Origin of the sequence: Xanthomonas sp. NCPPB 1638 (assembly GCF_041475635.2) — a bacterium.
Lineage (GTDB): Bacteria > Pseudomonadota > Gammaproteobacteria > Xanthomonadales > Xanthomonadaceae > Xanthomonas > Xanthomonas cucurbitae.
Genome location: NZ_CM192984.1, coordinates 1543436 through 1599650 on the forward strand (window position 1 = coordinate 1543436; position 56215 = coordinate 1599650).

Sequence of the window (56215 nt, forward strand, 5' to 3'; positions counted from 1 at the left end):
TGTTCTCTACCGGATTCCAGTCGGCGGAATAGAAGAAGCTCAGGCCCTGCATCTGCAGCGCATGTCGCCCACCCCACAGCATCGACAGTGCTGCGCTGCCCAGTGCGAGCAGCACGAACACCACGGTGGCGGCCAATACCAGCTTGAACAGCCGATCGGCGCGCGCATCGCGCAGGTCACGGCCGCGGGGAGCGGTCATCGCTTCGGGAATGGCAGTGGCATTCATTCGATTGAACCCGTCACCCGCGCAATGGCGGGAGCGTGAGACATCAGGAACGGCGAGGCGCCCTCAAGCACCTCGCCGCCGCGCAGCCCGCCTGGCCGGCGGGCTGCAGGCATTACTTGAACTCGCTGCCCCAATAGGCCTGGATCTGCTTCACCAGTTCCGGCGGCAGCGGCACGTAATGCAGCTCGCTGGCCTGGGCCTGGCCGTTTTCCAGTGCCCACTTGAAGAAGTCCAGGGTCGCCTTGCTGCGCGCAGCGTCCTTGGCCTGCTTGTGCATCAGCATGAAGTTGGTGGCGGTGATCGGCCAGGCCTTCTCGCCCGGTGCATTGGTAATCACCAGGTTGAAGTCACGGGCGTTGGCCCAGTCGGCGCTGGCGGCTGCGGCGGCGAAGCTGTCGGCGTTCGGCTCGACCCACTGGCCAGCCGCGTTCTGCAGCGAGGTGTAGGGCATCTTGTTCTGCAGTGCGTAGGCCAGTTCGACATAGCCGATCGAGCCCTTGATCTGTTGCACGTACGACGCCACGCCTTCGTTGCCCTTGCCGCCCACGCCGCCTGGCCACTGTACGGAGGTGCCTTCGCCAACCTTGCTCTTCCACTCCGGGCTGACCTTGGACAGGTAGTTGGAGAAGTTGAAGGTGGTGCCCGAACCATCCGAGCGGTGCACCAGATTGATCTTGGTCGCCGGCAGGGTCATGCCCGGGTTGGCCGCCACGATCGCCGCGTCGTTCCACATCGTGACCTTGCCCAGGAAGATGTCGCCCAGCAGCGCGCCGGTCAGGCGCAGCTTGCCCGGTGCCATGCCTTCGATGTTCACCACCGGCACCACGCCGCCAATCGCCGACGGGAACTGACCCAGGCCGGCCTGCGCCAATTCGGCGCTATCCAGCGGCTTGTCGGTCGAGCCGAAATCCACCGTGCCGGCCTTGATCTGCGCAATGCCGCCACCGGAACCGATCGACTGGTAGTTCACCTTGTTGCCGGTGGCGGCGTTGTAGTCGGCCGACCACTTGGACACCAATGGATAGATGAAGGAGGCCCCCGCGCCGGAGATCTCGGCACTCTTGCTGTCGCTGGCCGCAACGCCTGCACCGGGCGCACCCTTGGCGGCATCGCCGGACTGCGCGTCCTTGCCGGGCGAGCATGCCGCCAGGGCGAGTGCGATGGTGAGGGACAGGGCGGTCAGGCTGGCCGACTGCAATTTCATGGAAGCTCCGAGGCTGGATGGGCCGGGTATCCGGCAGACCACGCTATGAAATGATGTTTTTGTTACATGTGCATGACAGCGACTGGCGCGATAGGCATCACAAAAAAGACGCGGCCCCGTGAGGCCGCGTCCCGGTCCCGACGCCGGGGAGAGAGACGGCGTCGATCCTGCACGTTGTGCGGTGCCTTACTTGGGAAGGTTCTTGGCCCAGTAGGCTTCGATCTGCGTCACCAGACTGTCTGGCAGTGGCACGTAGTCCAGCTGCTTGGCCTGCGCATCGCCCTTGGTATAGACCCAGCGGAAGAAGTCCAGCGTGTTCTTGAGGCCGGCCGGGTTCTTGGGCTTCTTCTGCACGAGGATGAAATTGGTGGCAGTGATCGGCCAGGCATTGTCGCCGGCGGCATTGGTCATCACCAGGTAAAAGTCCTTGGTGGTGCCCCAGTCGGCGCTGTTGGCGGCCGCGGCGAAGGTCTCGTCGGACGGCTGCACGAACTTGCCGGCCGCGTTCTTCATCGCGGTGTAGGCCATCTTGTTCTGCAGCGCGTAGGACAGCTCCACGTAGCCGATGCCGCCCTTGATCTGCTTCACATAGGCGGCGACGCCTTCGTTGCCCTTGCCGCCGATGCCGGTCGGCCACTGCACGGCAGTGCCTTCGCCGACCTTGCTCTTCCAGTCCGGATTGACCTTGGACAGGTAGTTGGTGAAGTTGAAGCTGGTGCCCGAACCATCGGAGCGATGCACCACGGTGATCTTGCCGTCGGGGAGCTTCACGCCCGGGTTGAGCGCGGCAATGGCCGCATCGTTCCAGGTGCTGACCTTGCCCAGGAAGATGTCGCCCAGGGTCTTGCCATCGAGCTTGAGCGTGCCGGCGGCGATGCCGGGCACGTTGACCACCGGCACCACGCCGCCGATCACCGACGGGAACTGCGCCAGCCCGGCGGCAGCCAGTTCTTCCGGCTTGAGCGGGGCATCGGAGGAGCCGAAGTCCACGCTGGCGGCCTTGATCTGGGCAATGCCGCCACCCGAACCGATGGACTGGTAATTCACCTGCTTCTTGGTGGCGGTGTTGTAGTCGGCCGACCACTTGGACATCACCGGATAGATGAACGACGCACCGGCGCCGGTGACATCGGCGGCCTGGGCGCACAGTGCCAGCGAGGCGGCGAGTACGCCGATGGCCAGGCGGGTCTTGAGGGAATGGATCACGGAACAGCTCCTTGTAGCGAAGGGATGCGACGCTTCCGCAGTGGCGCCATTGCAGGGCAGTGGCATGACCGTGCGGTGTCGCAGAAATGACGGCAGGGTGACAGCGTGGTGCCGAGGCGTTCTCCAGCACTGCCGGGCGCCGCTGCGGTCGCCATACCGCGCCCGGGCAGATGCGCCACGGCGGCCGCAGCAGCGACGCGCGCTTACCAGTAGAACTGCGCGCGTGCCTCGACGATCGACGGGTTGTCGTCCACCAGGCCACGCGTGGCGCTGTTGTAGCGGGTGCTCTCGACCTTGGCGTAGTTCAGCGCGAACTTGAAGTTGGAGCGCCAGTACCAGTTGGCGCCAACCGTCCACACGTCCATCTTGCCGCCCAGCACGCCGTCGACGAACGGCGTGTTGCCGTTGGACACCAGGTGACCGTCGTTGAGGTCCAGGGAGTCGTAGCGCAGTGCCAGCTGCCACATGCCCGAGGCCGGCGCATTGGGGAGCGGGTTGGTCGGCACGCCGGCCTTGTAGCCCCAGGTTTCGCCGGTCAGGTTCCACACGCCGCTGACGTACCAGCCATTGCTCTTGTAGTCCTGCGCGTTGTTGCCGATGCGCTTGGCGTTCTCAAGGAAGTACTCGCTCTGCAGCTTGAACGGGCCGCCGATCCACATCGCCTCGGCACCGGCCACGCCCACGCGGTCCACATTGGTGAGTGCGCCGCTGTCGATCAGGCGGATGGTGGTGAGGTCTGCGTCCGGCCGCGCGCGCAGGCGCAGGGTGTCGTCGTCGGTGTCGAAGTTCAGGTAGCTCAGGCCGATATGCAGGACGTTGCCGGTCTCGTTGATCGGCGCCCAGGTGCCGCGTGCGCCGTAGCCGTTGCCGTGGGCCTGGTTGCGGGTCAGCTCGCGGCTGAAGGCACTGGCGGTGACGCTCCAGTTGTTGTCGCCCATGCCCGATTCCACGCCCAGCCGGCGCGAAATGCCGTAGGTGTTGGTCACCGCCGCCTTGGAGATGAAATCGTTGTACCTGGTACTGGACAGCTCTTCCAGGCTGTTGGGCTGCTTGAACTGGCCGATCTGCACGAAGTTGTTCGCATTGCCGCCGAACTTGTACTTGATGTTGTTGTCCAGGAAGCGCCCGGTGCTGCGGATGGTGGTGCCGCGGATGGTGACTTCCTTCAGGACGCTGGGGTCGTAGCCGGCCACCCATTCAACGTTGCCCGGGCCCTTGCCCTTGAGCACCAGCTCCGCACGGCGGATGCTGAATTCGGAGTTGTCGCCATTGGCGCCGATCGGGCCGTTGAGGTCCTGCACGTCGTTGTGAAACCAGTTGCCGTCGGCCTGGACCAGGCCTTCCAGCGAGATCTCCGAGCCGGCGATGGCATCGATGGCGATCTCGGCGTGCGCCGTGGGCGCAGCAAGCGCGAAGAACAATGCGGAGTAGAGCAGGGTGGAAGCGGGTTTCATGACATGCGACCTGGCGGGAAATTGGGCGCAGGCTATGGTGTGAAAGTTGCGTTAATGTGACAAATCAGTGGAGCCGTCACATTTATTTTTTTCCAATAAAGACAAGGTTTTACACGCGTTTCAACTGTGTCATCGTATGTCATGTAACTGAATGTGACTGTGCCACGACAGCCCGCTGCACGCCTGCCAAAGTCACTGTGGCCAGGCTCGTCCGGCGAGCAGGCTCAACCTGAGACATCGCACCCTGAACGCCGATGCCAGCTTGTGCAACGCACCACTTGCGTATACCTGTTCTAAATTGTTAATTTCGGACACATGTATCCCCGATTCCTCCATTTGCTACTGGTTTGTCTGCTCGCGCTCGGTGCGTGGTCGGCGGCCAGTGCGCACGGCCGCGCTGAAGGCGCGTTGCTGGGCGACGGCGTGGCGGTGACGGCCGATGCAGGCGAGCAGCGCGACAGCGCCGACCTTCTGCAGGACGACGGGGAAACACAGAGCCAGGTCGATACCCACCCCGCAGACGATATTCCATTGCCCTCCCAGGCATGGCTGATGCTGGCGCGGTACTCACCCTCCTGGCACGCGCACCACGCGCCTGCACATCAAAAACGCGACCTGATCCCACAGCTGCGTCCTCCAAACGCGTTGCTTGGCTGATCCCGGCTGTCGCTGTACCCGGTGCGCCACGCGCCGGCTCTTTCGTTTGACTTGATTGTCTTTTTCAATCCGCGGCTTGCGCCGGGGATTGCTATCCGTTGCCTAGAGGAATCTCCCATGGAAAGTCTGCTTGAAGGGTTTCGTCATTTCCGCAAGGAAGTGTATCCGCGCCAGAGCGCGCGTTTTCAGGAGCTGGCCGGCGGCCAGAGCCCGCATACGCTGTTCATCACCTGCGCCGACTCGCGCGTCATGCCGGAGCTGATTTTTTCCGCGCAGCCCGGTGAACTGTTCGTCTACCGCAACATCGGCAATGTGGTGCCGCCGTATTCACAGCACGTCAGCGGCGTGGTTGCCGCCATCGAGTACGCCATCGCGGTATTGGGCGTGCGTCACATCGTGATCTGCGGCCACACCGACTGCGGCGCCATGAAGGCCGTGCTCAAGCCGGAATCGCTGGAGGACGTGCCGTCCGTGGCGGCGTGGCTCAAGCACACCGATGCGGCGCGGCACGTCACCGCCCACCACGGGCACGATCCGCACAGCCAGGATGCGCTGAGCTGCATGACCGAGGAAAACGTGGTCTCGCAGCTGGACCATTTGCGTACGCAGCCGGTGGTTGCCGCACGCCTGGCTGCCGGCACCTTGCGCATCCACGGCTGGATCTACGACATCGCGCACGGCGACATCCGCGCGTTCGATGCCGAGAAGGGCGGCTTCCGTCCGTTGCTGGCCGACAGCACGCCTGAAGCCACCCCGCGTCCGCGACTGCAGCAAGTCGTTCGCGCCGAACTCGCCTGACGGAGCCGATCATGAGCACATCAGGTATCGGCGGATATTTCCGCCAGGGACTGTTCGGGCGCGATTTGCTGGCGTCGGTCGTGGTCTTCCTGGTCGCGTTGCCCTTGTGCATGGGCATCGCGATCGCCTCCGGCATGCCGCCGGCCGCCGGCTTGATTACCGGCATCATCGGTGGTCTGGTCGTCGGCTTTCTGGCGGGCTCTCCTCTGCAGGTGAGCGGGCCGGCCGCCGGCCTGGCTGTGTTGGTGTTCGAACTGGTCCGTGAGCATGGCGCCGCGGCGCTGGGGCCGGTGATCCTGGTCGCCGGTGCGATCCAGCTGATTGCCGGTCTGTGCCGTGCAGGGGTGTGGTTCCGGATGACCTCGCCGGCCGTGGTGGCCGGCATGTTGTCGGGTATCGGCATCCTGATCGTGGCCTCGCAGGCGCATGTGCTGATGGATGCGGCACCCAAGGCGCGTGGTCTGGAAAACTTCGCGGCGCTGCCTGCGGTGCTGTGGCAGGCCATCAGCGAAGGTACCGGGCGCACCGCGCTGTTCGTGGGGTTGGCGACGATCGGCATCATCCTGGCGTGGGAGAAGCTGCGTCCGCAGCGTCTGCGCTTCCTGCCCGGTGCGTTGATCGCGGTGGTTGCGGTGACCGCCACGGCGCAGCTGCAGGGTCTGAACGTCAATCGTGTCGACGTGCCGAGCAACCTGTTCTCCGCGATCAGCATCCCGAGCGTCTCCGACATCTTCGGGGTGTTCAATCACACCCTGCTGGTGTCGGCGGTGACCTTTGCCTTCATCGCCAGCGCCGAGACCCTGCTCTCGGCGGCAGCGGTGGACCGCATGCACCAGGGCGCTCGCACGCAGTACGACCGCGAGCTGGCGGCGCAGGGCGTGGGCAATATGCTGTGCGGTTTCCTGGGTGCGTTGCCGATGACCGGCGTGATCGTGCGTAGTGCCGCCAACGTGCAGGCCGGTGCCGCCACACGCACCTCGACCATCCTGCACGGCAGCTGGCTGCTGGTGTTCGCGATGCTGCTGCCGTGGCTGTTGCGGATGACCCCGGTGGCGTGTCTGGCCGGCATCTTGGTCTACACGGGCGTGAAGATGATCAAGATCGGGCAGGTCAAGGAGCTGGCGACCTACGGCCGCGGAACGGCGGCGATCTACCTGGCCACCACCTTCGCGATCGTGGCGACCGACCTGCTGACCGGCGTGTTGATCGGCTTTGGTCTGTCGCTGTTCCGCCTGGCGCTGCATTCTTCGCGTCTGAAGGTTGAAGTGCGCGAGCACGCCGACAAGAAGGACGAAATGCATCTGACCCTGCAGGGTTCGGCCACCTTCCTGAAGGTGCCGGCGATGGCGCGGACGCTGGAAAGCGTGCCGCCGAACACCGCACTGCATCTGGATGTGGCCAAGTTGCACCACGTGGACCACGCCTGCATCGAGTTGTTGCGCGACTGGAGCCGGAATGCAGCCTCGCGTGGATGCGAGCTGGTGGTGGACTGGAACGAGCTGGATCGCCGCGTCGAAGGCACGGCCAAGACCGCAGGCGCGGTGGTGGACGCGCCGCGCAAGGCGGCCTGACGCTGTTGTTGTAGCCCCGGCGTACGCGCCGGGGTCCAGTGTGTCGCGACCGGATGATGCATGGCGCCGTAAGACGCATCATCCGGTCGCGATTTTTTTTGGGCCGGGAATCGGGAATCGGGAATCGGGAATCGGGAATCGGGAATCGCAAAAGCATGCGGCCGTGCGTTTGCTGGATGTGGATCGGGGGTCTCTATTGCTCCGTCTTCTTGCTGCGGGCTTGTTCTGACGCCGTAGCTGCATCACGCCTCGGTTTTTATGTCTGCCGCTCTGGGGCCGGCGGGGTCTTGTCGCGATAGCAGCACAGGTCGTGGATCACACAGCCCGGGCAATCGGGCTTGCGCGCCTTGCAGACATAGCGGCCGTGCAGGATCAGCCAATGGTGGGCGTCGTGCAGGAATTCTGCGGGGATGACCTTGACCAGCTGGTCTTCCACCACGCGCACGTCCTTGCCAGGCGCAAGGCCGGTACGGTTGGCGACTCGGAAGATATGCGTATCCACCGCCATGGTGGGTTCGCCGAAGGCGGTGTTGAGCACCACGTTGGCGGTCTTGCGGCCGACCCCGGGCAATGCCTCCAGCGCTGCACGATCGTGCGGCACCTCGCCGTCGTAGTGCTCCAGCAGGATGCGGCAGGTGGCGATGGCGTTCTTGGCCTTGGCGTTGAACAGCCCGATGGTGGAGATGTAGCGCTTCAGGCCTTCTTCGCCCAGATCCAGGATGTCGCGTGGGGTATTGGCGACCGGATACAGCTTGCGCGTGGCCTTGTTGACGCCAACATCGGTGGCCTGCGCCGAGAGCAACACGGCGATCAACAATTCGAACGGCGTGGTGTATTCCAGCTCGGTGGTGGGGTGCGGATTGAGCTCGCGCAGCCGCACGAACATTTCCTGGATCTCGGGCTTGCGCATGCGGCGGCGTGCCGGAGCGAGCGGGCGCGCGGCGCTCATGACCGGGTCCCGCCGGCTGCCCTGGCCTTGGCGCGCGCCAGGATCGCCGCCGCCAACGGCGGCAGCGCAGGGGCGGCCGGCTGGCTGGCAAGCGGCGGCGGTGCGCGGCGGGCGTCGCGTTCTGCGGCACGCCGCTGCAGGCGCACGGCGCGCGCGCGGTAGCGCTCACGCGCCGCCCAGGCATCGCGCAGGCGTTGCTGCGCCGCCAGCACGGCCGCCACCCTCTGCATGGCCGCCGGATCGCAGGCGTCGTCCGGCGGCTCGGGCCGGTACTCCATCAAGCCGAGCGCCAGGGCGCGATCGAGGTCATCGGCCTGCACGCAGTCGAACAACTGCAGGCACAGCGGATGCGGTGAGGGGGTGGGGTCGGGCAGCATGGCGGCGCTCACTGGGGGCGGAACTGCGCAAGACGCTTTGCGATCTGGTCCCGCGCCCGCGTAGTGTGGCTGGAGCAGGCATCCAATGTGTATGGCCGATTGACCGTGCTGGTCCGGACAGTGGCGTGGTCGGCGGTCAACATGGCGTCGGTGGACATCGAAACCTCTTGCAAACGTAAAAAAATAGTAAATACGGAACTTCTGAAAGCCTTGCTGGTCCTAGCTTTCGCGATCAGTAGCGGTTCGCTATCGCGGCCGCTATCCTAGCGCGTCATCTCAGGCGGCAGCCCCGTCCTGTGCCACCACCCTGGAGAATTGTTTGATGAAGTTGCGTTCTATCGCGGTCGCCGTGGCGGCCCTGGCCCTGACGGGCAATGCAGTGGCCCAGGACACGACGTCCGAAAAGGGCAAGCTGAGCTATTACTTCGGTTACGACTACGGCAACAACCTTGCCGAACTCACCGGTCGCGGCGAGCAGCTGGACATCAATTCGGTGGTCAAGGGCCTGCAGGACGCCTACGCCAAGAAGCAGCCGGCCATCACCGCCGACCAGCTGAAGCCGGCCGTCGAAGCGTTCCAGAAGCGCGAGCAGGGCCGTGCCCAGCAAGCCAAGGCCGAGTACGACAAGGCCGCCGCCGCCAACAAGACCAAGAGCGATGCGTTCCTGGCCAAGAACAAGGGCACCGCTGGTGTGCAGAGCCTGCCCAGCGGCGTGCAGTACCGCGTGATCGAAGCCGGCAAGGGTGCCAAGCCGACCCAGGCGAGCACCGTGCAGCTGGAAGTGGCTGGTCCGTTCCCCTTCGGCGACCGTGAGAAGGCGCGTCCGGCTCAGCAGATCCCGGCCATCAAGGTCAGCGAAGTCGAAATGAAGGCGATGCGCGAAACCCTGCTGCAGATGCCGGCCGGCTCCAAGTGGGAAGTGACCTTGCCGCCGGAACAGGCCTATGGCGCCGACCCGCGCACGCCGTTCCCGCCGAACGTGGCCGTGCAGTTCGAGATCAAGCTGGTCAGCGTGAAGTAATCGCGTTTGTTGTTGCAGTGACAACGCCGGCCACCAGGCCGGCGTTGTCGTTTCAGTCCGGCAGACAAACGCGAGCAGAGCGATGCACAACCCGAACCAGGCTGGCAGGAGCGAGCGATGAGCGACACCGATTCGGCCAGTGCGCAGCTGCCCAGCCCCTGTATCGGTGTATGTTCATTAGACGCGCAGTCGCACTGCGTCGGCTGCCTGCGCAGCCTGGATGAAATTGCCCGCTGGATGAGCATGAGCGACACCGAACGCCATGAGTTGTTGCACACCGTGCTGCCCGCGCGTGCCCTGGTGGCGTCGCTGGCCGAATACGCGCACCTGCGGCGCGCGCTGTACCCGCTGGACACCGCACCCGACGGGCCTGGCTGGAACCATGCCGAACTGATCGACCTGAGCGAAGGCGGCGCCTGCGCCGAAGCGGCGGTGCTGTGCGGCCTGGTACCGCGTGCGCAGGGCACCACGGTGTTGCTGACCCGGCGCACCGACAGCCTGCGCCATCATGCCGGGCAGGTCAGCTTTCCGGGTGGCAGGATCGAACCCTCCGACGCCGATGCGGCCGGCGCCGCGTTACGCGAGAGTTGCGAGGAGATCGCGCTGGGTGCCCGGCAGGCGCACGCGCTGGGCTATCTGGACCCGTTCCTGACCGTCAGCGGGTTTCGGGTGACGCCGGTGGTGGCGGTGATCGACCCCGCGTTCGTGGCGGTGCCGCAGCCGGACGAAGTGGCCGAGGTGTTCGAAGTGCCGCTGGCCTACCTGATGGATGCAGACAACCTGCGCAGCGTGGAGCTGGAATTCCGCGGGCGGCCGCGGCGCGTGCTCGAATACGATTGGCCCGGGCAACGCATCTGGGGCGCCACCGCCGCCATTCTTCTCAATCTTCGTCGTCGCCTGGAGCAGGTTGCATGAATTCAGAGCCGAACTGGACCACGTTGGTGGACGGCGCCACGCTGGCGGACGCCTTGTCGCATCCGCAGCTGCGTTTGCTGGACGCGCGCGCCGCGCCGCCGACCGCGCCGGACCCGGGAGCCGCCCGCAAGGCCTACGCGCAGGGGCATCTGCCCGGTGCGCACTACGTGGATCTGGACCATGACCTGGCCGATCTGTCGCGGCCCGGGCAGGGGCGGCATCCGTTGCCGCACAGTGCCGACTTCGCCAGCCGCCTGGGCGCATGGGGCATCGATCCGGAGAGCCAGGTGGTGGTCTACGACGCGGGCGATGGCAGCATGGCCGCCGCGCGCGCCTGGTGGATGCTACGGCTGATGGGCCACCGCCGCGTGGCGGTACTGGATGGTGGGCTGGCCGCTTGGCGCGCCGCAGGCCTGGCGGAGACCACCGAGCCGCCGGCGTTGCGCCAGGCTCCCGCCTATCCGGGCAGTTTCGATGCCGATGCGGTGGTGACGGCCGAGCAGGTCCAGGCACGGCTGCAGCAGGCGCCAGGCTGGCTGCTGGATGCGCGGGCCGCCGAGCGCTTCCGCGGCGAGGTAGAGCCGATCGATCCGGTCGCCGGGCACGTGCCCGGCGCGCTCAATCGTCCGCTGGGGCTGAGCATCGACAATGGCCGCTTCAAGCCGGCCGATGCGTTGCGCGCCGAGCTGTCGGCGCTGCTGGGCCACTACCGGCCCGGTCAGGTGGTGGTGATGTGCGGGTCGGGCGTGACCGCCTGCCATCTGTTGCTGGCGCTGGAGGTGGCCGGCCTGCCCGGTGCCCGCGTGTATGCCGGTTCGTGGAGCGGTTGGCTGCAGGAGCCATCGCGCCCGGTCGAAATGGCGGGCTGAGCCGTGCACAATGGCCGCCGGGACGGTGGCCTGCCCAACGGTGGGTGCACTGCGCGCAGCGCGGTTTCTTGCGGTGGTAAAGCACATGTGGCTGCAATGGCGGGCATGCGTCGTGTGGGGAGCGCTGTGGTCGATGGCGGCATGCACGGCCGGGTCGACGGCGGACGCTGGCAACCCGCCGCAGAGCCGGCTCCGCGACGTGCCCTCCGGTTACCAGCAGGCACTGCACGTTGCCCGCGCGCAGCGCGTGGAGCGGCTGCGCACACCCGATGGCTGGCTGAGCCTGGTGGGATCCGGTCGCGTGCAGCCGGGCCGCTACCGGGTGGGCAGCGATGCGGGCAACGACATCGTGCTGCCGGCCGGGCCCGCGCAGCTGGGGCAACTGACCCTGGACGCGCATGGCCACGCGCGCTTTCGGGTGGCGCCCGGCGCGGTGGTGGCACTCAATGGGCAGCCGGTGCAGGTTGCCGGATTGCGGCCGGAGCGGGCGGGGCAACGCGGCGATCGGCTGGATCTGGAGCAACGGCAGTTCTTCCTGGTGCAGACCGGCAACGCGTTCGGTTGGCGGTTGCGCGATCCACGGGCGCCGGCATTGAGCCGGTTCGACGGGCTGGAGTATTTTCCGACCGACCCGCGTTGGCGCGTGCGCGCGCACTGGCAGCCATATGTGCCTGCGCGCACCACCACCTTGCTGACCTCGATCGGGACCACGCTGACGGTGCAGGTGCCGGGTGAAGCGGTGTTCGCGCGCGACGGCCGCCGCTACCGGCTGCAGCCGATCGCGCAGGACGGTGGCGGGTTGGTGTTCCTGTTCGCCGACCGCACCAGCGGCAAGGACAGCTACGGCGGCGCACGTTATCTGACCACCGCACTGCCGCGCGATGGTGAGGTGGTGCTGGATTTCAATCTGGCCGAAAACCCGCCCTGCGCCTTCACCCCGCATGTGGTGTGCCCGATCGCGCCACTGGAAAATCGCCTGGCGGTTGCGGTGAGTGCGGGCGAAACCACCTACCGCCCGGCTGAACCCTGAGCGGCCACCAAGGCGGTTCACGCGGGCTGCCGGCTCATCGCGCGGGCATCATCGGCAGCGCGGTCGCGCGTCGGCCGAATGGCACCCGGGACGGCAAGGTTGCCGCGTGCACGATGCAGCGCAAGTGCGTGCAGGCATCCGGTACCCGCCAGCCACGTCGGCGTTGCGGCAGCGCCAGCCTCAGCGCGTGCGATGCGACCAAGCCACCGCCGCTTCGATGCGCGACCACGGGAACAACGGGCCGGGGTCGAGCTTGCGCTGGATCTTGCAGGCCGGATCGTCGCTGGCCGCTTCCAGCGTGGTATCCAGCTCCTGATGGCCGGCAATGCAGCGCACCGAGGGCAGCTGTTGCTGCAACCACTGCAGCAGCGTGACCAGCGTGGCGATCTGTGCATCCGGGTAGGCTTCGTGCATGAGCTGATGACGCGAATCCAGCCAGTGCGGATAACGGCCACGGTTGACCAGTTCGATGCCCAGCGTATGCGGATTGTGGCCGCGCACATGGTGCGCCACGCGCTCCAGCGCCACGTACTGCTGGATGCTGCCATTGCGGTCGATGTAGTAATGCCCGCTGTTGCCGGTGCCGCTGTCGTAGAGCACGCGCTCGCCGTATTCGCGCGCCATGGCCATGTCCGGTAGTTCGGTGCAATGGATGACCACCATGTCGATCCGGTCGAGCGCGCGGCGGGCCAGTCGCGATTCATAGGGCAACGGCGCGTAGGTGATCGGGGGCGACGGCAGGACGGCATCGGACATGCAGCGAATGCTAGCATTCGACGATGGCTTTGAATCCCGACAGCCCCCTGGGCAAATTGATGGCAACGCTGCCGCAGACCGGTCAGGTGACCTGGATCGGCGTGCGTCCGGCGCGTGATGTGGCAATGCTGGAGGTGGACGCAGCGCAGGCCACCACCGGCATCGGATTGGTCGGCGATCGCTACAAGGGCGGCAGCGGCAAGCGCGGTGTCACCCTGATCCAGGCCGAGCATCTGCCGGTGATCGCGGCGTTGGCCGGGCATGCGACGATCGCGCCGGCCACGCTGCGACGCAACCTGGTGGTCAGCGGGATTGCGTTGATCGCGTTGAAGGGGCGGCGGTTCCGCATTGGCGAGGTGGAACTGGAAGGCACCGATCCGTGCGATCCCTGTTCGCGCATGGAAGACGCGCTGGGTGCGGGCGGCTACAACGCGATGCGCGGGCACGGCGGCTTGTGCGCGCGCATCCTGCGGGGCGGCGTGCTGCGGCTGGGCGATGTGGTGCAGGCGCTATGAGCCGCGGTCACTGCATCCTGGCGCACGGGTTCGAGAGCGGTCCGGAGGCCTTGAAGGTCACCGCCCTGGCCGAGGCGGCCCAGCGGCTGGGCTGGACGCACGAGCGGCCCGATTTCACCGATCTGGATGCACGCCGCGATCTGGGCCAGTTGGGCGACGTGCGTGGGCGGCTGCAGCGATTGCTGGAGGTGGCGCGCGCCGCCGCCGCCAAGGGGCCATTGGTATTGGCCGGTTCCAGCCTGGGGGCCTACATCGCCGCGCAAGTATCCTTGCAGGTGCCGGTGCGCGGGCTGTTCCTGATGGTGCCACCGACCCGAATGGGACCGTTGCCGGCGCTGGATGCCGCGGCAGTGCCGATCTCGATCGTGCATGCCTGGCATGACGAACTCATTCCTGCGGCTGAGGTGATCGCCTGGGCACAGGCGCGTGCGGCGCGGCTGTTGCTGGTCGACGACGGGCATCGCCTTGGCGCGCACGTGGAGACCGCGACGCGCGCGTTCGCCGACCTGCTGCAGGACCTGTGATGCACGACGCCGACGACCTGCCGCCTGCGCAGGCAGCAGCACCACTGCCGGTGCTGATCCGCGAGGCGAGCGCGGACGACGCGGCGGCCATCGAAGTACTGACCATGGTGGCCTTCATGCGCGCCGAGCACAGCCACCACGACGAGCACCAGGTGATCGCCGCGCTACACAACGCGGCGGCGCTGGCGTTGTCGCTGGTGGCCGACCACGACGGCTACGTGGTGGGTCATCTGGCGGTGTCGCCGGTGGCCTTGTCCGATGGATCCTCTGGCTGGTTTGCGCTGGGGCCACTGGCCGTTGGCCCGGGCCATCAGCGCCAGGGGCTGGGCACGCGCCTGGTGCGCGCGGCCCTGGCGAGCTTGCGCGAGCGTGGCGCGGCCGGCTGCGTGGTCGATGGCGAGCCCGGCTTCTTCCGCCGTTTCGGATTCGCCGTCGAGCCGGGCCTGGGCATGCCGGATGTGCCGGCATCGACGGTGCAGGCGCTGGCGTTCGGCGACCGGCTGGTGCCACTGGCCGATGTGACCTACCACCCGGCATTCGGGCTGGGTTGAGCCGTGCGCGTGGCTTGCCCGGGGCCTTTCCGCGCAGCCTGTCGTTCGCGTTCGTTCGCCGGCATCCTGCATCGCCCTGGGCACCGTCGCGGCTTGCGTCAGCCGTCATCATGGTCAATCGATCGCGATGAACGCTAGACGAGGTGAACGATGCAACATGACCAGCAAGCGGTGCCGCCGCAGGCGCGCCTGATTTCGCACGCGGGCGACCTGCCGCACGACGATGCGACCCTGCTCGCCTCGATCAAGGCGCGACTCGGCCAGGACCCGGCGCGGTCCGCGGCGGACGTGGAGCGCCTGCTGCAGTTGCTCGATGCGCTATGGGCGGTGGAGCTGGGCCGGTTCCTGCTCCGCAACCGCGGGCTGGACGCGGCCTGGACCCATCGTCTGGTGACGCACCCGCCAGGCAGTCTGGCGCCGGACACCACGCCGGCACTGGAATACGCCCTGTTCGAGACACTCCCGGCCGTGCTCGCCACGCGTGAGCGGTTCGGCATTTTCCGTGCGCAGTTGCAGGCCCTGCTGCGGCCTGGCATGACGCTGGCCTCGGTCCCCTGCGGCTGGATGGGTGACGTGCTGAGCCTGGATTACCGGCACTGTCCGGAGGTGCAGTTGCTCGGCATCGACCTGGACCCGCAGGCGCTGGAAGGTGCATTGCAACTGGCGCGCCGGCACGGGCTGGAGGGGCAGCTGTCGCTACGGCTGGAAGACGCATGGACGCAGGGCGATGCCAATAGCGTGGACGTGCTGACCAGTAACGGGCTCAATCTCTACGAACCGGACGACGCGCGCGTGATCGCGCTGTATGGCGCGTTCTTCCACAAGTTGCGGCCGGGCGGCACGTTGCTGACCAGTTTCCTGACGCCACCCCCCAGCCTGTGCGCGCAGTCGCCATGGCAGATGGCATTGATCGACCCGGCGGCGTTGGCACTGCAGAGCCAGATCTTCGTCGACATCGTGCAGGCGCGCTGGGCATCGTTCCGTACACACGCGCAAACGCGAGCGCAACTGGAGAGCGCGGGCTTTACCGACATCCGTTTCATCGAGGATCGCGCCAGCCTCTTTCCCACCGTCATCGCGCACAAGCCTGCCCACGGCTGAGCGGGGCGGCCGCAGGCCTGCACGCCTGCGGCAACGACGGCAGGCGTGCGGATGCGCGGAGCCGGTGTCGGGCGACGTGCCGCTGCCAGGCCCCTGCACTCCAGGGTGTGGCGGGGGATTGGGCCGGATTGCAGGGAGTGCCGGACGGCGATCGCGGCGCGCTGGTGAGCCGTGCAATGGGCAATGCGGCCGGCGGGGGTGGTAATGCCGGCCCCGATGGCCGACCATTTGCGCCCGTCCACGGCCACGGCATTGCCCTTGCGGGCGCCGTCCCGCCGTCCTGCTCCCACGCTCGCCACTGCGGCCAGCGTCTTGATCGATACCTGCCCACGTGAAATTCTTCGCATCCTGTGCCAAAGGCCTGGAATATCTGCTTGCCGACGAGCTGCTGACGCTCGGTGCCAGCAAGGCCACCGCCACCATTTCCGGCGTCAACGTCGAAGGCCAGTTGCGCGATGCGCAGCGCGCCGTGCTGTGGTCGCGCCTGGCCAGCCGGGTGCTGTGGCCGCTGACCGAATTCGATTGCCCGGACGAAGACGCGCTCTACGCCGGTGTCGCCGAGCTGCCCTGGCACGAGCATCTGGCGGTGGGGCATACCCTGTCGGTGGATGCGCACGTCTCCGGCACCGCCATCACCCACGCCCGTTACGCGGCGCAGCGGATCAAGGACGCGGTGGTGGACACCATGCGCCGGCAGGGACTGGAACGCCCGTCGGTGGATGTGGAAAGCCCGGACCTGCGCCTGAACCTGTCGCTGCGCAAGGGCCGCGCCACCATCTCGGTGGACCTGGGCGGCGGCCCCTTGCATCGGCGCGGCTGGCGCATGGCGCAGAACGAGGCGCCGTTGAAGGAAAACCTGGCTGCGGCGGTGTTGCTGCGCGCCGGCTGGCCGCGCGTCCATGCCGATGGCGGCGGCCTGCTGGACCCGATGTGCGGCAGTGGCACCTTGCTGATCGAAGCTGCGCTGATGGCCGCCGACGTGGCGCCCGGCCTGCAGCGCTATGGCAGCGATGTGCCCAGCCGCTGGCGCGGCTTCGACCGCGAGGGCTGGCAGCAGTTGGTGAGCCAGGCGCGCGAGCGCGACAGCGCCGGGCGGGCCGCGCTGAAGCAGGTGATCCATGGCAGCGACGTGGACCCGCACGCGATCCGCGCCGCCAAGGAGAATGCGCAGGTGGCCGGCGTGGCCGAAGCGATCTGGTTCGGCGTGCGCGAGGTCGGCGATCTGCAGACCCCACCGCAGACCACGGGCGTGGTGGTGTGCAACCCGCCCTACGACGAGCGCCTGGCTGCCGATGCGGCCTTGTATCGCAAGCTTGGCGACACCCTGCAACGGGTGGTACCGCAGTGGCGTGCCAGCCTGCTGTGCGGCAACGCCGAACTGGCCTATGCCACCGGATTGCGTGCCGGCAAGAAATATCAGCTGTTCAATGGCGCCATCGAATGCGCGCTGATCGTCTGCGACCCGATCGCGGTGCCGCGCCGCACCCCGTTGGCGGCGCCGACCGCGCTCAGCGAAGGCGCGCAGATGGTGGCCAACCGGCTGCGCAAGAATCTGCAGAAGTTCAAGAAGTGGCGCGCGCGCGAAGGCATCGAGTGCTTCCGCGTCTACGACGCCGACCTGCCGGAATATTCCGCTGCCATCGACGTGTATCAGCAAGCCGATGGCGACCGGCGCATCTTCCTGCATGTGCAGGAATATGCTGCGCCGGCGACCATTCCCGAGGCGGATGTGCGCCGCCGTCTGGGCGAACTGCTGGCGGCGGCGCGCGAGGTGTTCGAGGTGCCGGCCGAGCGGGTGGCGCTGAAGTCGCGCGAGCGCGGCAAGGGCGGCAGCAAGTACGGCCGCTTCGAGCAGCGCAACGAAATCGTCAACGTGCGCGAGCACGGCGCGCTGCTGCGGGTGAACCTGTTCGACTATCTGGATACCGGCCTGTTTCTGGATCACCGCCCGTTGCGCGGCACCATGGCGCAGCAGTCCAAGGGGCGGCGTTTCCTCAACCTGTTCTGCTACACCGGCGTGGCCAGTGTGGAAGCGGCGGTGGCCGGCGCCAGCGCCACCACCAGCGTGGATCTGTCCGGTACCTACCTGCAGTGGTGCGCCGATAATCTGGCCTTGAACGGCCAGGCCGGCAGCAAGCACAAGCTGGTGCAGGCCGATGCGCTGGCCTGGCTGGAAGCCGAGCGTGCGCATTTCGACGTGATCTTTTGCGATCCGCCGACCTTCTCCAACTCTGCGCGCGCCGAGGATTTCGATATCCAGCGCGAGCATGTGCGCTTGCTGCGTGCCGCGATGGCGCGGCTGGCGCCGGGCGGCGTGCTGTATTTCTCCAACAACTTCCGCCGTTTCAAGCTGGACGAGGCGGCCGTGGCCGAGTTTGCGCAGTGCGAGGAGATCAGCCCGCGCACCATCGACCCGGATTTCGAGCGGCATGCGCGGATTCACCGAGCCTGGCGGTTGACGGCCTGAGGCGAGGCCAGCCCGTCGTGCGGCCTGTTGCAGGTTGCTGGCCGGCATCGTTTGCCAACACGCAATCACGGCCGCGCAGGCGAGGGCAGGGCGCAGCGGCACCAAGCCCGCCACGGGGCTGCGGTATGCTGATTCGCATGTTCTGGAGTCGACGATGACCGCACCGCCCCGTATCGCTTTCCTGGCCAGCCCGACCGAGCCCGCAGCCAATGCGCGCGCGCGCCTGGTGCAGCGCTACGGCGATCATCCGCTGGAGACGGCCGAGGTGGTCTGCGCCCTGGGCGGGGACGGCTTCATGCTGCAGACCCTGCATCGCCACGGTGCGGCCGACAAACCGGTATTCGGCATGAAGCTGGGGTCGGTCGGGTTCCTGATGAACCAGTACCGCGACAACGAAGACGATCTACTGGCCCGTCTGCAACGCGCCGAACCCGCCCACCTGCGGCCGCTGGAAATGCAGGTGCAGACCGAATCGGGCACCAGTGCCGGCTCGCTGGCCTACAACGAGGTCTCGCTGCTGCGGCAGACCCGCCAGGCCGCGCACCTGAGCGTGGACCTCAACGGCCAGACCCGCATTGCCGAGCTGATCGGCGACGGCGTGATGGTGGCCACCCCGGCTGGCAGCACCGCCTACAACTATTCGGCGCATGGCCCGATCCTGCCGTTGGGCTCGCACACGCTGGCGCTGACGCCGATCGCGCCGTATCGCCCGCGGCGCTGGCGCGGCGCCATCCTCAAGGCCGATACCGAAGTGCGCTTCCGCGTGCTCGATCCCTACAAGCGCCCGGTCAGCGTCACCGCCGATTCGCACGAGATCCGTGACGTGGTGGAAGTGACCATCCGCGAATCCACGCAACGCCGCGTGACCTTGCTGTTCGACCCGGAACATAACCTGGAAGAACGCATCTTCAGCGAGCAGTTTGCAGTGTGAGGGGCCGGGATGGGGCTCTGGAGATGGGCGATTGGCAACGGCACGGGCACCGCACGCGCGCGTTAGACGTGTACGCACACACTACGATGCTGCACGGATGTCCGATGCAATCCCGATCTCGCGTTACTGCTTCTACCGATTCCCCATTCCCCATTCCCCATTCCCGGCACCAAAATGGCTGACAACTCCCCCAGGTTATTGACCATCGCAGTGACCTCGCGCGCGCTGTTCGATCTCGAAGAGGGCCATGCCTTGTTCGAATCCAGCGGGGTGGAGGCGTATTCGGCGTTCCAGCGCGAGCACGAAGACGACATCCTGCAGCCGGGCGTGGCGTTTCCGGTGGTGCGCAAGCTACTGGCGCTCAACCACGACGTGCCCGAAGAAACCCCGCGCGTGGAGGTGATCCTGCTGTCGCGCAATTCGGCCGACACCGGCTTGCGCATCTTCAATTCGATTCAGCATTACAACCTGGGCATCGTGCGCGCCACCTTCACCTCCGGCGAGCCGACCTGGCCATACGTCAAACCGTTCGGTACCGACCTGTTCCTGTCGGCCAACCCGGACTCGGTGCGACGCGCGCTCACCCATGGCATTGCCGCAGCCACCATCATGCCGCGTGCGCCGGGCGAACGCGCGGAGGCGGCTGCAGCGATCGTGGACAACGACGAAAGCCGGCTGTCCACGCAGTTGCGCATCGCTTTCGACGGTGACGCGGTGATCTTTGGCGACGAGAGCGAACGCATCTCGCGCGAGCAGGGCGTGGAAGCCTTCGGGCGGCATGAGCGCGAACGTGCGCGCGAGCCGTTGTCGGTGGGCCCGTTCCGCAATTTTCTCGCGGCACTGCATACGCTGCAGGCCGCGTTCCCACCCGGCGAAGCCTCGCCGATCCGCACCGCGCTGGTCACCGCGCGTTCGGCGCCGGCACACGAGCGGGTGATCCGTACCTTGCGCGAGTGGGGCGTGCGCCTGGACGAAGCACTGTTTCTCGGCGGCCGCCACAAGGGCCCGTTCCTGGAAGCCTTCGGCGCGGATATCTTCTTCGACGATTCGCAGCACAACATCGACAGCGCACGTCAGCATCAGCATGTGGCGGCCGGTCATGTGCCGCATGGCGTGGCCAACGATCCGCCGGGTTGATGCGCCTGTAGGGCCGCTATCACTGCGCCGCGTGCCTTGTGCGCAACCGGTGACGGCGGGTCACGCCACGCATCACCGCGCTGGCGGTGAGGTGGCGTCGGTCAGTGGCAGCTGGATATCGGTCAGCCGCCAGCGCAGGCCCTGGCGGGTCAGCACGAACACGACCGGTGCCCCGGCTGCGGTCTGCGTGGTGGCGGTGAAGCGGCGGGTGGATTCGAAGCGTTGGCTGGCGCCCTGCAGCGGGCGCGCCGGTGCCGGCGCCGCATAGGTATCGGCGCTGACGGTCTCGCCGATCATGCGATTCCACACACTATGGCCTTGCAGCAGTGCGCCGATGCCCAACGGTGTCACCAGGGTATCCACGCCAGCGCTGCTGATGCCGCTGGCCAGTTGCAGAGCGAAGCCGCCGAGCAGGCTCGCTTGCAGCCCGCTACCGGCCTGGCGCACCAGGTAATCGTCCAGCTGCGCCTTGAGGTTCACGCGCAGGCTGGGAAAGTCCACGTAGCGGTCCAGCTGTGCGGCATCGCGCTCGGCAATGGCCTGGCTGATACCACGGATGGCCAGATACGGTCCGGCCACCACATAGCTGGCCAGCAGGACCACCATTGCCAAGGGCAATAACCACCACCAACGCTGTTTCATCGTTCGCACTCGGTTGCCATGTGGGAGGTGCCAGCGCGCAGTCGGCCGATGTTGGCGTGGGATGAATCGCGCAGGTCATCCTGCCTCACCGGGAATGCCTGGTCGCGCCCGGGTGCGCTCCTACGGGAGGATGTAGGAGCGCACCCGGGCGCGATGGACGTTGCCGATAACGCGGCGCAGGTGCAGGCGAGCGATTGTTTGCCTCGCCGGCCACATCAGAATTCCAGATCCAACGCCGCACACAGGTAATCGACGAAGGGCGCCAGGGTCACCAGGTCCGCCTCGATGGTCTGGCGCAGGCGTGGCCCGGTCATGACGGCGTCGTCCAGGTGGCGCAGATAGGCCCAGTTGCGATGCTTGAGATCGTCGATGAACTCGAAATCCTTGGGAAAGCCACGCGGTGCGCGCACCAGCTTTTCGCTGTCGTCCAGCGCGAACTTGCGGCGCAGCTTGGGGTCGTGCGCGGCCGCTTTCCAGCTACCAGGGTTGTCGAAGATGAACTGCCGCAGCTTGCGCTGGGTGTCCGGTTCCGGATGCCACAGGCCTGCGCCGACGAAGCTCTCGCCCGGCTGCAGATGGATGTAGAACGAGGGCGCTGGGACTTCGCGCCGCCGCGCATGGAACAGCCGCGCGCCCTGCCAGTTCTTGTACGGCGATTTGTCGTTGGAAAAGCGCGCATCGCGGTAGATGCGAAACAGCGAGCCGCCCTGAGTCCTGGGGTCGGCACGATAATGGTCGCTGACCTGCGCCAGGGCCGGTTGCAGGTCCGTAATCAGCTGCAGGAACGGCTGGCGCACATGCGCCTCGTACTGGTGCCGGTGGTCGTTGAACCAGGTCTTGTCGTTGTGGCGTGCCAGGGCGCGCAGGAACTTGAAACTGGCGTCGGAAAAATAGCTGGTCATAGCGTGCGTTGGAGGTCCGAACCCCAGGCGGCGAGCTGGTCGAGTAGGGCTTGCTTGGTAGCATCGTCGGGGTGAGCAAGCCGTAAATCCGCGATCTGCGCGTGGTACTGCGCCAGCGTCACCTCGCCCAGGCCGTGGTCTTCGAGCAGGCGCTGGCGGCGGTAGGTATTCCAGCGGTCGAGTTCGGCGAACGACAGCGTCTGCGGCCAGTTGCGCGCGCGGTAGCGGAACAGCAGCTCGACCAGGCGCGGGTCGCGGAACCGCGCTTCCAGCGCGCCCAATTCGGCGGGCGCGCTGGCGCGCACCTGGGCCAATAGACGCTTGTCGCCTTCGGCCAGGAATCCATCGTAAAGCGAGGCGTCGGCATCGTTGACCGCCGCTGCTGCCGCGCGCTCGTTACCGTAGACCTGGCGCACTTTCTCGGCCAGCGCCGGGCCAAGTTCACGCAACCGCGCTGCCTTGGCCACGACCGCGTCGTGATCGACACCCAGGCGCTGAAAATCCGCCGCGCGCAGGTGTTGCCAGGCCACCAGCGCGGGCGATTTGTTCAAATGCACTTCTTTCAGCGGAATGCGTTGTTCGCCCTCGGGCAGGTCGGCAGCGCGGATATACAGCCGGTCGGCAATCTCGTCGGGGCTCAGCCGCAACAGCACTTCCGGGTCGCCGTCCAGATCGAACACGATCACCCGGCTGTCGATGCGTGGATGGCGGGTCAGCGGCAACACCACGGCCGCACACAGGCGCGAGGCCGGATAACGCTGGGAGATGTGCAGCACCGGCTGCATGGCGATCACATCCAGCAGCGTGGCGGCAAAGCGCTTGTCGCGCAGGCGCAGCGCGTAGTCCCACAACTTCGGCTGGTGCTGCTGGAACCTGCGCGCCATGCCGATGGTGGCGTACACGTCGGATAAGGCTTCATGCGCATCGCCCTGGCGCACGTCGTTGGCATTGGCCAGATGTTCCAGCCTGAACGAGGTGGCGCCGTCCTCGCGCTGCGGCCAGACGATGCCGTCCGGGCGCAAGGCATGCACCAGGCGCAGCACATCCAGCAGGTCCCAGCGCGAATTGCCGCCGCGCCACTCGCGCTCGTACGGGTCGTAGAAATTGCGAAACAGACCGCAACGCACGAACTCATCGTCGAAGCGGATCGAGTTGTAGCCCAGCGTGCAGGTCTGCGGGCGGCTCATCTGCTCGGCGATCCGGGCGAACGCTTCGGCTTCGGTCACGCCTTCGCGCAGCGCATGCTGCGGCGTGATGCCGGTGACCATGGTGGCGTAGGGCGAGGGCAGCAGGTCGTCGGCGGGCTGCACGAAGAAGCTGATCGGCTCTTCGATCACGCGCAGCTGCGCATCGGTACGCACGGCCGCGAACTGCGCAATGCGGGTGCGGCGCGGGTCCTGGCCGAAGGTTTCCAGGTCGTAGAAGAGAAAGCTGTCAGGCATGCGGTGGCGATCTCCGGATCCGCGGCGCACGGCGTATGCGCCGCCAGTGGCCGCTAGTATCCCTCATCGCCGTGCCCGCACGCTGAGGCGCGGCAGTGCGCGGGCTGTCGCTGCGCGCCGGCTTGCAGTTCCCGGCTAGCCTCAGTGCGCGCCGTCCAGCGGCTGCAGGCGTGCATGCACCACCGTCTCCAGCGCGGCCCAGTCGATCCGCGACAGGTCGTTGTGCCCACGCGTGGCCTCGACCAGGATTTCGCGCTGGATCTCGCTGCGCGCCAACGCGATCGAATAACGCGTGCGCAGGAAGGTCACCATGGTGTAGTGCGGCACGAAGCGAGTAGGCCAGCGCGCCTGCAATTGCTGTTCGAGTGCGCGTTGCAGCAGGAAGTTGGCATCGCCCACGCGGTCGCGCATTTCCAGGTAGTTCTCCAGCGCCATCTGCTGGATCGCGGCGGCATCGTCGCGGCGCGCGGCCTCGAACGCAGCGAACGCGCTGCCGATGTCGTCGTGCGCATCCATCTGCTCGGCCAGCGCCACGCAATCTTCGAACGCGCAGTTCATGCCCTGGCCGTGGAAGGGCACCATCGCATGCGCAGCATCGCCGATCAGCAATGCGCGGCTGTCCAGATGCCAGCGCTCCAGGGTCAGGGTGCCGAGCAGGCCCGGCGGATGTTCTTCCCAGTGTTCTTCCAGCTGCGGAATCAGCGGCAGCGCATCGGGGAAGTCGCGGGCGAACAGGGCATGCGCTTCTTCGCCGGTGCGGGTGGTGGCGAAGCTGGGCTCGCCGGCGTTGGGCAGGAACAGGGTGACGGTAAAGGTGCCGCCATCGTTGGGCAGCGCGATGCACATGTAGCGCCCGCGCGGCCAGAGGTGCAGCGCGTTGCGTTCGATGCGGAAGCCGCCATCGGGCAGCGGCGGAATTTCCAGCTCCTTGTAGGAGTGATCCAGGAATTCGATGCGCTCGCCCAGCGGCGATTTGCGCTGCATCGCCGCGCGCAGCGCCGAGCCGGCCCCGTCGCTGCCGATCAGGCTCTGGAAATGGATTTCGTGCGGCTGGTCGTCGCGGTCGTCGATGAAGCGCGCGTAGCCGGCATCGAAGTCCACCGTGTGCAGGCGACGATAGAAGTGCACGCGTGCGCCGGCCTGTTCGGCCAGATCCAGCAGCGCAACGTTCAAGGCGGCGCGGTGGATCGACCAGATCACCTCGCTGTCGTCGCGGCCGTAGCGCTGCAGCTGTGGCTGTCCGCTGACCGGGTGCACCATGCGCCCGCGCATCATCACCGCCTTGGCCATCACCGCGTCTTCGGCACCGGCCTGGCGCAGCGCGTGGCGGCCGCGTTCGGCCAGCGCCAGGTTGATCGAGCGCCCGGACTCGTAGCCCTTGATGCGCGGGTCGCCACGGCGTTCGTAGACGGTGACCTGCCAACCGCGCTGCGACAACAGGATGGCCAGCAGGCTACCGGCCAGTCCGGCGCCGATCAGGGTCAGGGAGCGAGGGGAGACTGGGCTCAATGCAATGTCCGGCAGCAGCCGGACGCAGTGCCGGCGAGAAGGGGGAGGCAGCCACTGGCAATGGCGGCCGCCCTGGCATCAGCCAGGGGCGGGGTTCGGAGTGTACGTGGGCATGCCGTGATTCCGCGTGCCGGCATCGCGGCCTGGTGGTGCTTTAGTCAGCCTGCCGCGCTCAGGTGGCGGCCCAGGCTTCCACCTGCTCTACAAAGGTATGCAGATCGGTGAAGCGGTTGTACAGCGGCACCGGCGCAATGCGGATCACGTCCGGTTCGCGCCAGTCGCCAAGCACGCCGGCTGCCCGCAGATGTTCGAACAGTGCGCGTCCCTGTGCGCGCCCGCCGGCCACCCGCAGCGACAGCTGGCAGCCGCGCCGCGCCGGTTCGGCCGGGGTGACGATTTGCAGCACTTGCGGCAGGCGCGCGTGGATCAGCTGTTCCAGATGGCCGGTGAGCTGTTCGGACTTGGCGCGCAATGCGGCCATGCCGGCCTGGTCGAACAACTCCAGCGACGCGCGCAGCGGCGCCAGCGCCAGCACCGGTGGGTTGCTCAGCTGCCAGCCTTCGGCGCCGGGGGAGGGCACGAACTGCGGGTCCATGCGGAAACGGGTCTGCTGCTCGTGTCCCCACCAGCCGGCCATGCGTGGCAGATCGCTGCTGGCGTGACGCGCATGCACGAAGCAGCCACCCACCGCACCGGGGCCGGCGTTGAGATATTTGTAGTGGCACCACACCGCAAAATCGGCGCCATCGTCGTGCAGGGACAGCGGGAGGTTGCCCACCGCATGCGCCAGGTCGAAGCCCACCGCCGCGCCTTGCGCACGCGCCAGCCGCACGATCTCGGCCAGATCGAAGGCCTGGCCGGAGCGGTACTGGATGCCGGGCCACAGCACCATTGCCAGCCGTGGACCATGGCTGGCAATGGCCTGCGCAATGGCGGCCATCGACAGGGTGCCATCGGCCTGGTCGGCCTGCACCTCGATCAAGTGGGTGGCCGGATCCAGCCCGTGCAGCCGCAGCTGCGACTCCACCGCATGGCGGTCGGAGGGAAACGCGCCGGCTTCGATCAGGATCGCGCCCCGCTCGGCGGTGGGGCGATAGAAGCTCGCCATCATCAGATGCAGGTTGACGCTGAGGGTGTTCATCGCCACCACTTCGCCAGGCTGCGCGCCGACCACGCGCGCCAGCCCGTCGCGTACCAGCTGGTGATAGGTCAGCCACTGGGTGGGGCCGGTGAAGTGGCCCTCCACCGCCAATGCGCCCCACTGGTCGAGCACTTCGCTCACCATCGCGCGTGCGCTGCGCGGCTGCAGGCCTAGCGAATTACCGACGAAGTAGGTCTGGTCCGCGCCGGCATGCTGCGGGAACACGAAGGCCTCGCGCAGCGCGCGTAGCGGGTCGGCGGCATCCAGTGCTGCGGCGTGGGAGCGGGACAGGGAGTCGGTGGTCATCGGGCTCGCAGTGGTCTGAATCGATGCGCCAGTTTACCCGCCGGCTCCACGGGCGCCGTCATGCGCTAGCGCGGCGTCGGTCGAGGTCGCTCGGGCGGGGCGTAGCAGATGGGTGAGCGTGTCGATGCTGTCGGTGACGCGGTCGATGGTGTCGGCCAGCGCGGCAGTGGTCGGCGAGCTGTCGGACAAGGCGGCCAGCGCATCGGAGAGCGTGCGCTCGGCACTGCGCAGGGTGGCCGCCGCCGGTGTGCCGCCGTTGGCCAGGCAGGTGATGAGCTCGGCCATTGCCTGGTCGGCGCGTTCGGCAAATGCCGGCAGCGCGTCCAGCGTGGGCAAGGGGTGACCATCGCGCAATACCGCTTCCAGCAGCAAGGTCGCGCGGATCAGTCGGTTGCCGTTGGCCAGCAGCGACTCGGCCAGTTTGAGTTCCTGCAGGTTGCGCCGGCTGCGCGGCTCGCCACGCAGGCGCTCGATCGAGGCCTGGGTGTTGGTGCGCGCCACGCGCGCCGCAGCGCGGCTGTCGCTCAGGCGGTCCATCTGCCCAAGCAGCAGGTTGTGCAGATGCTCGCGGTAGGCGCCGAGTAATTGCGCCAGCGCGCTGCGGATATGCCGGCGTTCGCGCGTGGGCCACAGCGCATAGGCGATCAACGCCAAGGCGCTGCCGGCCACGGTGGCCTGCAGGCGCGCACCGACCGCTTCGCCGGGCGTGACGCCTTCGAAGGACAGCAGCAGCACCAGCATGCCGGTGAGGAAGGCCACGCCGATGCCGTAGTTGACCTGGGTCAGCAAGCGGAAGCCCAGGCAAAACAGGGCCAGCAGGGCCAGGCGGATGCTGGCGCCATCCATCGCCAGGTGCGCCAGCAAGGTGGCCAGCAGCAGGCCGACGAAGGTGCCCGCCACGCGCAGCGCGCCGAAGCTGAAGGTGCCGCCGAAATCCGGTTTGAGCACGATGGCGGTGGTCATCGGGATCCAGAAACCGTGCGGAATCTGCTGCCAACGTTGGAAGGCGATCGCCAGAGCCAGGCACACCCCGCAGCGCAACGCATGCCGGAATGCCACCGAGGACAGATCCAGATTCGCACGCAGGGTGGCCCAGGTCGCGGCCGGTCGCAGTGCCGCAGGCAGCCGTGCTTCGGCCAGCTGCGCCTGGATCTCGCCGCGGCTGCTGGCCCAGTGCGCATTGCGGACCAGGGCGCGCAACTGCCCGCCCAGGCCTTGCGCACGGGCCACTGCCACGCGCACCAGCCGGCGCTCGCGGGTGTCGGCGTTGTCGTGCTGAAACTGCGCCAGTGCGGCGATCAGATCGTCGAAGCCGGTCATCGATGCATCGGCTGCGTTCGGGTCTTCGCCCACCGTCATGGCGTGCGCCAGCTGTTCCAGCACGATGGCACTGCGTTCCAGCACGCGCTCGATCGCCGGGCGCGCCTGGGAATCGCTCAATCGGGTGTCGGCGTCGGACAGCGACAGCAGCTCCAGCCGCACGCGGTCGCAGAGCTCGGCGATGATACGAAAGCTCTGCACCGCGATCGCGCGCGAGCGATGCTCGCCGTGCAGCATCACCATCGCGTCCAGCACTTCCTGGGTGGCCGGTGGTGCGGCGCTGGCTTCCGGACGTTGCCGGGCGATGCCGGCCAGTTGGCGCATCAGCTCGGCCAGTGCAAACCGCTCCGGGCGATAGCGTTGCAACGGCCACGCCGCCAGTGCCAGCAGCACCTGCAACAGGCCGCCGGCAAAGATCAACGCCGCCACGCCGGGCGCCTGCTCCACCGGCAACCGCATGTCGGCGCTGACCACCAGCAGGATCATGCTGGTCAGACCGACCCGCGCCGCCACCGGGCCCAGCGCGACCAACAGGCCGCCACCCAGGCCGAGCAGCAGCCCGGCGATTACCAACGCCGGGGTGTCTTGGCCAACCCAGATGCCGAGCAAGGCCGCAAGGCCCGCCGTCAGTGCGGCCATCAGCATGCGCTGCAGACGCGCGCGGTACGGGCCGGGCTGGTCGGTAAACATGGTGTTGAGCGCGCCGCTGCACACCGCCAGTCCGGCGGCGACATGCCCGGTGGCCACGCCCACCGCCAGTGGCAGCACCACCGCAGCGGTGTTGCGCAAGGCAACGCGCAGCGGCACGTCGCGCGGCTTGAGGTCGATCAGTGTGCGCAGCATGTCGGCGATGATGCCGGTGGGCGAGCGGGCTTGGGTGGCTTCATGCAGGGATCAGCGTGCGGCATGGGGATGGCGTTTGCGCGTCTTGCCCTCGCGCACGGGCGACCCACCGCATCGCGCCAGACCTGCCTGCAGCCGGCGCATGCCCTCGTCCACTCAGTCGCCGGCCGCGGCATAGCGTTCGGGCGCCGGATGGACCTGCCCGCACTGCGTGCAGGTGCGCAGTGCGAGCGAGCGATAGAAGTGATCGAACACCGGCGGAAAATCGGTTTCGATATTACGCAGCGGAAACAGCGCCTCGTACAGCTTGTGGTTGCAGTGCGGGCAATACCACTGCAGCCCGTCGCGTTCGTGTGGCAGGCGCTCGCGCTCGATCACCAGGCCGACCGAGCCGGCGGCGCGCTGTGGCGAATGCGGCACCTTCGGCGGCAGCAGGAAGATCTCGCCGGCGCGGATCGGGATGTCACGTGCCACGCCGTCGTCCTGCACCTTCAGTACCATCTCGCCTTCCAGCTGGAAAAACCACTCCGGGCCTTCGTCGTAGTGATAGTCGGTGCGCGCATTCGGGCCGCCGACGATCATGATGATGAAGCCGTCCTGCTGGATGCATTTATTGCCCACCGGCGGCTTGAGCAGGTGGCGGTGCTGCGCGATCCAGGCGTGCAGATTGATCGGCGGGACCAGCATCGACGTTCCTTGGCAGATAAGGCGCCCAGCATAGCCAACCAGCGGCGCCGGTGGGCGTCGCCGTGGCTTGCGCGCGCGGCGGCGACTCAGCGTTCGGCGTGGTCGGCCTGGATTTTTGCCAGCGCGGCGTCGTAGCGTTCCTGCAACACCTCGGGACGATCGATCGACATGCCCAGGTCGTGCGCATGGCCATCGCGCAGGCTGTACACCCAACCATGCACGCACAGCGGCTGGCCGCGGTCCCAGGCATCGCGCACGATGGTGGTGCGGCAGACGTTGACCACCTGTTCCAGCACGTTGAGCTCGCACAGGCGCGCGTGCTGCACCGGCAGGTCGCCGGCCTCGTGCAGGCAGGTTTCGTGCTTGTCGGCCACGTCGGTGACGTGGCGGATCCAGTTGTCCACCAGGCCCATGCGCTTCTGGGTAAGGCTGGCGAACACGCCACCGCACCCGTAATGGCCCACCACCAGGACGTGCTTGACCTTGAGCACGTCGACCGCGAACTGGATCACCGACAGGCAGTTCAGATCGGTGTGCACCACCACGTTGGCGATGTTGCGGTGGACGAACACCTCGCCCGGCGCCATATCGATGATCTGGTTGGCCGGCACGCGCGAATCCGAGCAGCCGATCCACAAGTATTCGGGCGTCTGCTGGGTCGATAGTTTGGAGAAGAATTCCGGATCTTCGCGGCGGATGCGCTCGGACCAGGCGCGGTTGTTGTCCAGCAAATGGTTGAGTTCGTTCATGGCCTGGATTATCCCAGAAGCCTGTGCAGCGGGTGTCATGGCCGCGGCCAGGGCCTTGCCAGGTTGAAACTGGAACCGGCGCCGAGGTTGGGATACGGCTGCGGCAGTACAGTGTGCCAACCCCGGACAGATCCCATTCCATGGCCGACTTCATGCAGTTCTTCCCCACGTTCCTGCGCTTCCAGGGCGGATTCGTCGATGCGCCCGACGACCCCGGTGGGGCAACCAACATGGGGATCAGCCTGGCGGCGTTCAGCCAGTCTGCCCAGGCCACGCTTGGTGTGCAGCCGTCGCTGGAAACCTTGCAGCAGTTGACGGTCGCCCAGGCCGCCACGTTCTACAAGACCTTGTACTGGGACAAGCTGCAGGGCGATGCGATCCAGTTGCAACCCTTGGCCGACATCCTGTTCTATTTCTATACCGAAGCGGGCTCCGCGGCGGCGAAGCTGTTGCAGACGCTGTTGGGTGAGATGGGGCAGCAGGTTCCCATCGACGGCACATTCTCCGCGCAGACGCTGGCGGCGCTGCAACAGGTGGACCAGACCCAGCTCTACCTGCGCTACAAGCAGGGTTGCGTGGATTACTACACCCGGTTGGTTGCAGCGCGCCCCTTCCTGCAACGTTTTCTGAAAGGATGGCTCACCCGCATCGCCAGTTTCCCGGAACTGTCATGACCCTGGAGCCCTCATCGACGCAGCAAGCGACGGGTAACGCCATGAGCGACTTGAGCGATATTGCCTTTGTCAAGCGAATCGCGGTCGGCCATGCCGGCTGCGACCGGCTGGCTGCCGACGAGCGGGATGCGCAGGCGCTGGCCCTGCTCAATCGCTGCCTGGCAGACAGCCCCAAAGGGCGCATCATCGCCGTGGAAAAACACGTCGCTGTGCAGGCGGCGGGAACCGAGCAGGTGGTGCAGCAGTGGGTGTGCTACCACGTAGGATTCCGGCGCAAGCCGCATTGGCTCGACGGCATCGACTGACTGCCATGCCGCTCGGGCAGGGGCGCGCCATCGCAGCGCTGCAATCGGGCGCGGTATGGCGCATGCATCGCCACCGGCCTGCGGTGCCGTGTCAAGGCGTGCCGTGGTCGTCCTGCGTGTCGCGCATCCATGCCGCAACCGCGCGCGCGTTCTCGCCCGGTTGTTGCGCCAGCGCCTGACTGACGCTGCGGCGATTGGCAGGTGGGTGGTTCTGGCTCAACTTGAAGGTGAGTTCGATGCGGCTGGGCACGAAGCGAAACCCCACCAGCCCGCGCAACTGGCGGCGATGGCTGTCGCGTTGCATCTCGAACTGCCAGTCGCTGCCAACGCCCTGCTCGAACTGCTGGCTCATTCGGGCGATCAGATCGCCCAGCGCCTGCTCGTCGTCGATCCTCTCGCAGTGGCCGTGCAGGTGGGCGACGGCGTAGTTCCAGGTCGGTACGCGCGCAGCAGCCTCCTTGTCCGGATACCAGCTGGGCGAGACATAGGCATGCGGCCCATGCGCAATCAGCAACGCATCGCCGGCGCCGCGCGCCTGCGGATTGGGGCGTGCCCAATGGCCTTCGATCGTCACCACCTGCGCGTCGCGCCGGTACAGTACTGGCAGATGCGACACCAGCGGTGGGCCGTCCTGGCCCTGGGTGATGAGCGTGACGAATGGATCGTGTGCGAACAGCCGGTCCAACAGCGCCAGATCGGTCTGGGCGAAGGCGCGCGGTGCGTACATCTCAGGCGCGGCCGCCCATGCGGATGACCATGCGTTCGCGCAGGTCGGCATCGTCATCGCCCTGCGGCGGTGAAATCTCGTGCAGCGAAAACCCACGGATCAGTGCGTCTTCTTCGTCCAGCCCGTCCAGTGCGACGAATTCCGCATCGAACAATGCGGCGCGGGCACTGTCTTCGCTGTCGTAGGGCAGCGTCTTGCCGTCGCTGTCCAGCACTTCGGCGGTGCCGGCGGCCTTGATGCGCAGGCGTGCCCAGATCAGGGTGAGGCCGATGGTGGCCAGCCACCATTGGTCGCGATCGAGGTCGGTCTCGGGTGCAGCGTGCGTCATGTCAGTACCTTGGAAAGCAGGCCGAGCAGGGCCGCCATGCCCAGGCCGAAGAAGATGGTCAGCAGCGAGAGCCAGGCAGGCGTGGCCAGACCCGACAGCGCACTGTCGCGGAAGCTGCGGTAGCGGCGCGCCAGCAACCAGCGCAACGCAACGGGGCTGATAAAGGCCGGGTCGCCAAAGCTGGCCAGCGCCTCCGGATGGCGGTCGTGCAGGTGCACCAGGGTCAGCGGCCAGAAGATCAGGAGCGCGGTCAGGCCGGCGACGGCAACACCGACAAAACACAGTGCAAAGAACAAGGTCATGTGGCCGCCAGCATCAGTGCGAGTTTGGGGAGTGCCATGCCAAGGAGCAACGCCGCGATGGTCCAGCGCATTGGAGCCGTGGCATGCCGGATTGCGGCACGCGCGGTGTAGGTCTGCCACCAGCGTTGCGGGTGTTGCTGGCGCGACGCCAGCCGCGCCAGCAACACGCTACGTGTCGCTGTCAGCCCGCCCATGATCGCCGCCAGCCCGAAGGCCAGCGCTTGCAGCATGGGGACGGCGGCCGGCACGGGCATCTCAGAATTCCGCGCTGCCGGGCGCGCGCGGGTAGGGGATGGCGTCGCGGATATTGCTCAGCCCGCACACGTACACCACCAGGCGTTCGAACCCTAAGCCAAAGCCGGCATGCGGCACCGAGCCGTAGCGGCGGAAATCGCGATACCAGCTGTAATGCTCCTGATCCAGGCCGAACTGCGCCATGCGCGCGTCCAGCACGTCCAGGCGCTCTTCGCGCTGGCTGCCGCCGATGATCTCGCCGATGCCCGGCGCCAGCACGTCCATCGCCGCCACGGTCTTGCCGTCGTCGTTCAGGCGCATGTAGAACGCCTTGATGTGCTCTGGGTAGTTGGTGACCACCACCGGGCGGCCGATATGTTCCTCGGTGAGCCAGCGTTCGTGCTCGGTCTGCAGGTCCAGACCCCATTCGACCGGGAAGTCGAACTTCTTGCCGGAGGCCTGTAGCAGCTTCACCGCATCGGTGTAGTCGATCTGCTCGAACGGCGCATTGATGAAGGCTTCCAGCTTGCTGATCGCGTTCTTGTCCACGCGCTCGGCCAGGAACGCCAGGTCGTCGCCACGTTCGTCCAGCACCGCGCGGAACAGGTACTTGAGGAACTGTTCGGCCAGGCGCGCGTCCTCGGCCAGATCGGCGAAGGCAATCTCCGGTTCGATCATCCAGAACTCGGCCAGGTGGCGCGTGGTGTGGCTGTTCTCGGCGCGGAAGGTCGGCCCGAAGGTGTAGACCTTGCTCAGCGCCAGGCAGTACGCCTCCACGTTGAGCTGGCCGGACACGGTGAGGAAGGTTTCCTTGCCGAAGAAGTCGCGGCTGAAATCCACATTGCCGCTGGCATCGCGCGGCAGGTTGACCATGTCCAGCGTGGAGACGCGGAACATCTGCCCGGCGCCTTCGGCATCGGAAGTGGTGATGATCGGCGTGCTGATCCAGTTGAAGCCGTTCTGGTGGAAGAAGCGGTGCACCGCCTGCGCCAGGCAGTTGCGGATGCGGGTGACCGCGCCGAACAGATTGGTACGCGGGCGCAGGTGCGCCACTTCGCGCAGGAACTCCGGCGTCATCGGCTTGGGCTGGATCGGGTAGGTCAGCGGGTCCTCTACCCAGCCGACAATCTCCACGCCGCTGGCCTGGATCTCGAACGACTGGCCCTTGCCCTGCGACTTCACCAGCACGCCCTTGGCGATCAGCGAGCAGCCACTGGTCAGCCGCTTGATCTCGTCGAAGTTGGGCAGGGTGTCGTTGGCCACCACCTGGATCGGCGCGAAGCAGGAGCCATCGGTCACGTTGATGAAGGCCAGTCCGGCAGATCCACGCAGCGTGCGCACCCACCCCCGTACCGTGACTTCGCCGCCTTCGGGGAGCTTGCCCGCAAGCGCATGTTCAACGCTGACCACCGTCATACCTGTTCCCCGCCATTGCGACCTTGATGACCTGCGAGTTTACTGGCTGCGGCCGCGCCGGTGCGAGCGTTCTGGCCGGTCGCCAGGTGGTCTGGCTTGTGTGACGGCGTGGTAACCCCCATCTGCCATTGACGCCGATTGCGCATGGTTGCGTCGGTATACTTGCCGCTATTGATCGTGGAGTGCCTGCATGGCCATCAGTCTCACCCCCGCCGCGCTGGAGCGCGTGCAGCGTTTCGTGCAGCAGACCCCGGGTGCGCTGGGCCTGCGCTTTGGCGTGACCAAGACCGGGTGCTCCGGCTGGGGCCATATCACCGACCTGGCGCGCGAACAGCGCGACGACGATGCGGTGTTCGAGCAGGGCGGGGTGCATATCTTCGTCGACCCGGTCAGCTTGCCCCTGGTCGATGGCACCTGCATCGACTTCGGCAAGCACGGCCTGAGCGAGACGTTCACCTTCAATAACCCCAACGCGACCGCCGAGTGTGGTTGCGGGGAGAGCTTCACGACTGCAGCAGAGCATCGCTGAGCCGGTCGGCGCGCGTTATTCCTTCTCCCATCGGGAGAAGGTGCCCGAAGGGCGGATGAGGGTACGGGGCGAAGCCTCGTGGAGTTGAACGACGCGAGAGGCTTCGCCCCGTACCCTCACCCCAACCCCTCTCCCGGCGGGAGAGGGGCTCAAGCGGTGCCGCGCAGATGTCCTGTTCATAGGCTCGGCCCAGTTGCAGCTAAGCCCCTGAACTGCCATACTTTCCTGCTTCCTGCCCGATTCCGGGTGGGATCCCTTGCTCCACCGGCCGCTTGCGCGGACCACCGGGGAGCTGTCCGGCCCACGTGGCCACATCCGAAAGGTAAAACAACATGAGTCGTCATTACGAAGTCGTGTTCCTGGTCCACCCGGACCAGAGCGAGCAGGTTCCGGCCATGATCGAGCGCTACAAGTCGCTGATCGAAGGCGGTAACGGCACCATCCACCGTCTGGAAGACTGGGGCCGTCGCCAGCTGGCCTACCCGATCCAGAACCTGGTGAAGGCGCACTACGTGCTGCTCAACATCGAAGTGGACCAGGCCGTGCTGAGCGAGCTGGTGGAAAGCTTCCGCTTCAACGATGCGGTGCTGCGTCACCTGGTCGTCAAGCGCGATGGCGCCGACACCGAGCAGTCGCTCATCATGAAGAGCAAGGACGAGAAGGGCGACCGCCCCGAGCGTAGCGATCGTCGTCGTCGTGATGACGAAGAGGGTGAAACCCCGGCCGCCAACGATACCGACGGCGACAACGCCGAAGCCGCTTAAGGAGCGCTGTCATGTCCAAGTTCTTCCGTCGTCGCAAGTTCTGCAAGTTCACCGCCGAGGGCGTCAAGGAGATCGACTACAAGGATCTCAACACCCTGCGTCAGTACCTCACCGAGAACGGCAAGATCGTGCCGAGCCGCGTGACCGGTACCAAGTCCAAGTACCAGCGCCAGCTGGCCACGGCCGTCAAGCGCGCACGTTTCCTGGCGCTGATCCCGTACACGGACAACCACGACGTTTAATCCGAGTCCCTCGGAAGAGCCCGCACATTCATGTGCGGGTTGTTAACAGATAGAGGTCGGTCATTCGAGATGCGGTGTTGATCGTGCTGTTACGATTCCCAAATCCCGATTCCCGATTCCCGTCTTTTCGGACAGCACCCGTTGCGCCCGCCATCGTGCCGGCGCTAACGAATAACGGAGTACCACCATGGATCTGATTCTTCTGCAGAAAGTGACCAACTTGGGCAACCTGGGTGACAAGGTCAGCGTCAAGCCGGGTTACGGCCGCAACTTCCTCGTGCCGCAGGGCAAGGCTGTGCCGGCCACCGCTGCCAACGTCGAAGCGTTCGAGACCAAGCGCGCCGAGTACGAAGCCAAGGCCAACACCATCCTGGCCGACGCGCAGGGCCGCGCGACCAAGTTCGAAGGCGCCAGCGTCACCATCGGTGCGCATGCATCCACGGAAGGCAAGCTGTACGGCTCGGTTGGCCCGCGCGACATCGCCGAGGCCTTCACCGCCGCCGGCCTGCCGCTGGAAAAGAGCGAAGTCATCCTGGGCGAAGGCGCATTCCGCAACGTCGGCGAGTACGACGTCGTGTTGCACCTGCACGCCGATGTGGAAACCTCGGTCAAGGTCATCGTCGAATCCGACGCCTGATTGCCGCAACACGCAGTACCCGAAGGGCGCCTGGTTAGGCGCCCTTCGTCTTTTAAGCCCAGCCGCAGGGCGGCGACGGCGCCCGTTATACTCATGCCCCATTGTCGGTTCCAGGGCCCGCAGATCTTGTCGATCAAGGGCTTGGGCGCTGGCTTCACAGGAAAAGCGCCTGCCGGACGTGTCCGCGCAGTGCCCGGAACCCGCCCGTCCCATGCGCCTGTCCACGATCAAGCTGTCCGGTTTCAAGTCGTTCGTCGACCCGACGACCTTGCACCTGCCCACCAACATGACCGGCATCGTCGGTCCCAATGGTTGCGGCAAGTCCAACATCATTGATGCGGTGCGCTGGGTCATGGGCGAGAGCTCGGCCAGCCGCCTGCGCGGTGACTCGCTGACCGACGTGATCTTCTCCGGCTCCTCGGCGCGCAAGCCGGTGTCGCAGGCAACGGTGGAGCTGATCTTCGACAACTCCGATCACACCATCAGCGGCGAGTTCGCCTCGTTCAACGAAATCTCGGTCAAGCGCCTGGTCAGCCGCGACGGCAACAGCGCCTATTACCTCAACGGCACCAAGTGCCGCCGCCGCGACATCACCGACCTGTTCCTGGGCACCGGCCTGGGGCCGCGCAGCTACTCGATCATCGAGCAGGGCATGATTAGTCAGATCATCGAGGCGCGCCCGGAAGATCTGCGTGTGTATCTGGAAGAGGCCGCCGGCATCTCCAAGTACAAGGAACGCCGCAAGGAAACCGAAACCCGCATCCGCCACACCCGCGAAAACCTCGACCGACTGGGCGACCTGCGCGAGGAAATCACCAAGCAGCTGGCGCATCTGCAGCGCCAGGCGCGCCAGGCCGAGCAGTACCAGGCGTTGCAGGAAGAGCGCAGGATCAAGGATGCCGAGTGGAAGGCGCTGGAATACCGTGGCCTGGACGGGCAGCTGCAAGGCCTGCGCGAAAAATTGAATCAGGAAGAGACACGCCTGCAGCAACTGATCGCCGACCAGCGCGATGCCGAAGCGCGCATCGAAACCGGACGCGTGCGCCGCGAAGAGGCGGCCGAGGCGGTGGCCAAGGCGCAGGCCGATGTCTACCAGGTGGGTAGCGCGCTGGCGCGCATCGAACAGCAGATCCAGCATCAACGCGAACTCTCGCATCGCCTGCACAAGGCGCGCGACGAGGCGCACAGCCAGCTGCAGGAGCTGACCCAGCACATCAGTGGTGACTCGGCGAAGTTGAGCGTCCTGCGCGAGGCCGTGGCCGATGCCGAACCGCAACTGGAGCAATTGCGCGAAGACCACGAATTCCGCCAGGAAGCGCTGCGCGAGGCCGAAGCGCGGCTGGCCGACTGGCAGCAGCGCTGGGAAACCCACAACCGCGACACCGGCGAAGCCTCGCGTGCCGGCGAAGTGGAGCGTACCCGCGTCGATTATCTGGACCGCCAGTCGCTGGAAGCCGACCGCCGCCGCGAAGCGCTGGTCAACGAACGTGCCGGGCTGGATCTGGACGCGCTGGCCGAGGCGTTCGAACAGATCGAGCTGCGGCATGAAACGCAGAAGACCTCGCTGGACGGATTGAACGAGCAGGTGGAGGCGCGCAAGCACGCGCTGGCCGCGCTGCAGGACCAGCAACGCGCCAGCCAGGGCGAGCTGGCCGAGGTGCGCAAGCAGGCCCAGGCCGCGCGTGGCCGGCTGTCTTCGCTGGAAACCCTGCAGCAGGCGGCGCTGGGCCAGGAGCAGGGCGCAGCGGTGGCATGGTTGAAGGCGCGCCGGCTGGATTCGGCGGCGCGCGTGGGCGAACGCATCACGGTGGAAGGCGGCTGGGAAAACACGGTCGAAAGCGCGCTGGGGCAGTTGATCGAAGGCGTGTTGGTGGACGCGCCCGAGCAACTGGTCGATGCGCTGGGCGAGCTGGGCGAGGGCCGCATCGCGCTGGTGTCCAATGCTATCGACGGCGCGCACTTCGCGCCGACCTCGCTGGCCGCCAAGGTGCAGGGACCGATGGCGATCCGTCGCCTGCTGGCGCGCCTGCACACCGCCGAGGATCTGGACGCCGCGCGCGCGTTGCAACCTAGCCTGCCCGAAGGCGATTCAGTCATCACCCGCAACGGCGAACGCCTGGGCGAAGGCTGGGTGCGCGTGTCGCGCTCGGGCGCGGCCAAGCAAGGCGCGCTGCTGCGCGAGCGCGAGATCCAGGAGCTACGCACCCAGATCGAAACCCTGCAGGAGCGCGAGGCCGATCTCGAACATCGGCTTGCCGGCTTCCGCGAGCAGTCGCTGGCGGCCGAGCAGCAGCGCGAAGATGCGCAGCGCCAGTTGTACATGGCCCACCGCAGCGTCTCCGAACTGGCCGGCCAGTTGCAGAGCCAGCAGGGCAAGGTCGATGCGGCGCGCACGCGCATCGAGCGCATCGAAACCGAGTTGTCGCAGCTGCTGGAAACCCTGGACACCAGCCGCGAACAAGCCCGCGAGGCACGTGCAAAACTCGAAGACGCCATCACCCTGATGGGCGACCTGCAGGGCACGCGGCAGGCGCTGGAAAACGAGCGCCGCCAGCTCACCGATGCCCGCGATCAGGCGCGCGATGCTGCACGCGGCGTGCGAGATGCGATGCATGCGCTGGCGCTCACGCTGGAATCGCAGCGCACCCAGATCACTTCGCTCAGCCAGACCCTGGAGCGCATGGACAGCCAGCGCGGCCAGCTGGATACGCGCCTGGAAGACCTGGTGGCCCAGCTCAGTGAAGGCGATTCCCCGGTGGAAACGCTGGAGCACGAACACCAGGCCGCGCTGAGCGAGCGCGTACGGACCGAGCGCGTGCTTGGCGAGACGCGCACGCTGCTGGACAGCATCGACGGCGAGCTGCGCAGCTTCGAGCAGACCCGCCAGCAGCGCGACGAGCAGGCGCTGGCGCAGCGCGAGCGCATCAACCAGCGCAAGCTCGATCAGCAGGCGCTGGTGCTCAACGCCGAGCAACTTTCTGCTGCCGTGGTCAAGGCCGGCTTCGTGCTCGAGGACGTGGTCAACGGGCTGCCCGAGGCGGCCAATAGCGCCGAGTGGGAGGCGGCGGTGAACCAGATCGATGGCCGCATGCGGCGCCTGGAGCCGGTGAACCTGGCCGCGATCCAGGAATACGGCGAGGCCGCGCAGCGCTCGGAATATCTGGATGCGCAGAACCTGGACCTCAATACCGCGCTGGAAACGCTGGAAGAAGCCATCCGCAAGATCGACCGCGAAACCCGCGGCCGCTTCAAGGACACCTTCGATCGCGTCAATTCCGGTGTGCAGGCGCTGTATCCGCGCCTGTTCGGCGGCGGTCACGCCTATCTGGAACTCACCGGCGAGGACCTGCTCGATACCGGCGTGACCATCATGGCGCGTCCGCCCGGCAAGCGTGTATCCAGCATTTCGCTGCTGTCCGGCGGCGAGAAGGCGATGACTGCGGTGGCGCTGGTGTTTGCGATCTTCCAGCTCAATCCGGCGCCGTTCTGCCTGCTGGACGAGGTGGATGCGCCGCTGGACGAGGCCAACGTCGGCCGGCTGGCCAACATGGTCCGCGAGATGAGCGAGAAGGTGCAGTTCCTGTTCGTCAGCCATAACAAGGCCACCATGGAAGCCGCGCGGCAGCTGTCTGGCGTGACCATGCGCGAGCCGGGCGTCAGCCGCCTGGTCAGCGTGGACCTGGAAGAGGCCGCCCGTTTGGCGGGTGCGGCATGACGTGCCATGCTTGTCAGAATGACGACACCTGTCACTTTATTGCGGAGGCACGCTGAATGTCCGACATGGCCATGATCCGGATCGGAATCCTGATCGCCGGGCTGCTGCTGGTCGCGGCCATTTTCCTGTTCGGCCGCCCGAAAAAGTCGCCGCAGGGGCGCCGGGTGGACAAGGACGAGGGGCAACCGCGCGAGCGCCGCGAGCCGTCGATTTCCGGCGATGCCGATGTGCAGGGCGAGGTGTTCGAGCGCAGTGCCGAACAGAGCGAACTTGAGCTGGATGCGCAGGACAGCACCGGCGGCAGCGATGTTGGCAAGCGCCCGAACCAGGATTTCGACAAGATCGTGTCGCTGTTCGTCGCGGCCAAGGCGGGCCAGATCCTGCGCGGCGAAGACGTGGTGGTGGCGGCCGAAAAGACCGGCCTGGTATTCGGCCATATGAATGTGTTCCATCGCCTGGTCGAGGGCCACCCCGAGCGCGGGCCGATCTTCAGCATGGCCAGCATCCTCAAGCCGGGCAGCTTCGACATGGCCAACATCCGCGAGATGCAGACGCCGGCGATCGCTTTCTTCCTGACCTTGCCGGCGCCGATGACCGCGCTCGATGCCTGGGAAAAGATGCTGCCCACCGTGCAGCGCATCGCCGAGTTGCTGGATGGTGTGGTGCTGGACGACAGCCGCAATGCATTGGGTCGGCAGCGGGTGGCGCATATCCGCGACGAACTGCGCGCCTACGACCGCCAGCACCAGGCCCCGCCACTGACCAAACCGCCGCGCTGGTGAGTTGAGCCCATGCTGAGCCTGCAGGGCATGTTGGCGGTGGCATTGCTGTTGATGCTGTGGGCAATCCTGGCGATGCCGTTGTTGTGGATCGTTACACGGGTCGCCGCGCGTCTGCGCGCACGCCCGCGCAACTCACCCAGGGTGGTGGCTGGCTTTGCGGTCGCGATCACCTTGCTGGTTGCGCCGGTGCCAACACCGTTCATCAGCGTGTTCATGCCGCATGCGATCGCGCTGATCGATTCCCGCTATTACGCCCACATCTTGCAGGGCGCGCCGATGCTGCGCGAGCTGCTGCTGTGGAATGCCGGCTCGATGGTGCTGACCTTCGTCATCAGCTATCTGTGGATCCGGCGCACGTTGCGCACGAAAGCCCCTCTCCCTGCGGGGCGAGAAGGCACGGCTCTCGTGCCGTAGGCGCGCGGGCCTTGGAGCGCCCGCGCCGCAAGCGCGGGGCACGGAGCAGGGGTTGGGGTGAGGGTACGGGGCGTGTAAGCGGAGCAGTCGGTGATTCAATTCTGACGGCGCGTGGCGATGCGTTTGTCATTACAGATGCTGGCAGATTCCCGAGGCGCCCCCTCATCCGCCCCTTCGGGGCACCTTCTCCCCCATAAAGGGGGACAATGTCCCGATGGGAGAAGGGTCCGCGTCGGCTTTATCGAACGCTTCGCGAGTTAGCGTTTGGCTTTGGTGAACGCCTCGCGGAAGCGCAGCATTTCCGCCTCGGTGCCCACGGTCACGCGGACGCGCTTGGGTCAGATCGGCCAGCTGCGGCCAACCATGACACCCTGCTTCTGCATCGAGTCGGCAAACACCTTGGCATCGCGCTTGATGTCCACCATGAAGCAATTGGCCTGCGATGGCAGGCAGGTGTAGCCCTTGCCCTTGAGCCAGGCGATGGTGTCCTCGCGCACGCGCGCGTTCTCGGCGCGACGTGTCGGTACCAGCAAGGGATCGCGCAGGCTGGCGATGCCGGCCGCCATGGCGGGTACCGGCAGCGGGTTACCGCCCAGCGTGGCGAGCTTGGTCAACAGGCCCGGCGGGGCGATGGCCGCGCCCAGTCGCAGCCCGGCCATGCCGTACAACTTGGAAAACGTGCGCAGCACGATCAGGTCCTGGCGTTGGCGCACCAGGTCCACCACCGAGGTCTCGTTGCTGTACTGAATATAGGCCTCGTCGACCACCAGCACCGCACTGGCCGGTTTGTTTGCCAACAGCCATTCGATGTCTGCGCGCGGCGTGATCGAACCGGTGGGATTGTTGGGGTTGCACACGTAAATCAGGCCAGCGGTCGGATCGGCCTTGGCCATTGCCTTGACGTCGTGCGCGCCATCGGCCCGCAAGGGCACGCGACGTACCGGTGCGCCATGTGCGATAGCGACATCGGCCAGCGCTTCGAAGGTCGGGTCGGCGATGACCAGACCTGCGCGCGGCGAGGTGAACAGGGTGCCGGTGCGATTCAACGGGTCGCTGGAGCCTGGGAAAAACGCCATGTGATCGTTCGGCAGCTGCAATTCGCCGGCCATCAGGTTGCGCAGATCCTGCTCCATCTCGAACTGATAGCGGCCAGCACGCGCCAGCGACCGCGTGGCCGCGTCCAGCGCGGCCGGGGAGGGCCCCAGCGGATGTTCGTTGTAGTTGAGGTACACGGTACCGGCGGCAGGCGCCACGCCGGGGGCAGCGGGCGCGGCGGCGCGCTTGCGGGCGGCCTCGGCAGGCGAACTCAACCCGAGTGCGGACACCGCCAGCCCGGAGCTGGCAAGACCAAGAAACGAACGGCGCGAAACGGGCAGCGACACGATGAACTCCAGAGCAGGGCGCGGTGAACAGGGCGCCACGCTAGCGGGTTTGCGCCGGTCTGCCTATCGGAACATGCGCTGACGACTGTCTCGTGCGGCCAGCGCGCGCAGGTTGAGGCACGCGGGCGGCGTCCACGGCCACGATTGGCCGTCGCCGGTAGACTATGCGACCGCCTACGCCGTTGCCGCCCTCGTATGACTGCCAGCCCGGATCCCGCCCAGCGCATCGATGCCCTGCGCCGTCGCATCGACGACGCGAACTACCGCTATCACGTGCTTGACGAGCCGCAGATGGCCGACGTGGATTACGACCGCCTGATGCGCGAGCTGGAGGTGCTGGAGGCCGAGCATCCGGCGCTGGCCAGCGCCGATTCGCCGACCCAGCGCGTGGGCTACCTGGCCGCATCGCGCTTTGCCGAGGTGCGGCATGCGCTGCCGATGTTGTCGCTGGGCAATGCCTTCAGCGACGAAGAAGTGAGCGAATTCGTGCGCCGCATCAGCGAACGGTTGGAGGTCAGGCAGCCGGTGTTCTGCGCCGAGCCCAAGCTCGACGGCCTGGCCATCAGCCTGCGCTACGAAGACGGCGAGTTCGTGCAGGGTGCCACCCGCGGCGACGGTGCCACCGGTGAGGATGTCAGCGCGAATCTGCGCACGGTCAAGGCAATTCCGCTGCGCCTGCGCGGGCAGGGCTGGCCGAAGGTGCTGGAGGTGCGCGGCGAGGTCTACATGCCGCGCGCGGCCTTTGAAACCTACAACGCGCAGATGCGCGCACAGGGCGGCAAGGTGCTGGCCAATCCGCGCAATGGTGCGGCCGGCTCGCTGCGTCAGCTGGATGCGCGCATCACCGCGCAGCGCCCGTTGAGCTTCTTCGCCTACGGCGTGGGCGAGGTACGCGACGGGACGCTGCCGCAGACGCATTCGGCCATCCTGGCGCAGTTGCGCGAATGGGGCTTTCCGGTCAGCCAGCTGGTCGAGGTGGTGCAGGGCAGCGAAGAGTTGTTGGCGTATTACCAGCGCATCGGCGCCGCGCGCGACGGGCTGGCCTTCGATATCGACGGGGTGGTCTACAAGCTCGACGATCTGGCCGGTCAGCGCGAAATGGGCTTTGTCTCGCGAGCGCCACGCTGGGCGATTGCGCACAAGTTCCCCGCGCAGGAGCAGTCCACCACGGTAGAGGCGATCGAGATCCAGATCGGCCGGACCGGTGCGGCCACGCCGGTGGCGCGTCTCACGCCAGTGCATGTGGCCGGGGTGATCGTCACCAACGCGACCCTGCACAACGCCGACCAGATCGCGCGGCTTGACGTGCGCGTGGGCGACACGGTGATCGTACGGCGGGCCGGCGATGTGATTCCGGAGGTGGCCGGCGTGGTGGCCGAGCAGCGCCCGGCGGGCACGCAGCAATGGCGCATGCCCACCCAATGCCCGGTGTGCGGTTCGGAGATCGTGCGCGAGGAGGGCCAGGCGGTGTGGCGGTGCTCGGGCGAGTTGACCTGCCCGGCGCAGCGCAAGGAGGCGTTCCGGCATTTCGTCTCGCGGCGTGCGATGGATGTCGACGGCCTGGGCGAGAAATTCATCGAGGTGCTGGTCGATAGCGGACTGGTGCAGGGTGTGGCCGATCTGTATCTGCTCACTGTCGATCAACTGTTGCAGTTGCGCCTGATCAGCACCGCCGACAGTCCGTACGCGTTCCTGCGCGAGGCGCGCGAGCATCTGGCCAGTGGCGCGTATGCGCAGCTGGAAGCCACCGTGGCCAGCATCGGTGTGGATCTGGCCGGCGAACGCGAAGCCCCGCCCACCTGGCAGGCCGATCTGCTACGCGCAGGGCTGCCTGGCTTCGACTGGAACCGCCGCAAGATCGCCACCAAGTGGGCCGAGAACCTGATCGAGGCGATCGAGAAATCGCGCGACACCACGCTGGAGCGCTTCCTGTTCGCACTGGGTATCGAGCATGTGGGCGAAAGCACCGCCAAGGCCTTGTCGGCGTGGTTCGGCGATCTGGAACTGATTCGCCACTTGCCGTGGCCGCTGTTCAAACGGGTGCCCGATATCGGCGGCGAAGTGGCGCGCTCGCTCGGCCATTTCTTCGATCAACCTGGGAATCAGCAGGCCATCGATGATCTGCTGGCGCGCAAGGTGCGCATCGGCGACACCCATCCGCCCTCGCCGAAGCTACGTGGCGAGCTGAGCTTTGCCAACGTGCTGGACGACATGGACATCCCCAAAGTGACGCCGGTGCGCGCGCAGCAATTGGCGGCTGCGGTGTCCTCGTTCGATGCCTTGCGCACTGCAGGCGCCGATGCCTTGCAGCAGGCCGGCGTGCCGGCGCCGGTGGTGGCTGCGCTGCTGCAATGGCTGGATCGCCCGGAAAATGCCGCCCTGGCGGCTGCTGCGCAATGCGCGATGGACACGCTGCTGGCGCGTCTGCCACAGGCCGATGCTGTACAGGCCGGGCCGCTCGACGGCCAGACCGTGGTCATCACGGGAACGTTGGCGGCATTGACCCGCGATGGCGCCAAGCAGCGACTCGAAGCACTCGGTGCCAAGGTCGCCGGCAGCGTATCGAAGAAGACCGCGTTTCTGGTAGCGGGCGAGGACGCCGGTTCCAAGCTGGACAAGGCGCAGTCGTTGGGCGTGGAAATCTGGGAGGAAGCGCGTCTGCTGGCCTTCCTGGGCGAACACGGGCAACAGCCATGACAGCAGCGCGGATCGATCTGGCGGCATTGCGGCTGCGCGCGCGGCTCAATGCCACGATCCGCGAGTTCTTCGCCGAACGCGGCGTATTGGAAGTGGAAACACCGGTGCTGTCGCAGGCCGGCAACACCGAGCCAAATATCGAGAGCTTCAGCACCCGCTTCAGCGGGCACGTGGATGCCGGTGCACCGGTGCGCTGGTTGCGCACCTCGCCGGAATACCCGCTCAAGCGCCTGCTCGCCGCCGGCCTGGGCGATTGTTATGAGCTGGGGCGGGTGTTCCGCAATGGCGAAGCCGGTGGTCGCCACAATCCCGAGTTCAGCATGCTCGAGTGGTATCGGGTGGGCTGGGACGACCGTGCGCTGGCGCAGGAAACCATCGCGCTGGTGCAGTGTGCGCTGGCCCTGGTCGACCGCGAAGCCAGCGTGCAGGTGTTGAGCTACCGCGAGCTGTTCGTTCAGCGGCTGGGCATCGACCCGTTGCTGGACCCGATTGCCACGCTACGCGCGCCGTTGCAGGCGATCACCATCGATCCGCAGGGGCTTACGCGCGACGATTGGCTGGACCTGCTGATGACCCACTGCCTGCAGCCCGGCTTCGCCGCCGATACGGTGACGGTGGTGCACGACTGGCCGGCCAGCCAATGCGCGCTGGCGCGGGTCCGTCACGACAGCCCACCGGTGGCCGAGCGCTTCGAGCTGTATCTGGGGGCCTACGAGGTGGCCAACGGCTACCACGAGTTGAACGATGCGCAGGAGCAACGCGCGCGTTTCCAGCGCGACAATACCGTCCGTGCCGCACGCGGCCTGCCGCAGCTGCCGCTGGACGAACCGTTGCTGGCGGTGTTGTCGCAACTGCCCGATTGCGCCGGCGTGGCGGTGGGGGTGGATCGGTTGTTGATGGCCTTGCGCGGCACCGCGCAGATTGCCGACGTGCTGGCCTTCGAGTTCGCCCGCGCCTGAGCCGTGCCGGCAGCAGTCAGCGCGAACGCTCGCGCTGCTGCGCAGTGTGCGCACGCCGCGACGGTTGCCTCGCACGCCTACCGCAGTTGATACCTGGCGATGCAGCAGGCCGGCCACGCTGGGTTGCCATGGCCTTGTCATAACCGCCGTATTGCGATCTTCACATCGAAGATGTTCTCATCTTCACGTCCACGGGGGCGCGACGTTAGATCGTTTCGGGGTGAGGATTGTCGGCATGAAATGGCTGATCGGCTTTTGCGGTCTGTGGTGCTTGCCGCTGCTGATGGTCGCCGACGCGCGCGCCGAGCGCGGCACTGCCGTGGTGCGCTGCGAGTCCAGGGACATGGCGCGCATGCATTGTGCAATGGAGACTGCCGATGGCGTCCAGCTGGTGCGCCAACTGTCCGAGACCAACTGCATCCGTGGCAGCGAGTGGGATGTGGACCACGATGGCGTGTGGGTCCAGCAGGGCTGCCGTGCCGAGTTCGCCACCGCCGCACCGGCGGCCACCGTGATGCGCCGGGTGGTGCGCTGCGATTCCAATGGCGGCAAGGTGGTGTGCCCGGTGGTGCTGCGTGGTGCGCCGGTACGGCTGTTGCGCCAGCGCTCTATGTGGCCGTGCAAGGAGGGATTTACCTGGGGCACGCGCCGCAACGAGATCTGGGTGTCGCGCGGTTGCGATGGTGAATTCGAAGTGGGCGCCGAGGATGGTTCCGGCTTCGTGGCGGTGCCGCGGCTGGTCACCTGCGAATCCAAGAAGAGCGCACGCCGCACCTGCGGCGTCTCGGTGGAGCGCAGCGTGCGGATGAGCCGGCAGATCTCCAGGAATCCCTGCGTGGAAGGCCAGACCTGGGGCTGGAGCCGCGATGGGGTGTGGGTCAACGACGGCTGCCGGGCCGAATTCATCGTCGACTGACGCCGCGCCGCCTGCGTGCCGGCGCAGGCGCGGTACGCGCGCCTTACAATGGCGGCATGAACGACAGCGCCCACATCGATTACGCCCGCTACGACCATATCCGTCCGCTGCTGTGGACCGGCGATGCCCTGGAATTGCTCGATCAACGCAAGCTGCCCTTCGTGGTGGAGCACCTGCGTTGTCAGACCAGCGATGCGGTGGCCGAGGCCATCCATGCGCTGGCGGTGCGCGGTGCGCCGGCGATCGGCATTGCGGCCGGGTGGGGCGTGCTGCTGGCCGCACGCGATGTGCAGGCCGACGACGGCAGTGCGGCCTTGCAGAAGCTCGAACCGGCGCTGCTGCGGCTCAACGCCGCGCGCCCGACCGCGGTGAACCTGGCCTGGGCATTGATGCGCATGCGCCGGGTGCTGGGTGCGGCCGGCGCCGACTGGCGCGAGGTGATCGCGCGCGAGGCGCAGGCCATCGCCGATGAAGACCTGGCCGCCAATCGCCAGATGGGCGCGCTGGGCGCCGGCCTGATCGCGCGGGGCAGCGGCGTGCTGACCCACTGCAACACCGGCTCGCTGGCCACCGCCGGCTTCGGTACTGCATTGGGCGTGATCCGCGCCGGCGTGGCGCAGCAGCGCATCGCCAAGGTGTTTGCCGGCGAAACCCGGCCGTGGCTGCAGGGCGCACGGTTGACCGTGTGGGAGCTGCAGCAGGACGGCATCGATGCCACCCTGATCGCCGACTCGGCCGCCGCCCACCTGATGAAGTCCGGCCTGGTGCAGTGGGTGATCGTGGGTGCCGACCGGATCTGCGCCAATGGCGATACCGCCAACAAGATCGGCACCTACCAGCTGGCCATTGCCGCCCGCCACCACGGGGTCAGGTTCATGGTGGTGGCGCCCTCGTCCACGGTGGACATGGCCACCGCCAGCGGCGACCAGATCGAGATCGAGCAGCGCGATCCGGGCGAATTGTTCGGCGTGGGCGGGGTGCTCACCGTGGCCGAGGGCATTCATGCCTGGAACCCGGTGTTCGACGTCACCCCGGGCAGCCTGATCGATGCCATCGTCACCGAGCGCGGGGTGATCGAGCAGCCCGACCAGGGGCGCATGCAGGCCGCGTTCGGCCGCTGAGCCCGGCGTCGGGGCGGGGCGCCGCAAACGTCGCGTAAAGTCCCGCAAGTGCTTGTTTCTGGCCGCTAAACCGGCGGCATCCGGGTGGCCCTTCATGGTACAATCCGGCGCTTGAATCGATCGGCGGGAGCGTGGGGTCGGCAGCCTGTCACCAGGGCGCCCCCGACGCGGCTTTCCGGCTCGCCCGCCACCTCACTTACGGAACCCGAATGGCAGAAACCGCCAAGGAAATCATCCAGGTCAACCTGGAAGACGAGATGCGCAAGAGCTATCTCGATTACGCGATGAGCGTGATCGTGGGCCGCGCACTCCCCGATGCCCGTGACGGCCTCAAGCCGGTGCACCGACGCGTGTTGTTCGCGATGCACGAGCTGGGCGCACACAGCAACAAGGCCTATTTCAAGTCGGCGCGTATCGTCGGCGACGTCATCGGTAAATACCACCCGCACGGCGACCAGTCGGTGTACGACACGCTGGTGCGCATGGCGCAGCCGTTCTCGCTGCGCTACATGATGGTGGACGGCCAGGGTAACTTCGGTTCGGTCGACGGCGACTCTGCCGCGGCGATGCGTTACACCGAGTCGCGCATGTCGCGGCTGGCGCATGAATTGATGGCCGACATTGACAAGGAAACCGTCGATTTCCAGCCCAATTACGACGAAAAGGAACTGGAACCGACGGTCATGCCGACGCGGTTCCCGAGCCTGTTGGTCAACGGCTCGGCCGGTATCGCGGTGGGCATGGCCACCAACATCCCGCCGCACAACCTGACCGAGGCGATCAATGCCTGCATCGCGCTGATCGACACCCCGGAGCTGGATGTCGAAGGCCTGATGGAATACATCCCTGGCCCGGATTTCCCCACCGCCGGCATCATCAACGGCACCGCCGGCATCGCCGCCGGTTATCGCACCGGCCGTGGCCGCGTGCGCATCCGTGCGAAGGCCGATGTGGAAGTGGCCGACAACGGCCGCGAGGCGATCGTCGTCACCGAGATCCCGTACCAGGTCAACAAGGCACGGCTGATCGAAAAGATCGCCGAGCTGGTCAAGGAAAAGAAGCTCGAAGGCATCAGCGAGCTGCGCGATGAGTCCGACAAGGACGGCATGCGCATCTACATCGAAATCAAGCGCGGCGAGTCGGCCGAGGTTGTGCTCAACAACCTGTACCAGCAAACCCAGATGGAGTCGGTGTTCGGCATCAACATGGTGGCGCTGATCGACGGCCGCCCGCAGTTGATGAACCTCAAGCAGATGCTGGAGGCGTTCATCCGCCACCGCCGCGAGGTGGTCACTCGCCGCACGATTTATGAACTGCGCAAGGCGCGTGCGCGTGCGCACGTGCTGGAAGGCCTGACCGTCGCGTTGGCCAACATCGACGAGATGATCGAGCTCATCAAGACCTCGGCCAATCCGCAGGAAGCGCGCGAGCGCATGCTGGCCAAGACCTGGGAGCCGGGGTTGGTGGGTGCGCTGCTGGGCGCTGCGGGTGCCGAAGCGTCCAAGCCGGAAGACTTGCCGCCGGGCGTGGGCCTCATCAGCGGGTTCTACCAGCTCAGTGAAGTACAGGCCTCGCAGATCCTGGAAATGCGTCTGCATCGCCTCACCGGTTTGGAACAGGAAAAGCTGACCGACGAGTACAAGCAGCTGCTCGGCGTCATCGAAGGCCTGATCCGCATCCTGGAAAACCCGGATGTGCTGTTGAAGGTGATCCGCGACGAGCTGGAGAACGTACGCGAAGAATACGGCGACGCGCGTCGCACCGAGATCCGTCACAGCGAAGAAGACCTGGATATCCTGGATCTGATCGCACCCGAAGACGTGGTGGTGACGCTGTCGCACGCCGGCTATGCCAAGCGTCAGCCGGTGAGCGCCTACCGTGCGCAGCGCCGTGGTGGCCGTGGCCGCTCGGCGGCGGCGACCAAGGAAGAAGATTTCATCGACCAGCTGTGGCTGGTCAACACCCACGACACGCTGCTGACCTTCACCAGCAGCGGCAAGGTGTTCTGGCTGCCGGTGCATCAGCTGCCGGAGGCCGGCTCCAATGCGCGTGGCCGCCCGATCATCAACTGGATTCCGCTGGAAGCCGGCGAGCGCGTGCAGGCGGTGCTGCCGGTGCGCGAATACGCCGACAACCGCTATGTGTTCTTCGCTACCCGCAACGGTACGGTCAAGAAGACACCGCTGAGCGAGTTCGCGTTCCGCCTGGCGCGCGGCAAGATCGCGATCAACCTGGATGAAGGCGATGCACTGGTTGGCGTGGCGCTGACCGATGGCGACCGCGACGTGTTGTTGTTCGCCTCCAACGGCAAGACCGTGCGCTTTGGCGAAGCCACCGTGCGTTCGATGGGCCGTACCGCCACCGGCGTGCGCGGTATCCGTCTAACCAAGGGCGAGGAAGTGGTCAGCCTGATCGTGGCCGAGCGTGCCGGCGGCGTTGACGACGAGGCCGAGGAAGACACTGGCGAGGACGTGGTGGAGGCCATCGATGGCGCCGAGATGGTCGAAGTCGCCGACGATGGCGAGGTGGCCTACATCCTCACCGCCACCGAGAACGGCTACGGCAAGCGCACCCCGCTGGCCGAATACCCGCGCAAGGGGCGCGGCACGCAGGGTGTGATCGGCATCCAGACCACCGAGCGCAACGGCAAGCTGGTGCGTGCGGTGTTGCTGGGCGCCACCGACGAAGTGCTGCTGATTTCCGACGGCGGCACCCTGGTGCGTACACGCGGTTCGGAAATCTCGCGCGTGGGTCGCAATACGCAGGGCGTGACGCTGATCCGCCTGTCCAAGGGCGAGAAGCTGCAGGCGGTCGAACGCCTGGATGCCTCGCTGGAGGAGGCCGACGAGATGGTGGACGCGGCCGCTACCGTCGCTTCCGCACTACCGCCGCCGAGTCAGGAATGAGCAAGCGGTGTCATCGCTGCCGTTGAACAAGAACGCCGGCGCAAGCCGGCGTTCTTCATGGTCGCCTGCCAGGTTCGTTACGGCTCAGCACGGCACCGTGTACCCGCCGCAGCGCAATGACGGTGACCCATCCCGAATCACGGCGCCACCGCCGCCGCCTCGTCCTGCACTGCATCCCGCACATCCTGCGCCAGGGTGGCCTTGACGATGATCGAGCGGATGGCATCGGTGGCTTCGGCCAACGGGACATCGCTGCTCAGGCGCTGGAAGGTGTCGCGGCTGTTGTAGCCGGAGCCGTCCTTCAGATAGTGGTCGTACATCGACAGCAGATCCTGGCAGGCGGTGATTAGCGCGGCGATGTTTCCGCGCAACAGCGCGTGGCCCACCTGATCGAAGCTGTGCAGGCAGTCGGCCAGCCAATGCAGGTCGTAGCGGGCGGTGGCGGGCTCGGGCGCGTTGTGTCCGCGGCTGTAGGCGCTGTAGCGGCGCAGGCTGCGCGCCACCCGTGCCACATGCGTGAACAGCGTGCCGATCTCGTTGGCGATATCCAGCTGCTGCACCATCGCCGTGGGAATCACCTGGCCGTTGCCCGCATCCTGCTGCTCGGCGGCGTTGTGTTCGTGCTGCTCCAGTGATTGCTTGAGCACGGTATAGCTGCGCTGCAAGGATTCCAGCTCCAGCGCGCTGGCCGCTGCGCGTGCCTTCAACTGCGACACCGCTGCCTGGTAGCGACTCAGGCTGTCCTGGGTGCTGGCCAGCTGCCCGGATTCGGCACGCAGTTGCCGGCCGCGCACGAACGCCAGTGTGGTGGCGATCAGCGCCCAGAGTGCGCAGGCAGGCACCAGGTAGATCAAGATGCCCATGGAGGTTTCCCCGAAACGTTGCATACCTTGTCGGCCTGCAGCGGCCAGTCTTGAGGGCAACCGATGGAAACGCTGGGCCCGGCCGTCGTTGGTCGGCGCACTGGATGGTGTGGCAGGGCTGCGGCCGCGCGATCTCGGCGTGGGTGTTCACCTGGCAATGGACCGGGCCGAGTGCGGCCCGGGTGACGAGGTCATGTAGTGTCGGGCCGGTGGAAGGCGCCAGGCCACTGGGTGCGGTTGTTCAGAGGCTCGGCAGATCCAACGCCTGCGCTCTGGCGCAATCGATGGCAATGGCATACCCGGCATCGGCGTGCCGCATCACCCCGGTGGCCGGATCGTTCCAGAGCACGCGCTCCAGACGCCTGTCGGCCGCTTCGCTGCCGTCGCAGACGATGACCATGCCGGCGTGCTGCGAGAAGCCCATGCCGACGCCGCCGCCATGATGCAGCGAGACCCAGGTGGCGCCCGATGCGGTGTTGAGCAGGGCATTGAGCAACGGCCAGTCGGACACCGCATCGGAGCCGTCGGCCATGGCTTCGGTTTCGCGGTTGGGCGAGGCCACGCTGCCGCTGTCCAGGTGATCGCGGCCGATGACGACCGGCGCCTTCAATTCGCCGCTGCGCACCATCGCGTTGAAAGCCAGGCCCAGCCGATGGCGGTCGCCCAGCCCGACCCAGCAGATCCGCGCCGGCAGGCCCTGGAAGGCGATTTTTTCCGCAGCCATGTCCAGCCAGCGATGCAGGTGTGCATCGTCGGGAATGAGTTCCTTGACCTTGGCGTCGGTCTTGGCAATGTCTTCCGGATCGCCGCTCAGCGCCACCCAGCGGAACGGGCCGATACCGCGACAGAACAGCGGGCGGATGTAGGCGGGCACGAAGCCGGGGAAGTCGAACGCATCGGCGACGCCGTGTTCCAGTGCCATCTGGCGCAGGTTGTTGCCGTAATCCACGGTGGGCACGCCGAGCGCGTGGAAGGTGAGCATGGCGCGGATGTGGTTGGCCATGGACTCGCGTGCGGCGGCTTCCACCTCCTGCGGCGCGCTCACGCGCTTGTCGTCCCATTGCTCCACGCTCCAACCTTGCGGCAGGTAGCCGTTGACCGGGTCGTGCGCGGAGGTCTGGTCGGTCAGCAGGTCCGGTTTGATCCCGCGCACCAGCAGTTCGTCCAGCACGTCGGCCACATTGCCGAGCAGGCCGACCGACAGCGGCTTCTTCGCCGTGCATGACTCCTCGATCAGGCGCAACGCCTCGTCCAGCGAGTCGGTCCAGGTATCCAGGTAGCCGGTGCGCAGGCGCATGTCGATGCTGGAACGGCGGCATTCCACCGCCAGGCAGGACGCACCGGCCATCACCGCGGCCAGCGGCTGCGCGCCGCCCATGCCGCCGAGGCCGCCGGTGAACAACCACTTGCCGGCCAGGTTGCCGCCGTAATGCTGGCGGCCCATCTCCACGAAGGTTTCGTAGGTGCCCTGCACGATGCCTTGCGCACCGATGTAGATCCAGCTGCCGGCGGTCATCTGGCCGTACATCGCCAGGCCCTTCTTATCCAGTGCGTTGAAGTGGTCCCAATTGGCCCAGCGTGGCACCAGGTTGGAATTGGCGATCAGCACGCGCGGCGCATCGGCGTGGGTGCGGAACACGCCGACCGGCTTGCCGGACTGCACGAGCAGGGTCTGGTCGTCCTCCAGGCGGGTAAGTGCGGCGACGATCGCATCGAAGGATTCCCAGTCGCGCGCGGCGCGGCCGATGCCACCGTAGACCACCAGTTCCTGCGGGCGTTCGGCCACGTCCGGGTCCAGGTTGTTCATCAGCATGCGCAACGGCGCTTCGGTCAGCCAGCTCCTGGCGGTGAGCGTGCTGCCGGTGGCGGCGCGGATGACGCGGGTTGCATCGTGACGGGTCATGCCGGGTTCCTTGCAATCAACGGTGGGCCGCGGGTGGCGCGGTATCGGGTGAGGGCGCGTTGGCAAACTGCAGGCAGGCCAGCAGCACATGCCGCAGCACTGCGCGCAATGCGGCCGCGTGCACCGGCTGCCACGGCGTGGGCCAGTTGTCCGGAGTGAGGGTGTCCGGTTCGCGCATGTAGCCGCGACAGGCCAGCTCCATCTGCAGCGTGTGCACACCGTGCTCGGGGTGCGCGTAGTGGCGGGTGATCCAGCCGCCCTTGAAGCGCCCGTTGCGCACCGTGCTGGAGCCGCTGCTGCGGCAGAGCTGTTCTACGGCCTCGACCAGCACCGGGTCGCAACTGCGGTCGTCGTTGCTGCCGATGTTGAACTGCGGCAGCTCGCCGTCGAACAGATGCGGAATCACCGAGCGGATCGAGTGCGCGTCGTACACCACGATGCTGGAGTGCAGCTGGCGCAGGCGCGCAATCTCTTCGGCAAGCGCGGCGTGATACGGGTCGAACCAACGCGCGCGGCGCTGATCGATCTGCGCCTGGTCCGGCGCCAGGCCGTCGGCATACAGCGGCTGGTTGTCGAAGGTGGTCAGCGGGCACAGGCCGGTGGTGTTCTGGCCGGGGTACAGCGATGCGCCGCTGGGGTCGCGATTGACGTCGATGACCGAGCGCGAGATCGCGGTGCGCACCGTGGTGGCGCCCAGCAATTGGGCGAAGTCGTACAGGTGATGCACCCACCAATCGGCATCGCGCCGCGCCAGCCACGGCGACACGAAACGATCGGCCACGTCATCGGGCAGCTCGGTGCCGGTGTGCGGGAAGCTGATGAGCAACGGCGCCTGCCCACGGTGAATCTCCAGCCAGTCGGGCAGGGCGCTCATGGCTGGGCTCTGCGTGCGGGACGGCGGGTTGACCTGCGCCGGCGATGCGCGTGTGCGCCGTCAGCGCGCTCTAGGCATTCGGCAGCAAGAGCTGCTGTGGGCACGCACGCGCGTGCGGCACCCACCGACGTCGCGCCATGCCGTGGCGTGACGATCGGCAACCACGGGGCACGTCGCGGGCTCATGCGTCCTGCTCCACGCCGGGCAAGGCCACCGCCACCGCCACCGCCGAGGCCAGCGCATTGGAACGCACCAAGGCGCTGGCGGCCAGCATGTCCGGATGGAAGTAGCGGTCGTCCTGCAGCGTCGGCACCTGTGCGCGCAGCAGGGCGCGTGCGGCTTCCAGCGCGGTGCTGGAGCGCAGCGGCGCATGGAAATCGCAGCCCTGCACGGCAGCCAGCAACTCGATGCCGATCACATGCGCGGCGTTCTCTGCCATCGCCAGCAGGCGGCGCGCGCCGTGCGCGGCCATCGACACATGATCTTCCTGGTTGGCAGAGGTGGGAATCGAATCGACGCTGGCCGGATAGGCGCGCTGCTTGTTTTCCGATACCAATGCCGCCGCAGTGACCTGCGGAATCATGAAGCCCGAGTTCAGGCCCGGGCGCGGGGTGAGAAACGCCGGCAATCCGGACAAGGCCGGGTCCACCAGCATCGCGGTGCGGCGTTCGCTGATCGAGCCGATCTCGCACACCGCCATTGCCAGCATGTCGGCGGCAAACGCCACCGGCTCGGCGTGGAAGTTGCCGCCAGACAAGGCTTCGCCGGTGTCGCTGAAGACCAGCGGATTATCGGAGACACCATTGGCTTCGATTTCCAGCGTGCGCGCAGCCTGGCGCATCACATCCAGCGCCGCGCCCATCACCTGCGGTTGGCAGCGCAGGCAGTACGGGTCCTGCACGCGCACATCGCCAAGCCGGTGCGATTCGCGGATGGCCGAATCGGCCATCAGGGCGCGCAGCGCGGCAGCGGTGGCGATCTGCCCCGGCTGCCCGCGCAGGGCATGGATGCGCGCATCGAACGGCGTATCCGAACCCTTGGCCGCTTCCACCGACAATGCCCCGGTGACCAGTGCCGCCTGCAACACGGTCTCGATCTCGAACAGGCCGGCCAGCGCGCAGGCGGTGGAGAACTGGGTGCCGTTGAGCAATGCCAAGCCTTCCTTGGCGCCGAGTACGCGCGGTTGCAGCTGCGCCTGCGCCAGGGCGTCGGCCGCCGGCAGCCGTTGACCACCGACGAAGGCTTCGCCCACGCCGATCATCACCGCAGCCAGATGCGACAACGGCGCCAGATCGCCCGATGCGCCCACCGAGCCCTGGCATGGCACCACCGGGGTGATCCCAGCGCGCAGCATCGCCTCAAGCAGGGCCAGCGTGTCCGGCTGCACCCCCGAGGCGCCCTGGGCCAGGCTGGTGAGCTTGAGCGCCATCATCAGCCGTACCACCGGCACCGGCGTGGGCTCGCCGACGCCGGCGGCATGCGAGAGCACGATATTGCGCTGCAGGGTCGCCAGGTCGTCGCGCTCGATGCGCACGCTGGCCAGCTTGCCGAAGCCGGTGTTGACGCCGTAGACCGGTTCGCCGCGCGCGACGATCGCTTCCACCGTCTGCGCGCTGCGCAAGACCGCCGCCGCGCAGGCCGGATCCAGCGCCGCCTCGGCGCCGCGATACAGCGCACGCCACTGTGCCAGCGTGACAGCGCCGGGGTGCAGAACAACAGAAGCAC

52 protein-coding genes and 1 pseudogene (2 of these 53 cut by a window edge) are annotated in these 56215 nt (G+C 66.8%); 28 read left to right on the top strand and 25 right to left on the bottom strand.

What is annotated here, in order from left to right; genetic code table 11:
• The 4 genes from pstC to ACCQ13_RS06695 form a co-directional block, all read right to left on the bottom strand.
• Positions 1-226: the start of a phosphate ABC transporter permease subunit PstC gene (gene pstC, locus ACCQ13_RS06680; protein WP_104601742.1), read on the bottom strand. It extends 749 nt beyond the left edge of the window; the window shows 226 of its 975 coding nt (coding positions 1-226); the start codon lies at positions 224-226; its stop codon lies off the left edge, out of view.
• A 112-nt stretch (positions 227-338) separates the two neighbouring features.
• A complete protein-coding gene (pstS, locus tag ACCQ13_RS06685) occupies positions 339-1430 on the bottom strand; it encodes a phosphate ABC transporter substrate-binding protein PstS (RefSeq protein WP_104601741.1) in 1092 nt (363 codons plus the stop codon).
• A gap of 186 nt (positions 1431-1616) precedes the next feature.
• Positions 1617-2636 (bottom strand): phosphate ABC transporter substrate-binding protein PstS, encoded by a 1020-nt coding sequence (pstS, locus tag ACCQ13_RS06690; RefSeq protein ID WP_167526848.1) that lies wholly within the window; start codon positions 2634-2636, stop codon positions 1617-1619.
• Positions 2637-2839: 203 nt separating this feature from the next.
• Positions 2840-4090, bottom strand: coding sequence for an OprO/OprP family phosphate-selective porin (locus ACCQ13_RS06695; protein ID WP_104601739.1), 1251 nt, complete (start codon positions 4088-4090; stop codon positions 2840-2842).
• A gap of 336 nt (positions 4091-4426) precedes the next feature.
• Between ACCQ13_RS06695 and ACCQ13_RS06700 the strand changes: the two genes are divergently transcribed.
• From ACCQ13_RS06700 to ACCQ13_RS06710, 3 genes are all read left to right on the top strand, one after another.
• A complete protein-coding gene (locus ACCQ13_RS06700) occupies positions 4427-4747 on the top strand; it encodes a hypothetical protein (RefSeq protein ID WP_104601738.1) in 321 nt (106 codons plus the stop codon).
• A 117-nt stretch (positions 4748-4864) separates the two neighbouring features.
• Positions 4865-5545 carry a carbonic anhydrase gene (locus ACCQ13_RS06705; protein ID WP_104601737.1) on the top strand — a complete coding sequence of 227 codons (681 nt, stop codon included), beginning with the start codon at positions 4865-4867 and terminating at the stop codon, positions 5543-5545.
• A gap of 11 nt (positions 5546-5556) precedes the next feature.
• On the top strand, positions 5557-7116 hold the full coding sequence (locus ACCQ13_RS06710; RefSeq protein WP_104601736.1) for a SulP family inorganic anion transporter: 1560 nt from the start codon (positions 5557-5559) through the stop codon (positions 7114-7116).
• Positions 7117-7372: 256 nt separating this feature from the next.
• Here ACCQ13_RS06710 and nth read toward each other — a convergent pair whose 3' ends face one another.
• Positions 7373-8065, bottom strand: a complete 693-nt coding sequence (nth, locus tag ACCQ13_RS06715) for an endonuclease III (protein WP_104601735.1) — start codon at positions 8063-8065, stop codon at positions 7373-7375.
• Positions 8062-8442 carry a hypothetical protein gene (locus tag ACCQ13_RS06720; RefSeq protein WP_104601814.1) on the bottom strand — a complete coding sequence of 127 codons (381 nt, stop codon included), beginning with the start codon at positions 8440-8442 and terminating at the stop codon, positions 8062-8064. The genes nth and ACCQ13_RS06720 overlap by 4 nt, the downstream gene beginning before the upstream one ends.
• Before the next feature lie 322 nt (positions 8443-8764).
• On the opposite strand from ACCQ13_RS06720, the gene ACCQ13_RS06725 reads away from it, so the two are divergent.
• The 4 genes from ACCQ13_RS06725 to ACCQ13_RS06740 all read left to right on the top strand — a co-directional run bounded on the left by ACCQ13_RS06725 (position 8765) and on the right by ACCQ13_RS06740 (position 12277).
• On the top strand, positions 8765-9463 hold the full coding sequence (locus ACCQ13_RS06725) for an FKBP-type peptidyl-prolyl cis-trans isomerase (protein WP_104601734.1): 699 nt from the start codon (positions 8765-8767) through the stop codon (positions 9461-9463).
• Positions 9464-9580: 117 nt separating this feature from the next.
• Positions 9581-10378 (top strand): CoA pyrophosphatase, encoded by a 798-nt coding sequence (locus ACCQ13_RS06730; protein WP_104601733.1) that lies wholly within the window; start codon positions 9581-9583, stop codon positions 10376-10378.
• Positions 10375-11247, top strand: coding sequence for a sulfurtransferase (locus ACCQ13_RS06735; RefSeq protein ID WP_104601732.1), 873 nt, complete (start codon positions 10375-10377; stop codon positions 11245-11247). The genes ACCQ13_RS06730 and ACCQ13_RS06735 overlap by 4 nt, the downstream gene beginning before the upstream one ends.
• An 85-nt stretch (positions 11248-11332) precedes the next feature.
• On the top strand, positions 11333-12277 hold the full coding sequence (locus tag ACCQ13_RS06740) for a DUF1684 domain-containing protein (RefSeq protein WP_159406872.1): 945 nt from the start codon (positions 11333-11335) through the stop codon (positions 12275-12277).
• A 180-nt stretch (positions 12278-12457) separates the two neighbouring features.
• Here ACCQ13_RS06740 and ACCQ13_RS06745 read toward each other — a convergent pair whose 3' ends face one another.
• On the bottom strand, positions 12458-13033 hold the full coding sequence (locus ACCQ13_RS06745; protein WP_104601730.1) for an N-acetylmuramoyl-L-alanine amidase: 576 nt from the start codon (positions 13031-13033) through the stop codon (positions 12458-12460).
• A 23-nt stretch (positions 13034-13056) separates the two neighbouring features.
• Between ACCQ13_RS06745 and ACCQ13_RS06750 the strand changes: the two genes are divergently transcribed.
• From ACCQ13_RS06750 to ACCQ13_RS06780, 7 genes are all read left to right on the top strand, one after another.
• A complete protein-coding gene (locus ACCQ13_RS06750; RefSeq protein WP_104601729.1) occupies positions 13057-13548 on the top strand; it encodes an MOSC domain-containing protein in 492 nt (163 codons plus the stop codon).
• On the top strand, positions 13545-14072 hold the full coding sequence (locus ACCQ13_RS06755) for an alpha/beta hydrolase (RefSeq protein WP_104601728.1): 528 nt from the start codon (positions 13545-13547) through the stop codon (positions 14070-14072). The genes ACCQ13_RS06750 and ACCQ13_RS06755 overlap by 4 nt, the downstream gene beginning before the upstream one ends.
• A 44-nt stretch (positions 14073-14116) precedes the next feature.
• Positions 14117-14623, top strand: coding sequence for a GNAT family N-acetyltransferase (locus ACCQ13_RS06760; protein WP_159407939.1), 507 nt, complete (start codon positions 14117-14119; stop codon positions 14621-14623).
• Positions 14624-14773: 150 nt separating this feature from the next.
• Positions 14774-15724: an SAM-dependent methyltransferase gene (locus tag ACCQ13_RS06765; protein WP_104601727.1), complete on the top strand. Its 951-nt coding sequence runs from the start codon at positions 14774-14776 to the stop codon at positions 15722-15724.
• Positions 15725-16055: 331 nt separating this feature from the next.
• Positions 16056-18191: a bifunctional 23S rRNA (guanine(2069)-N(7))-methyltransferase RlmK/23S rRNA (guanine(2445)-N(2))-methyltransferase RlmL gene (gene rlmKL / locus ACCQ13_RS06770; RefSeq protein WP_159406873.1), complete on the top strand. Its 2136-nt coding sequence runs from the start codon at positions 16056-16058 to the stop codon at positions 18189-18191.
• A gap of 154 nt (positions 18192-18345) precedes the next feature.
• Positions 18346-19122 (top strand): NAD kinase, encoded by a 777-nt coding sequence (locus ACCQ13_RS06775; protein WP_104601725.1) that lies wholly within the window; start codon positions 18346-18348, stop codon positions 19120-19122.
• Between the two features lie 174 nt (positions 19123-19296).
• Positions 19297-20259 (top strand): 5'-nucleotidase, encoded by a 963-nt coding sequence (locus ACCQ13_RS06780; RefSeq protein ID WP_104601724.1) that lies wholly within the window; start codon positions 19297-19299, stop codon positions 20257-20259.
• Between the two features lie 72 nt (positions 20260-20331).
• Here the strand turns inward: ACCQ13_RS06780 and ACCQ13_RS06785 are convergent, their stop codons facing one another.
• From ACCQ13_RS06785 to can, 8 genes are all read right to left on the bottom strand, one after another.
• Positions 20332-20901, bottom strand: a complete 570-nt coding sequence (locus ACCQ13_RS06785) for a DUF2939 domain-containing protein (RefSeq protein ID WP_159406874.1) — start codon at positions 20899-20901, stop codon at positions 20332-20334.
• Positions 20902-21116: 215 nt separating this feature from the next.
• Positions 21117-21803, bottom strand: a complete 687-nt coding sequence (locus ACCQ13_RS06790) for a DUF2461 domain-containing protein (protein WP_159406875.1) — start codon at positions 21801-21803, stop codon at positions 21117-21119.
• Complete coding sequence (gene sbcB, locus ACCQ13_RS06795; protein ID WP_104601721.1) at positions 21800-23245, bottom strand: exodeoxyribonuclease I; 1446 nt, start codon at positions 23243-23245, stop codon at positions 21800-21802. Before sbcB ends, ACCQ13_RS06790 begins: the two co-directional genes overlap by 4 nt.
• 141 nt (positions 23246-23386) lie before the next feature.
• A complete protein-coding gene (locus ACCQ13_RS06800; RefSeq protein ID WP_104601720.1) occupies positions 23387-24754 on the bottom strand; it encodes an FAD-dependent oxidoreductase in 1368 nt (455 codons plus the stop codon).
• Between the two features lie 172 nt (positions 24755-24926).
• On the bottom strand, positions 24927-26201 hold the full coding sequence (gene kynU, locus ACCQ13_RS06805) for a kynureninase (protein ID WP_104601719.1): 1275 nt from the start codon (positions 26199-26201) through the stop codon (positions 24927-24929).
• Positions 26202-26234: 33 nt separating this feature from the next.
• Entirely contained in the window at positions 26235-28364 is a 2130-nt protein-coding gene (locus tag ACCQ13_RS06810) for an FUSC family protein (protein ID WP_104601718.1), read from the bottom strand.
• A 156-nt stretch (positions 28365-28520) separates the two neighbouring features.
• Positions 28521-29051: a 3-hydroxyanthranilate 3,4-dioxygenase gene (locus tag ACCQ13_RS06815; RefSeq protein WP_104601717.1), complete on the bottom strand. Its 531-nt coding sequence runs from the start codon at positions 29049-29051 to the stop codon at positions 28521-28523.
• An 86-nt stretch (positions 29052-29137) separates the two neighbouring features.
• The gene (can, locus tag ACCQ13_RS06820; protein WP_104601716.1) at positions 29138-29800 is read right to left on the bottom strand and encodes a carbonate dehydratase; all 663 of its coding nucleotides are present in this window, start codon (positions 29798-29800) and stop codon (positions 29138-29140) included.
• 140 nt (positions 29801-29940) lie between these two features.
• On the opposite strand from can, the gene ACCQ13_RS06825 reads away from it, so the two are divergent.
• The gene (locus tag ACCQ13_RS06825) at positions 29941-30474 is read left to right on the top strand and encodes a glycoside hydrolase family 108 protein (protein ID WP_159406876.1); all 534 of its coding nucleotides are present in this window, start codon (positions 29941-29943) and stop codon (positions 30472-30474) included.
• Positions 30471-30779: a hypothetical protein gene (locus ACCQ13_RS06830; RefSeq protein ID WP_223214417.1), complete on the top strand. Its 309-nt coding sequence runs from the start codon at positions 30471-30473 to the stop codon at positions 30777-30779. The genes ACCQ13_RS06825 and ACCQ13_RS06830 overlap by 4 nt, the downstream gene beginning before the upstream one ends.
• A gap of 91 nt (positions 30780-30870) precedes the next feature.
• Here ACCQ13_RS06830 and ACCQ13_RS06835 read toward each other — a convergent pair whose 3' ends face one another.
• From ACCQ13_RS06835 to asnS, 5 genes are read right to left on the bottom strand one after another with little or no spacing between them, the layout of a single operon-like run.
• Positions 30871-31506 (bottom strand): FMN-binding negative transcriptional regulator, encoded by a 636-nt coding sequence (locus ACCQ13_RS06835; protein WP_104601713.1) that lies wholly within the window; start codon positions 31504-31506, stop codon positions 30871-30873.
• Position 31507: 1 nt separating this feature from the next.
• Positions 31508-31834, bottom strand: coding sequence for a hypothetical protein (locus tag ACCQ13_RS06840; protein ID WP_104601712.1), 327 nt, complete (start codon positions 31832-31834; stop codon positions 31508-31510).
• Positions 31831-32136: a hypothetical protein gene (locus tag ACCQ13_RS06845; protein WP_104601711.1), complete on the bottom strand. Its 306-nt coding sequence runs from the start codon at positions 32134-32136 to the stop codon at positions 31831-31833. Before ACCQ13_RS06845 ends, ACCQ13_RS06840 begins: the two co-directional genes overlap by 4 nt.
• Positions 32133-32390 carry a hypothetical protein gene (locus ACCQ13_RS06850; RefSeq protein ID WP_159406877.1) on the bottom strand — a complete coding sequence of 86 codons (258 nt, stop codon included), beginning with the start codon at positions 32388-32390 and terminating at the stop codon, positions 32133-32135. The genes ACCQ13_RS06845 and ACCQ13_RS06850 overlap by 4 nt, the downstream gene beginning before the upstream one ends.
• A gap of 1 nt (position 32391) precedes the next feature.
• On the bottom strand, positions 32392-33786 hold the full coding sequence (gene asnS, locus ACCQ13_RS06855; RefSeq protein WP_104601709.1) for an asparagine--tRNA ligase: 1395 nt from the start codon (positions 33784-33786) through the stop codon (positions 32392-32394).
• Between the two features lie 190 nt (positions 33787-33976).
• Here asnS and ACCQ13_RS06860 point away from each other — a divergent pair, with 190 nt between their 5' ends.
• The 7 genes from ACCQ13_RS06860 to ACCQ13_RS06890 all read left to right on the top strand — a co-directional run bounded on the left by ACCQ13_RS06860 (position 33977) and on the right by ACCQ13_RS06890 (position 40869).
• On the top strand, positions 33977-34315 hold the full coding sequence (locus ACCQ13_RS06860) for a HesB/IscA family protein (RefSeq protein ID WP_104601708.1): 339 nt from the start codon (positions 33977-33979) through the stop codon (positions 34313-34315).
• A 332-nt stretch (positions 34316-34647) separates the two neighbouring features.
• The gene (gene rpsF / locus ACCQ13_RS06865) at positions 34648-35079 is read left to right on the top strand and encodes a 30S ribosomal protein S6 (protein WP_104587881.1); all 432 of its coding nucleotides are present in this window, start codon (positions 34648-34650) and stop codon (positions 35077-35079) included.
• A gap of 11 nt (positions 35080-35090) precedes the next feature.
• The gene (gene rpsR / locus ACCQ13_RS06870) at positions 35091-35321 is read left to right on the top strand and encodes a 30S ribosomal protein S18 (RefSeq protein ID WP_002804494.1); all 231 of its coding nucleotides are present in this window, start codon (positions 35091-35093) and stop codon (positions 35319-35321) included.
• Between the two features lie 187 nt (positions 35322-35508).
• Complete coding sequence (gene rplI, locus ACCQ13_RS06875) at positions 35509-35958, top strand: 50S ribosomal protein L9 (protein ID WP_104601707.1); 450 nt, start codon at positions 35509-35511, stop codon at positions 35956-35958.
• Between the two features lie 211 nt (positions 35959-36169).
• A complete protein-coding gene (gene smc, locus ACCQ13_RS06880) occupies positions 36170-39673 on the top strand; it encodes a chromosome segregation protein SMC (RefSeq protein WP_159406878.1) in 3504 nt (1167 codons plus the stop codon).
• A 56-nt stretch (positions 39674-39729) separates the two neighbouring features.
• Positions 39730-40455 (top strand): cell division protein ZipA, encoded by a 726-nt coding sequence (gene zipA / locus ACCQ13_RS06885; RefSeq protein WP_104601705.1) that lies wholly within the window; start codon positions 39730-39732, stop codon positions 40453-40455.
• Positions 40456-40464: 9 nt separating this feature from the next.
• Positions 40465-40869 (top strand): hypothetical protein, encoded by a 405-nt coding sequence (locus ACCQ13_RS06890; RefSeq protein WP_104601704.1) that lies wholly within the window; start codon positions 40465-40467, stop codon positions 40867-40869.
• A 257-nt stretch (positions 40870-41126) separates the two neighbouring features.
• On the opposite strand, the pseudogene ACCQ13_RS06895 reads toward ACCQ13_RS06890, so the two are convergent.
• Positions 41127-42251: pseudogene (locus ACCQ13_RS06895) on the bottom strand (pyridoxal phosphate-dependent aminotransferase).
• A gap of 195 nt (positions 42252-42446) precedes the next feature.
• Here ACCQ13_RS06895 and ligA point away from each other — a divergent pair.
• The 5 genes from ligA to gyrA all read left to right on the top strand — a co-directional run bounded on the left by ligA (position 42447) and on the right by gyrA (position 50850).
• A complete protein-coding gene (gene ligA, locus ACCQ13_RS06900; RefSeq protein WP_104601703.1) occupies positions 42447-44948 on the top strand; it encodes an NAD-dependent DNA ligase LigA in 2502 nt (833 codons plus the stop codon).
• Positions 44945-45907 (top strand): EF-P lysine aminoacylase EpmA, encoded by a 963-nt coding sequence (epmA, locus tag ACCQ13_RS06905; protein ID WP_372372362.1) that lies wholly within the window; start codon positions 44945-44947, stop codon positions 45905-45907. Before ligA ends, epmA begins: the two co-directional genes overlap by 4 nt.
• Before the next feature lie 235 nt (positions 45908-46142).
• Entirely contained in the window at positions 46143-46823 is a 681-nt protein-coding gene (locus ACCQ13_RS06910) for a DUF3011 domain-containing protein (RefSeq protein ID WP_167526850.1), read from the top strand.
• A gap of 56 nt (positions 46824-46879) precedes the next feature.
• Positions 46880-47944, top strand: coding sequence for an S-methyl-5-thioribose-1-phosphate isomerase (gene mtnA, locus ACCQ13_RS06915; protein ID WP_104601701.1), 1065 nt, complete (start codon positions 46880-46882; stop codon positions 47942-47944).
• 209 nt (positions 47945-48153) lie between these two features.
• Positions 48154-50850: a DNA gyrase subunit A gene (gyrA, locus tag ACCQ13_RS06920; protein WP_104601700.1), complete on the top strand. Its 2697-nt coding sequence runs from the start codon at positions 48154-48156 to the stop codon at positions 50848-50850.
• Positions 50851-50987: 137 nt separating this feature from the next.
• On the opposite strand, the gene ACCQ13_RS06925 is transcribed toward gyrA, so the two are convergent.
• The 4 genes from ACCQ13_RS06925 to hutH all read right to left on the bottom strand — a co-directional run.
• Positions 50988-51713: a hypothetical protein gene (locus tag ACCQ13_RS06925; protein ID WP_104601811.1), complete on the bottom strand. Its 726-nt coding sequence runs from the start codon at positions 51711-51713 to the stop codon at positions 50988-50990.
• 241 nt (positions 51714-51954) lie between these two features.
• Positions 51955-53616, bottom strand: coding sequence for a urocanate hydratase (hutU, locus tag ACCQ13_RS06930; RefSeq protein ID WP_104601699.1), 1662 nt, complete (start codon positions 53614-53616; stop codon positions 51955-51957).
• Between the two features lie 16 nt (positions 53617-53632).
• Entirely contained in the window at positions 53633-54490 is an 858-nt protein-coding gene (gene hutG, locus ACCQ13_RS06935; protein ID WP_159406880.1) for an N-formylglutamate deformylase, read from the bottom strand.
• 181 nt (positions 54491-54671) lie between these two features.
• On the bottom strand, positions 54672-56215 hold the 3' portion of the coding sequence (gene hutH / locus ACCQ13_RS06940) for a histidine ammonia-lyase (RefSeq protein ID WP_104601697.1). It continues 4 nt past the right edge of the window; 1544 of the gene's 1548 nt are visible here — the last part of the coding sequence; its start codon lies off the right edge, out of view — the gene reads right to left on this strand; its stop codon occupies positions 54672-54674.

Bases quoted from the DNA above. Each gene is read 5' to 3' on its own strand.
- pstS (WP_104601741.1), bottom strand. From the start codon at position 1,430: ATGAAATTGCAGTCGGCCAGCCTGACCGCCCTGTCCCTCACCATCGCA.
- ACCQ13_RS06695 (WP_104601739.1), bottom strand. From the start codon at position 4,090: ATGAAACCCGCTTCCACCCTGCTCTACTCCGCATTGTTCTTCGCGCTT.
- ACCQ13_RS06705 (WP_104601737.1), top strand. From the start codon at position 4,865: ATGGAAAGTCTGCTTGAAGGGTTTCGTCATTTCCGCAAGGAAGTGTAT.
- ACCQ13_RS06710 (WP_104601736.1), top strand. From the start codon at position 5,557: ATGAGCACATCAGGTATCGGCGGATATTTCCGCCAGGGACTGTTCGGG.
- nth (WP_104601735.1), bottom strand. From the start codon at position 8,065: ATGAGCGCCGCGCGCCCGCTCGCTCCGGCACGCCGCCGCATGCGCAAG.
- ACCQ13_RS06720 (WP_104601814.1), bottom strand. From the start codon at position 8,442: ATGCTGCCCGACCCCACCCCCTCACCGCATCCGCTGTGCCTGCAGTTG.
- ACCQ13_RS06725 (WP_104601734.1), top strand. From the start codon at position 8,765: ATGAAGTTGCGTTCTATCGCGGTCGCCGTGGCGGCCCTGGCCCTGACG.
- ACCQ13_RS06730 (WP_104601733.1), top strand. From the start codon at position 9,581: ATGAGCGACACCGATTCGGCCAGTGCGCAGCTGCCCAGCCCCTGTATC.
- ACCQ13_RS06735 (WP_104601732.1), top strand. From the start codon at position 10,375: ATGAATTCAGAGCCGAACTGGACCACGTTGGTGGACGGCGCCACGCTG.
- ACCQ13_RS06740 (WP_159406872.1), top strand. From the start codon at position 11,333: ATGTGGCTGCAATGGCGGGCATGCGTCGTGTGGGGAGCGCTGTGGTCG.
- ACCQ13_RS06745 (WP_104601730.1), bottom strand. From the start codon at position 13,033: ATGTCCGATGCCGTCCTGCCGTCGCCCCCGATCACCTACGCGCCGTTG.
- ACCQ13_RS06750 (WP_104601729.1), top strand. From the start codon at position 13,057: ATGGCTTTGAATCCCGACAGCCCCCTGGGCAAATTGATGGCAACGCTG.
- ACCQ13_RS06755 (WP_104601728.1), top strand. From the start codon at position 13,545: ATGAGCCGCGGTCACTGCATCCTGGCGCACGGGTTCGAGAGCGGTCCG.
- ACCQ13_RS06765 (WP_104601727.1), top strand. From the start codon at position 14,774: ATGCAACATGACCAGCAAGCGGTGCCGCCGCAGGCGCGCCTGATTTCG.
- ACCQ13_RS06775 (WP_104601725.1), top strand. From the start codon at position 18,346: ATGACCGCACCGCCCCGTATCGCTTTCCTGGCCAGCCCGACCGAGCCC.
- ACCQ13_RS06780 (WP_104601724.1), top strand. From the start codon at position 19,297: ATGGCTGACAACTCCCCCAGGTTATTGACCATCGCAGTGACCTCGCGC.
- ACCQ13_RS06785 (WP_159406874.1), bottom strand. From the start codon at position 20,901: ATGAAACAGCGTTGGTGGTGGTTATTGCCCTTGGCAATGGTGGTCCTG.
- ACCQ13_RS06790 (WP_159406875.1), bottom strand. From the start codon at position 21,803: ATGACCAGCTATTTTTCCGACGCCAGTTTCAAGTTCCTGCGCGCCCTG.
- sbcB (WP_104601721.1), bottom strand. From the start codon at position 23,245: ATGCCTGACAGCTTTCTCTTCTACGACCTGGAAACCTTCGGCCAGGAC.
- kynU (WP_104601719.1), bottom strand. From the start codon at position 26,201: ATGACCACCGACTCCCTGTCCCGCTCCCACGCCGCAGCACTGGATGCC.
- ACCQ13_RS06810 (WP_104601718.1), bottom strand. From the start codon at position 28,364: ATGCTGCGCACACTGATCGACCTCAAGCCGCGCGACGTGCCGCTGCGC.
- ACCQ13_RS06815 (WP_104601717.1), bottom strand. From the start codon at position 29,051: ATGCTGGTCCCGCCGATCAATCTGCACGCCTGGATCGCGCAGCACCGC.
- can (WP_104601716.1), bottom strand. From the start codon at position 29,800: ATGAACGAACTCAACCATTTGCTGGACAACAACCGCGCCTGGTCCGAG.
- ACCQ13_RS06825 (WP_159406876.1), top strand. From the start codon at position 29,941: ATGGCCGACTTCATGCAGTTCTTCCCCACGTTCCTGCGCTTCCAGGGC.
- ACCQ13_RS06830 (WP_223214417.1), top strand. From the start codon at position 30,471: ATGACCCTGGAGCCCTCATCGACGCAGCAAGCGACGGGTAACGCCATG.
- ACCQ13_RS06835 (WP_104601713.1), bottom strand. From the start codon at position 31,506: ATGTACGCACCGCGCGCCTTCGCCCAGACCGATCTGGCGCTGTTGGAC.
- ACCQ13_RS06840 (WP_104601712.1), bottom strand. From the start codon at position 31,834: ATGACGCACGCTGCACCCGAGACCGACCTCGATCGCGACCAATGGTGG.
- ACCQ13_RS06845 (WP_104601711.1), bottom strand. From the start codon at position 32,136: ATGACCTTGTTCTTTGCACTGTGTTTTGTCGGTGTTGCCGTCGCCGGC.
- ACCQ13_RS06850 (WP_159406877.1), bottom strand. From the start codon at position 32,390: ATGCCCGTGCCGGCCGCCGTCCCCATGCTGCAAGCGCTGGCCTTCGGG.
- asnS (WP_104601709.1), bottom strand. From the start codon at position 33,786: ATGACGGTGGTCAGCGTTGAACATGCGCTTGCGGGCAAGCTCCCCGAA.
- ACCQ13_RS06860 (WP_104601708.1), top strand. From the start codon at position 33,977: ATGGCCATCAGTCTCACCCCCGCCGCGCTGGAGCGCGTGCAGCGTTTC.
- rpsF (WP_104587881.1), top strand. From the start codon at position 34,648: ATGAGTCGTCATTACGAAGTCGTGTTCCTGGTCCACCCGGACCAGAGC.
- rpsR (WP_002804494.1), top strand. From the start codon at position 35,091: ATGTCCAAGTTCTTCCGTCGTCGCAAGTTCTGCAAGTTCACCGCCGAG.
- rplI (WP_104601707.1), top strand. From the start codon at position 35,509: ATGGATCTGATTCTTCTGCAGAAAGTGACCAACTTGGGCAACCTGGGT.
- smc (WP_159406878.1), top strand. From the start codon at position 36,170: ATGCGCCTGTCCACGATCAAGCTGTCCGGTTTCAAGTCGTTCGTCGAC.
- zipA (WP_104601705.1), top strand. From the start codon at position 39,730: ATGTCCGACATGGCCATGATCCGGATCGGAATCCTGATCGCCGGGCTG.
- ACCQ13_RS06890 (WP_104601704.1), top strand. From the start codon at position 40,465: ATGCTGAGCCTGCAGGGCATGTTGGCGGTGGCATTGCTGTTGATGCTG.
- ligA (WP_104601703.1), top strand. From the start codon at position 42,447: ATGACTGCCAGCCCGGATCCCGCCCAGCGCATCGATGCCCTGCGCCGT.
- epmA (WP_372372362.1), top strand. From the start codon at position 44,945: ATGACAGCAGCGCGGATCGATCTGGCGGCATTGCGGCTGCGCGCGCGG.
- ACCQ13_RS06910 (WP_167526850.1), top strand. From the start codon at position 46,143: ATGAAATGGCTGATCGGCTTTTGCGGTCTGTGGTGCTTGCCGCTGCTG.
- mtnA (WP_104601701.1), top strand. From the start codon at position 46,880: ATGAACGACAGCGCCCACATCGATTACGCCCGCTACGACCATATCCGT.
- gyrA (WP_104601700.1), top strand. From the start codon at position 48,154: ATGGCAGAAACCGCCAAGGAAATCATCCAGGTCAACCTGGAAGACGAG.
- ACCQ13_RS06925 (WP_104601811.1), bottom strand. From the start codon at position 51,713: ATGGGCATCTTGATCTACCTGGTGCCTGCCTGCGCACTCTGGGCGCTG.
- hutU (WP_104601699.1), bottom strand. From the start codon at position 53,616: ATGACCCGTCACGATGCAACCCGCGTCATCCGCGCCGCCACCGGCAGC.
- hutG (WP_159406880.1), bottom strand. From the start codon at position 54,490: ATGAGCGCCCTGCCCGACTGGCTGGAGATTCACCGTGGGCAGGCGCCG.